Origin of the sequence: Rothia sp. HMSC065C12 (assembly GCF_001812085.1) — a bacterium.
GTDB lineage: Bacteria > Actinomycetota > Actinomycetes > Actinomycetales > Micrococcaceae > Rothia > Rothia mucilaginosa.
This window is the reverse complement of sequence record NZ_KV807673.1, coordinates 1-57,671: the sequence shown is the minus strand read 5'-3', so window position 1 is coordinate 57,671 and position 57,671 is coordinate 1. Positions and strand designations below refer to the sequence as shown.

Genomic DNA, 57,671 nt, shown 5'->3' with positions numbered 1-57,671 from the left:
GGGCTCATGGTCATAGTCTCGCCATGAATGGTGCACACATAGTTACCGCTCGAATCCGGCTCGGCATTCTCAGCGCACTCGCTGAGCATACCAATGCCAATCAAGCCCAGAACCAGCACGACAACAGCAACAATCATGCCCAGCGCACCGGTGACAATACCACCAATCGCCATGCCCTTACCGGATGCGGTACCGTTCTTCACCTTCACCAGGGCAACAATACCCAGAATCACGCCGACCAGACCCAGCACGCCACCGAAAATCAGCCAGCCAGAGAGCAGACCAATAATACCCAGAATCAGCGAAGCAATCGCCAGAGCCGAGCTCGGGGTCGGCTGGTAGCCGGGGTAGCCGCCCTGCATGTTGTATGCGGGTGCCTGCTGCGGTGCGGGAATGAACTCGCCCGGGTTCTGCTGGTAGTTCGGGTTCTCAGACATGTGTCTCCTCAAAGAATGAATGGTGTTCGCGGTACGCCACGAATTTTCAACCATTATACGTGAGGAACCGCGCCCCGCCCCTACCGGCAAGTTCCTGGAGCAGCCGTGCATCCCGCCGTTGCCTCAGCCCTAGCCGAGGTTGCGGTAACGCATCGCGCGGCGCGCCTCCAGGTCATCCTGACGCTCACGCAAAGCCTGACGCTTATCATACTCACGCTTACCGGTCGCCAAAGCAATCTCAACCTTCGCACGACCATTCGAGAAGTACAGCTTCAACGGAACCACCGTGTAACCGGTCTCCTTCAGCTTCTGCGCCAACTTATTAATCTCAGAACGATGCAGCAGCAGCTTGCGGCGACGACGAGCCGCATGGTTCGTCCACGTACCGTAACCGTACTCCGCAATATGAATACCCTCGAGCCACATCTCGTTATCGGTCACCTGGCAGAAACCATCCACAATGGACGCCCCACCATCACGCAGAGACTTCACCTCAGTACCCAGCAGAACAATACCCGCCTCATAGGTATCCACAATGTTGTAGTTGTGGCGAGCCTTCTTATTCTGGGCAATAATCGCGTTATTCGGGTCCTTCTTCGCGTCTTTCTTCTTTTTCTGAGCCATCACTCAATCCTTATACGTCTTAGCTCTCTTCAGCCGCGCGCCCCGAAGCACGCCAGCGAATACCAGCATCAATAAAGGCGTTCAAACCGCCATCCAAAACATTAGAGGTATTACCCTCCTCATAGCCGGTACGCAGATCCTTCACCATCTGGTACGGATGCAGAACATAGGAGCGCATCTGATCACCCCAGCTTGCCTTAATATCACCGGCAAGCTCCTTCTTCTTCGCGTCCTCCTGCTCCTTACGCAACAGCAACAGGCGAGACTGCAGCACACGCAAAGCCGCCGCACGGTTCTGCAACTGCGACTTCTCATTCTGCATCGACACCACAATACCGGTCGGCAAGTGAGTCATACGCACCGCCGAATCCGTCGTATTCACCGACTGACCACCCGGGCCCGAGGAGCGGAACACATCCACCTTAATCTCAGACTCGGGAATCTCAATAGCATCCGTCTGCTCAATCAGAGGAATCACCTCAACCGCCGCGAACGAGGTCTGGCGGCGGCCCTGATTATCGAACGGCGAAATACGCACCAGGCGGTGAGTACCCGCCTCCACCGACAGACGGCCAAAAGCGTACGGCGCGTTCACCTCGAAGGTCACCGACTTCAGGCCCGCCTCCTCAGCGTAGGAGGTGTCCAGAACCTTCGTCGGGTAGCCGTTCTTCTCCGCCCAACGCAGGTACATGCGCAGCAGCATCTCCGCGAAATCAGCAGCATCCACGCCGCCTGCGCCCGAACGAATCGTCACCACAGCCTCACGCTGATCGTACTCACCCGACAGCAGCACCAGCACCTCAAGCTCTTCCAGCTTGGCGCGAATCTCACCGCACTCACGCTCAGCATCAGCGAGCAGCTCGGCGGCAGTCTCCTCATCCTCCGCTTCGGCAAGCTCCACCATCACCTCAACATCATCAATGCGAGAAGACAGCGAACGCAGACGATTCAGCTCCGACTGCTTATACGACAGTGCGCTCGTCACCTTCTGCGCATTCTCCACGTCATCCCACAAATCGGGTGCGGCAGCCTGCGCAGACAGGTCCTCAATGGCGCGCTCAATCCCCTCAATATCGCTGACAGCAGCAATAGAGGTGAAAATCGCGCGAAGCTCTTTAATCTCAGCAGAAAAGTCGAAGGATGCCATAGCTTTTAACACTATCGCGAAACGGCCAGAAAGTCCCGCCGTTACAGTCCGTAACAGCCCACAGCGCAGAAGGATAAGGCAGGCAGAGGGAAGAATCCGCGCAACGAAGACATCAAAGAAGGCATAAAACGAGGGCGCATCCGCTAGCCGTTACACTACCTTGCGGATGCGCCCTCGCAGTCTAGGGGGCTCACAACACGCCAATAAGCGAGTGAGCCGATAAGCCCGTGCGCCCTTGATGGACGCACTAATCGGTGGACGGGCCCTGGCTCGTCTTCAAACGCGACGAACCATGAGCGGTTACCTCAATACCATCAGGCACCAGAATCGACAGCAGCGGCGGACGAATACGAGCCGACAGGTACACGTGCACACTGTGATCAGAATCCACGGACACGTTCTCCAGACGCAACGCCTGAAAATCCTGCCCCGGCTGAACCTCAGCCAGGTACGCGCTCGCATACTCCCACGCCGCCGAACCACTCGCTTCATCAGGAGTGCGCATCGTGCGGGTAATCGAGTTCGCCTGAGCGTCCGCCACATCCTGCAGATGCTGAGTTTGCAGATACGCGCCCGTAATCGCCACTGTCACCGAACCGATGAGCAGAAGCAACGCCAGCATGCCCACAATCAGCGGGGCAATGCTGCCCTCTTCCGGGTCTGAGGCGACCGGGTCAGCGGCGAGGCGGTCTGAGGCGATCGGGTCAGCGGCGAGCGCCCGGCTCTGCGCACGGGCACGAACCTGTAGACGGGCACGACGGCATGCGTTAGCGTAGCGCTCCCGCACCGAGGAAAGCAGGCGAGCCGGCGATAACAGGTGAGCGGGCGAACCATTAGGAATCAGCATGACCAGACCCCCAACTCGTCGCATGAGAACTCACCGGAATCACGCCGCCACCCATAAACGAAGGCAGAAGCGGCAGACGCGCCTGAACCGTCACCGTGGCGTACGCCTTCGTACCCGAGACGCACTCCCCCGACGCACAGCTCAACGACACGCTCACATCGGAAGGCTCAACCCCGTAATCAGCGGCAGCATGCGCCGCCAGACGCTGAGCCAAATCCGGGCCCACCGACGAGTCCTGCGGCTGCTCCTGCACATACAGCACCACCTGGGCGCTCGCCGCATGAGCCGCCATCACCGAAGACTGCAAGCTAAAAATCGTCAGAATACCGTAGAGTACCGGGATGAGCAGAGTAATACCCAAGCCCAGGAACTCCACAATGGCGCTACCCTCTTCAGAGTCGTGTTGCTCAGAAAGAGGCCGACCAGAGCGGCTCTTCAGGCGTTCCTTCACACGCCGCCGAAGCGAAAAGCCACTAATCACCGGAACGATGCTCCGCATAAATCGCATGCCCCTTCACCTCAATAGAATCCGGAAAACCCCACGGGCCCAGCACCGGCAAAGGAGACTTCACCGTCACCTCCAAAGTGCGCACACCCGTAGAATCACTACTCTGACGGTACGAAATATTCTCAGCATATGAAGACGGAAGAACCCCCTCAATCATCTGACGGGTACGCTCCATGCCCTCCTGCGGAGTGCGGTCACGCATCGTACCGTAACGTGCCCCAGCCGCCGCCGCATCCACCAACATGGTTCGTGTATACAGGGCGAAAGAAACCTGCAGAATCGCCATGGTCAGCAACACCAACAGCGCACCGACCATGACGAATTCCGCGCTGGCGTCACCGCGCTCGCTCTCCTCCACAGAATGTTCCGCAGAGGATAGCTCAGCGGCAGTCAGCTCAGAAGCGATGCGGGGCTTACGCATTACTGGTGAACCAGAGCAATCGCGTCGTTGAACATCTTGGTCAGAGCAGGCTGAGCAATCGCCAAGATAGCGGCAACCAGCACGGCGCTCATCATGGTGATCATGACCCAGCCGGGCACGTCGCCGCGCTCGGGGTCATCCTGCTTGTTCTTCAGGCGCAGAGCCAGCAAAGATGCGATAGCCAGGGCGATCAGCACGGTGAGGGTGGTGCGGAAACGACGGAACATAATTTTCTCCTTCTATCAAAGGGGGTAGTGTGTGGTTGGTGCGGCGCGCCAGGCAATCAGCCCAGCCCACCGCGGTGCAGCCGGTACAGTGTGTACCCGCCGCAAAATCTAAAAGTTCAAACGCATGAGCGACAGGCCCGGGAAGACCGCAAAAATTACAGTCAGCGGCAGGATGAAAAACACCACCGGGGCGAGCATCGCAATCTCCTTCTTACCGGCTGTTTCCATCAGCTCACGCTTAGCGTTATCGCGCACATCCTGAGCCTGCGCACGCAACACATCAGCCAGAGGGGTACCGCGCTCAATCGCAACAGCAATACCCTCAACGAAGCGGCTCAACGCCGGAACGCGAGTACGCTCCGCAAACTCCTGCAACGCGCTCAGCAGCGAAATACCGGTGCGGGTCTGCGCCAAAATCTCAGAAAACTCACGAGCCAACTCGCCGCGAGAGGTCAAACAGATACGTTCCAAAGCCGCCAGCGCCGACTCGCCCGCCGTCACCGACAGAGCCATCATCTCCGCCAGCGCCGGGAACTCAGCAACCAGCTGCTTCTCACGCTTAGTCACCGCCTCACCCAGCCACCAGTCACGCGCCAGAAAGCCGCTCAAACCGCTCACCAGCACCAGCACAAGAGCCACCAGGATGGAGAAACGCTCCTGCACCACGCCGATGACGGTCAAGGCACTCATGACGGTCACACCGGCAAGAGCCCACAGCAGCTGCTCAGCACGAAACGCGCTCACACTCTGCGAAGAGCCAGCACGACGCAGACGCTCCTGCACTGAACTATCGCTCAGCGACGAGCCGCTCAACGACGAAGACAGCGAACGCAGAAGCGGCGCACAGAACGCCGAAATCGCCTCCAGCAGGCTCGGCTCACGGCGCTCCTGCTCCTTCAACAGCGACTCACGCAGAGTCTCACCGCGCAGCTGCGACGCCACACGATCAGAAAACGAAATACTGCGAGTATTCAGCACCGACGAAAGAATCAGACCCACGCCGGTCGCCAACAGCAGACCAAAAATCAGAGGCAGGTTCACCCGAAAACCCTCCGTTCACGCGGCAACTCACCAATACGCAGCATCAGACGGTACGCCGCCAAAGAAATAGCGGCACCGGCAATCATCAGCATCGCACCGGCAAACGAGTTATAAACCATGCGCGCGGCAGGCTGAGTCGCCATCAGACACAGCACAAACCAGGGCGCCACACAGGAGAGACGAGCCGCATTCACAGTCCACGACTGGCGAGCCAGAAGCTCCGAACGGGTACGCGCATTCTCACGCAGAAAATCACTCAGCGTGCCCAGCAGCTTACCCAGGTCCGAACCACCCACCTCGCGGGCAATCTTCAACGCCTCAATAATGGTGTCCGCCACCGGGTCAGAGAGGTACTCCTTCAAACGGTTCAGCGAGGGCACAAACTCACCCGACGCACGGTAATCACGCGAGAAATGGGCAAAGGCATCACGCAGCTCTTCCGGGCCGCGGTACGAAAGCTGAATCAGCGCCTCCGGCAGGGACAGACCCGCACGAATCGCCGAACGCAGGTGGTCCACCGCATCCGGCCACAACTGCCAAATACGGGCATCCGCCGCGCGGGCACGATGATTCACAATCACGCGAGGCGCCGCAAAACCACCAATCAGGCCCAGCAGACCCAGCGGCAAAAGCTGAGTAAGCATCAGCAGCAGAACCGACGCGCTCACACCACTGGCGACACTCACCCACATGAACGTGCGAGGAGTCAGCGAATGCATACCCGCCTTACGCAACGCCACAACCAGCGCCGGGTCGTTACTCGGCTTCGGCGGCTTGCCGTTATCAGGAAAGCAGGAAAGGTAAATCAGGCAGACGCCCAACCCCAAAATCAGGCTCAGAAACAGAGGCATCACTGACCCGCCTTCGCCGCAGCCAGCACCTGCTCAGGACGGTGACCGGCACGAATCCAACGGTCCGGGTTCGGCAGCTCCAACGCCACGCACACCATCTGACCGTCACGGCGCACAAACAGCGGGGACATCTCAATCACTCCGTCCTCAACGCGGCCACCCAGCATGCTGATCTCTTCGACCTGACGCTGACCGCGCGAATCGCGGCCGCAATGCACCACAATGTCAAAGCAGGACGCCACGGTCGGCACCACGAACGCCGAGGAAATATTCTCGCCCGCCAGCAGCGGCAGGGTACAAATCTTGGTCACCGCGTCACGCGCCGAGTTCGCGTGAATCGTGCACATACCCGGCAGACCCGCGTTGAGCGCAATGAGCATGTCCAGGGATTCCGCCTCACGCACCTCACCAATGAGGATGCGGTCCGGGCGCATACGCAGAGCTTCCTTGACCAGGCGGCGCAGCTCAATCGCGCCGGTGCCCTCAAGGTTCGGCTGGCGGCACTGCAGGCCCACCACATCGCGTAGCGGAACCGCGAGCTCAAAGATTTCTTCGCACGTAATCACGCGCTCACGCGGCGGAATGGATGCCGACAGGCAATTCAGCATCGTGGTCTTACCCGCCTGGGTTGCACCCGAAACGAGGATGTTCATGCCGCTCTCCACCGCCGCGTGCAGTAGGGACGCCGCGCCGGCACTCAGCGAGTTCATACGCACAAGGTCGGGCAGGCGGCGGGCACGCACCACGAACTTACGGATATTGATGCTCGTGTGCCTGCGAGTAATATCCGGAATCACCGCGTGCAGGCGGGAGCCATCCGGCAGGGATGCATCAACAAACGGGGAAGAAAGGTCCACACGACGACCCGAAGGCTTGAGCATGCGCTCCAGCAAGCTATTGATTGCCTCGGCGCTCAGGTGCAGACCGGTCAATTCACTTTCGCCGTTGCGGGCGATAAAGATTTCATCGGGAGAGTTAATCCAGATTTCTTCAACGCTCTCATCATCGAGGAACGGCTGAATCACACCAAAGCCGCAGATTTCATCGTGCAGGCGCTGAATCACGGATTCGCGGTCACCCAAATCCGGCAGGGAAATGCGGGCGCGCCGCTGCTCATAATCGTTCAGATGCTCGTCAATGAGCCCGCGCACCGCATGCTGGTCCTCGTGCGGGTCCAGGCTGCGGTGGCGCATTGCCTCACGGATATTCTCCTCGAGCAGACTTAGATGCTCCGCCCGGGTATCCAGTACGGTGTTCTCCATTGAAATGATCCGATGCTGTGTGTGGTGTGGTTGTGTGGAATACGGTGAAGCATTGATACATCAATGCCACCATCACCCTACCCTCAGCGCATCAAATTTATCAAAATGTAATAAAACACCCCTTAATATTTACGAGTATAGTATTTTGAGCATTTTTGATGCATGGAATTGCGCATATCGTTACCTAACGTGCACCAATATTCAAAACGCCTAGTCAGCTGTGACTTGCAGAACAGTTGCAGGTACGCACCTCGAACCGCTCACCGTTAATCACTGCCATATTGCACTTGGTGCACACGTAACATTTCGTCTTAAAACCCCGCAGCTTCCTCTACTAAACCGCAAGAACCCTACCCAGCAGCAGCGCCTTCCCGAGCGCAACTTTCGGGCGCTCCTTCCCAGGCACAGTAAAGGGGCGTGCACTCCCCCATCGGGAATACACGCCCCATCACAAGCGATACACCTAGCGGTTAGTCGCCGCCTCGAATCACTTTCACGGCTTCCTTAATCGGACCGTCAAAACGCAGGTTACCGTGCTCCAGCACCACGCCGCGGTCACAAATCTTAGACACCAAATCCAGGTCATGGCTCACCACGGCAAGAGTCTTACCGGCAGAGCACAGCTCCTGAATCTTCGCAATACACTTCTTCTGGAACGGCTCATCGCCCACCGCAAGGATCTCATCCACCAGGAAGATATCCGGGTTCGTATGAACCGCAACCGAGAATGCCAGACGCAGGTACATACCCGAAGAGTAGAACTTCACCTCGGTATCGATAAAGTCGTGAATCTCAGCGAAATCCACAATCGAATCGAAGGAAGCCTCAATCTCTTCCTTGGTCATACCCAAAATCGCGCCGTTGAGGTACACATTATCGCGACCGGTCAGATCCGGGTGGAAACCAGCGCCCACCTCAATCAGACCCGCAATATTGCCGCGAGTGAGAACCTCACCCTCATCGGCGCGCATCACACCAGAAATCATCTTCAGCAGCGTGGACTTACCCGAGCCGTTCAGACCCAGAAGAGCCACACGCTCACCCTGACGAATATCCAGGCTCACACCGTTGAGCGCATTGAACTTCTCCGAAAGATCACCCTTGCGGCCCTTAATCAGCCACACAAAAGCTTCCTTCATCGAACGGGTGTGGCGCAGAACGAAGCGCTTCACCAAATTCTCCACGTGAATCACCACGGGAGCGTCCGGGCTCACCGGCGGGAACTCAAGCTTCTTAATATCCACAGAATCAGAGCTCCTGGGCGAAGTTGCCCTCAAACTTACGGAAGAGCAAATCACCAATCAAAACGGTCAGCAGAGAAATACCAATGGCAATCGGAGTCCAGAAGCTGAAGAGATGCGGAACCACCTGCGAAGCAGGAAGCGCCAAATCCTCAGGACGGAGCGTCGGATGCCAGAAGCCATAGTGGAACAGCTCCACCGCAACGGTCAGCGGGTTAATCATGAACACGTTGAACACCCACGGGTACAGGGTGTCACGCACCATGGTCCAGGAGTACAGCACCGGCGAGAACCAGGTAGCCACCATCAGCAGCATGTCCACGATGTTCTCCGAATCTCGGAAGAACACGTTCGCCACACCGAAAATCAGACCCAGACCATAGGACAACAGCATCACAATCAGCATGCCCGCCAGAATCGACCCGAAAGCCAACGCGGACGGATGCCAACCCACCGCAAAGCATGCCAGGAGCATGACCACAATCTGCGGCACAAAATGCACCAGAGCCACCCACACCGTAGACAGCGAGAACAACTCACGCGGCAGGTAAATCTTGCGAATCAGAGCACTGTTAACCACCATGGCGCGAGCACCATTGCCGAACCCCTCCGAGAAGAAGTTAATAGCAATCATGCCCGAGAACAGGTACACCGCATAGTTGTGCATACCGCGTTCCAGGCCGAGGAAAAGACCCATGGCAATGTAGAACACCAGGAACTGTACACCCGGCTTAATGTACGACCACAAAATGCCCAGCACCGAGCCGCGGTAGCGGACCTGGATTTCCTTATCGACCAGCAGTCGAAGCAGGTAGCGATTCTTCATCGCATCCAGGATGCCGCGGCCGCGACCGGGCGCCTTCAGGGGAACAGACTTCAAATCGCTCATCGGGTCAGCTCAGAATCCGTATGCTCAGCAAAGGTCTTAGCCCACGCATCGTAGGATGCAACCTCTGCAGCCTTCGAACGGTACTGCTCACGCAGCTGCTCCCAGCCGGTCACCAGCTGGACGTGCAGCTTAGCTGCCTGAGCCAGCTTCGACTTCAACTGCTCGGGGTCGCGGCGGTACCAGAACAGGCCGGTACCCTCAGCGTTAGTCGCCAGAGCCGAATCGAACTTCGACAGGGTCCACCAGTTGGTCTCACCGTAGTTCAGCTGAATCTGCGGGTGAGCCTTCGCCTCTTCGCTCACCGGCTTGAACAGCTGACGAGCAACAGTCTTAGCGGTCCACGAAGCAAGCTTCTTGTAACCGGGGGACGCGAAGGAACGGCGGCCACGGAACGGAGGCTTCTTCGTCTGGATAGCCGGGAAGTCATCCACGTTCGGCTTCACCTGAGACTCCGGGTACTCCTTAGCCATCGCACGAATCACCGGCAGACGCTGCGAGAGCGAGGGGTGCAGGTGCTCGGGACCGGAGAGCAGATCCTCCAGCGCCATCAGGCGGCCAGCCTCGGTGTAGTACTGCATGGACAGGGTGTGCTTGACGTCCAAGAACAGGGACTCCAGCAGCACGCGGCCACCCTTATCGAAGGGCGAGTGCAGCAGCGCCGTAATGAGGCGGTTGCGCTCGTGGTAGTACGCCTGCCAGCCAACGGAGTCATCCTTATCGGTCCAGGACACGTGCCACACGCCCGCACCGGGGAAGGACACGGTAGCGAAGCCCGCGGCCTTAGCGCGCAGACCGTACTCAGCGTCATCCCACTTCAGGAACAGAGGCAAGGACAGACCGATTTCCTTGATAACGGTGGTCGGGATGAGGCACATCCACCAGCCGTTGTAGTCCACGTCCACGCGGCGGTGCAGCCACGGGGTGTTACGCAGATTGTGGTGGCCCAGGTTGTGACCCATAGCCATGTCATCGTGCGGCTTAGCGTAGAAGTTACGCCACGGGTCAACAACCTCACCGAACGCGTGCAGGACCGAACGGTCGAACATGTCGAACATGTGCGCACCCACGATGGTGGGTTCCTTGCAGTAGTTCGCGAAGGTCACCATACGCAGGATCGACTCGGGCTCAACGATAACGTCGTCATCGAGCAGCAGCACGTAATCGGAGCCGTTGTTGACAGCCTCAAACATGCCGCGCGAGAAGCCACCGGAACCACCCAGGTTGCCCTGGTTAATGATGCGGAACTTACCGGAAAGAGGCTTGACGACCTCTTCAAAATCCTCGTGATCCTGCACCTTCTGGGTGCCCTGATCCACAATCAGGAACTCGTGCACAGCATCGAAAATCTCGGGGCTCTCACCCAGAGCACGAATGTTGTTAATGCAGTACTCCACCTTGTTCATGGTGGTAATCTGCACGGTTGCCTGACCAGCCTTCACGTCTGCGCGGGGCTCAATGTCGCCCAACCAGTTCGCCTCAACCAGCTCAAGGTCGGTGGTGCCAGCCAGGTCGAACCAGTACCAGCCGCCGTCACCGAACGGTGCCAGGGGCAGGGTGAAGGTGTTGGTTTCCTCGCCGGAGAGCAGCTTCGCATCCACGCGCTGAATCACGCCACGGCCATTGGACTTGTACACAATGACCATGCCCTCGCCGCGAGTCTGAACGCTCAGCACGACCTTCTTCAGGTCAGTCCAGCGGCGCCAGTATGAAGCGGGGAACGCGTTGAAGTACGTGCCGAAAGACAGGCTCTGGCCCGCGTTTACGGTGATGGAGCGGCGGCTGTTCAGGCTGTTCGCGGCATCACGGTTCGCGCTAGCGTTCGACACAGACTGACCGGAGGTGTTCATCGCCTCCGCAATGGAGGTCGAAGCGTCGCCGTCAATACGGGTCGGCAGCTGAACGCCGGTTGCGACGCTCGCATCCACGTACAGGGGCACGACGTCAGTCTCAACCGCGCTCGGGAAAATAACCCGCTGCAGGTTCTTCAAAGTCTTATCAGCCATGGTTATGCGTCAACACCACCGGACTCGATCTTCACACCGTTAGCGAAGTGCGGGCGGATCTTGTTGTCGAACATGGACAGTGCAGCGCCGATAGCCATGTGCATATCCAGGTACTTGTAGGTACCCAGGCGGCCACCGAACAGCACGTTGTTCTCACCCTTAGCCAGGTCGCGGTACGCCAGCAGCTTCTCACGGTCCACGGAGGTGTTGACCGGGTAGTACGGCTCGTCGCCCTTGTTCGCGAAGCGAGAGTACTCGCGCATGATGACGGTTGCGTCCTTGGTGTAGTCACGCTCGGGGTGGAAGTGACGGAACTCGTGGATGCGGGTGAAGGGAACATCAGCATCGGGGTAGTTCATCACGGAGCAGCCCTGGAAGTCCTCAATCGGCAGGACTTCTTCTTCCAGGTCGATGGTACGCCAGGACAGGTCACCCTCAGCGTAGTCGAAGTAGCGGTCAACCGGGCCGGTGTAGACCACGGGAATCTGACCCAGGACGTTCTCGCGAGAGTACTGGTGACCGGGCTCGAAGAAGTCAGTGTTCAGGTGCACCTCAATGTTCGGGTGCGCCGCCATACGCTCCAGCCATGCTGCGTAGCCGTCAACGGGCAGACCCTCGTACTTGTCGTTGAAGTAGCGGTTGTCGTAGTTGTAGCGAACCGGCAGACGGGAAATGATGGATGCGGGCAGCTCTTCCGGCGGGGTCTGCCACTGCTTAGCGGTGTAGTGCTTGATGAACGCCTCGTACAGGGGGCGACCAATCAGGGAGATACCCTTGTCATTCAGGTTCTGCGGGTCGGTACCAGCCAGCTCGCCAGCCTGCTCAGCGATGAGCGCCTTTGCCTCTGCGGGAGAGTAAGCTGCGTTGAAGAACTGGTTGATGGTGCCCAGGTTAATCGGCATGGGGTACACGATGCCGTTGTGGCGGGTGTACACGCGGTGTACGTAGTTGGTGAACTCGGTGAAACGGTTCACGTACTCCCAGACACGCTCGTTGGAGGTGTGGAACAGGTGCGCACCGTAGCGGTGCACCTCAATACCGGTCTGCTTCTCCTTCTCGCTGTATGCGTTACCACCGATGTGGGAACGGCGGTCCAGCAGGGCAACCTTCAGGCCCAGCTCAGTGGCAGCCTGTTCTGCGATGGTCAGACCAAAGAGGCCCGAACCGACTACTACGAGGTCAGCGGTCAATGTTTTCTCCTGTATTATCACGGCGCACCGCCGCTTCTGAGAGGGCGGTATTCACCTACCAGATTGGACACATCCGAGGGTTCTCAGTCGCGCCGCAATCCGCACGGGTGGGTGCAAAAAGCCCCTCCCGTGATGGATATAGTCATAATCTAAGATACCTGTTTATCAAGCACTACGCATACTTATGACGTGCTTTTAGGGGCTTTTGGACTATTGTTCGCACACTCTTTCTCTGTGTGAATATTCTTCGCGAACCCCGAGGTCAAGCCGGTCTGAGACAGTTCTTTCTTCTGCGTATTTTTACGGTCTACTCATGGTGAAGGAATTTTATTTACGGGTAAATATTCACCCTGCCCTAGTTGCGGCGGTAATTAGCCACCACCTAGAGCTGTAGGCACAGAGGGTGGTTCGAGGGGGCGTTTCATGGCTCTCACACGCTACAAAGAAGTACCCCCATCAGCACTTTTGGGGATGCGCACCGGTGTATGCGAGAGGTGATTGAGGTGGTTTATCCACAATTTTTCGAAAAATAGAGCAAAAAATTCAAAAAATACAAACACTTTAGTTTATATACAGACATTTTATTGAGCCTTAATGCTTTTTAATGTTTTCTGAGGGTATGACTCTCTTCTTTCTCGACCACCACAACACCACCGACGCGCTCCCCTACCCCCGCGTACTCCGACTCGACGGCGAGGCGGCACCCACCGGAATACAGCTGCGCCCCGGTAGCGCACACCGGCAGGCTCTAGAGCAGGCGCTCAACCACGCCCTGCAACACCCTGCCGCCGGCGCGCACGCTCAGGCACAGGAGACTACGTTCCAGCTACTCCCCGCGCACGATAAGAACCCCGCCGGCGCCTCGAATGCGCCAAACAGCCACATCCCGAACGAATCTCAAACTCCGGGCGCGCCCGCCGTCAGCATCCTGCACATTCTGCGCGGACCCGACGCGGGCGTAACCTTCCCCATCAGCCGCGGCCGCACCAGCCTCGGCAGGGCGGCACTACCTGCCCGTGGAGGAGCACAGTCGCACCACATTCACCTGCAGGACCCCTTCCTCAAGCCAGTGCACGGCAGCTTCTACGCCGATAGCTCCGGCATCCGCTGGGTCGAGAAACGCCCCGCCGCAAGCGAGGGTAGCGAGAAGGTGCAGAGCAGTATGAAAGCACAGGGCGGCAAGAAGGTGCAGAGCGCCGAGCCGCGCATCCTGCGCTGGGACGAGCCTTTCCGCCTCGGCTCCTCACTTTGCATGCTCACCTCCCCCAGCGCCGACGGCGAACACACCACTAAGAAGGCGAGCGCCACCGCTCCCCCCGGTTCTTCCCCTGGCGAGCCCGCGCAGACGCTTGCTCCTCTGGGCGACGCCGGCAACCCCTTTGAGCCGGTGGTGGTGAACCCTCCCGCGCCGCGTAAGCTCAAGCAGATTCTGTTGAGCGTGTGCCTTCCGATTGTGGTGGGCCTGATTATTGCACTGGTGACCGGCATGTGGTTCCTTCTGCTGATGTCTGCGGCGTCTTCGTTGCTGATGCTTCTGCATTTCTTTGGCGGTCGGGCGGAGAACCGTGCCGCATCGCAGCAAACTCATCAGGCGGCTGAGCAGGAAAAGGAACGTGCCCTCACCCTGCCGACTGCGGGCGACCTGGCGATTTCGGGTCCCTCTGCCCTGCATGATGCCGCCTACCCGACTATTGTGCTCGGATGCGGTCCCCGCCTGCCCTACCTGCGCGGCCGCAACCTCCCGCTAGGCGCTCTGGAGAAGCAGGATGCGCCCCACTACCTGCCGCTGCCCACCCCGGCTCTCGGGCACTATCTGAAGCTGGAGGAGGCGCATCTGCGCGCCTACCTGGTGCAGCTGGTGGCGGGTTATCCGGGTGCGGTGCACGTTCTACTGGCTGGCGCTGAGAGCGCTGATCAGCAGCGAACCATTCGTCTGCTGCAGACTCTGGCTGTGGTGCCGGGTGTGAGCGTGCATTGTCTGCCGGGCGTGCAGCAGGAGAAGTATCTGCAGGCCCTGCAGAGCAGCTTGCAACCGGAGTTTTCTTCTTCGGTTCCGCCGCTGATTCTCATGCCCCTGCAGGCGAACGCTGTCTATGCTCCCCTGCTGACCGCGCTGAACTCTGGGGCGGTCACGGAGTCTTCGCAGTCCCGTGCGTTCGCCTCCCCGCGTGAGCAGAAGATGAACGCCCCGGCGCTCTGCATGCTGGGCAACGCTGAGGGTGATAGCTCCGCCCATGCACCAGGTGCGCTTTTTGGTGCCGCCTGGGTTGAGTGTACGAGTGAGGGTAGCCACCGTCAGAGCATCCGTTACCGCGCGCAGGGTTATGCGGCGCCTCCGGTACAGCCCACCGAGGGTGTCTACCAGGTGCATCCGCTGGCATGTGAGGGTCTGTGCCAGCACTCCGATGGGCTCAGCGTTGAGGCGTTCTGTGCCGCTCTTGAGAACCTGTACCGCGCCGGATGCGAGCAGGAGCAGGGTGCGCTCGGTGAGGCGCAGGTGCACCAGTCGGCGCATCTATTCTCTTCCCTGCAGGCGCAGAGCGCGCGGCAGAAGAACCGCACCGATGACATGGCGGTGGAGTCCGTTCTGCAGCGTTGGTCCGCTCAGCGTTACGCCTCCGATATTCGCTGCTACCTGGGTGTTTCTTCGGGTGGCTCGCTGAATATTGGTCTGTCTGAGCACGGCCCACACTGGCTGCTCGGTGGCACGACTGGTGCCGGTAAATCGCAGCTGTTGCGTTCGCTGGTGCTCAGCGCTGCGCTACGTTACCCACCCGAGCGCCTCGGCCTGATTCTAGTGGATTTCAAGGGCTCGGCTGGTTTGGGTCCTCTGGCTCAGCTACCGCATGCGCTCAGCGTGTTGAGCAATTTTGATGTGTCCGCGGTGGAGCGTGCGCTCGAATTTTTGCGCGCCGATATTCACCGCCGCGAGGTGGATCTGCAGGCGCTCGGCGTGAACTCCTACCGCGACTATCTGGCATCCTGCCAGGCGGCGGGTACGACTCCGCGCTACCCCGAGCTGCTGATTGTGGTGGATGAGTTCCGTATGCTCATCGATTCTATGCCGGACGCTATGGCTGAGCTGATGCGCATCGCCACGATTGGTCGCTCGCTGGGTCTGCACCTGGTGTTGGCGACTCAGCGTCCGCAGGGTGCTATTTCGCAGGATATTCGCGCCAATATTGCCACGAGCATTTGCTTGCGTGTGGCGAGCGCACAGGATTCCTATAACCTGCTGGAGCATGAGTCTGCGGCGTATATTTCGGCGGCGCATCCGGGTGCCGGGTATGTGCGCCTGCCGGATGGTCGTTCCCTGCCGTTCCGCGCCCCACTGGTGGATGCGGTCCCTTCGAGTAGCGATGCTCGTCCGGTGCAGGTGCTGGGTCTTGAGGAGGGCGGCTGGCGTGAGCTGACTGCCGTTTCTGCCGTTCAGACGTTGGGCGGCAATGAGGATGAGTTGCTGATTCGTTCGGCGCAGCAGATTCGTGCGCTTTATGAACGCGAGTACGCTCCGAAGAATCTTCAGAAGAATGCGGCAGTTGAGGATGAGTACTGCCCGATTCCGCCGGAGCTTCCCGAGAACACCCCGCTGCCAGTGGTGCAGGCGCCGGTGAGCGAACCGGTAGCGTACGGCCTCGACCCGGCGGCTACCTCTCAGGTTGTAGATTCTCAGGAACCCGCTGACTCTGGCGCGGCTTCCGAGGGGTACCTGCTGGGCGAGCTGGAGATTGCCCGCTACGGTGTGCGCCGCCCGATCAGCTGGTCGGGTCAGCAGGCGCTGGCGCTACTGGCTCAGAGCGCCGAACGTGCTCCGATGCTCTACGGTCTTTTAGCTCAGGCGTTCGCCGCCCGCACGCCGGTTGTTCTGCTGACCTCTGACGGTGCGCTCTACCGCGACCTGGAACCCTACGCCGGTGCCTTTGAGGCGCTCGTGGGCGCGCAGGAGCTTTCGCATCTGCGTTTCTGCCTGGAGGAGCTGCGCACCCCGAACCTGTGGAGTACCGAGGGCTCCGCCCGCCCGCTCATCATTGTGGACGGACTGGACAGTTGGCTGGAGGCGCTGGTCCGCCAACCCGATACGGAGAACCTGCTCTACGATCTGCTCTCGCAGGGGTGCCGCCGCGGCTATTCGGTGGTGTTCACCTCCACGTTGAACCCGCGCGGCCGTTTCGCTGCGGCAGCACATTCCACGCTGTTGAGCCGCCGCTTCCTGGACGCCGACCTGATGCGTTCAACGAGCAAGGACTACCCTACCCCGGCGCAGAGCCACTACTGCGTGGAGGGTGCCATCAATGAGGAGTTAATCGGGGATCAGCCACTGAGCGCTTCGATTCTTTCGCCCTGCGTTGCGGGTTTCCGGGAGCTGATTCAGGTTCTGCAGAGTAACGCCGCGAGCGCTTCTAACGGGTCGAATACTCGCCCCGGCACTCTTCTGCGGCAGTTCCCCGAGTACTATCGCATGCCCTCGACCGAGTACGTGACCGCCGCCCACGCCGCGTGCAATCCTCAGGGCGCTAAGCTGTTGGTCGCATTTGACCGCCGGCAGATGCCGGTGTGGTTGAGCGCCCCGGCTGGCGCGGTAGTTCCGGTGCAGGGTTCCCGGTCGGCGGGTAAAAGTACCCTGCTGGATAGCATTGCTCAGCTCAACCCGCAGCTGGATACCCTCGTCCTTGAGGGTTCTGGCGGCACTTCGGGTGATGGCGGGGCTACGGGTGGGCCTCCAAGCGTGGAGCGTACCCGTGCGCTCCTGGACTCGGTGACAAACCCCGCCCGCACGCTCGTGCTCATTGACGATCTGCAGTACCTGCAGCCCGCCGTTCAGCAGCTACTTCTGGAGCGTCGAGGCGAGTTCCGCGCCATGCTGGTCACCTACACGCCCTGGCCGAGGCGCGCCTCCTCACCCCTGCTGGCTGCGCTCATGGGATGCTCGCGTGCGCTTTTACTCTCGCCCGCATCCCTGGCGGATGCCGACATGTGCACCGTGACCGCGCTACCACTGGATCGATTCACGCAGGGTGAGCAGCCCGCCGGCCGTCTTGTGGTGGTGGATGGCGCCTCCGTGTGCGCGGCGCAGGTTCCCCTGGCGCTGAGCACGGCTGCACAGGCTGTAACAGCTACGCAGAAGGTGCCGGTAGCGGTCTAGAGCTGAGCACTCTAGAGCCAAGCCGTCTAGGGGTTAGCGGCGCTAGGGGTTTAGCGGCGTCGGCGGCTGTACTTCTCTGCTTCTTCGCCCGATGCCTCGGTGACCGCCTCAATATAGCGGCGGCTACTGGGCATGAGCACAAAGACGAAGGCAACCGCCGCGCCAATAACACCCGCAATCGTGATGACCTGGCCAATGTTCAGGCCGTAAGCACTCACGTTCATAACGAGGGTACTTGCGGTGACCCACAGGGCGCAGAGGGTAATCAGGATCATGGGCAGGCGCGATCCGAAGCGGCCGCGGTAGAAACGCAGACCAAAGTAGGTCATGCCAGCGGCAATGAGTGCCTGGAGCACACCGCCCACAATCGCTTGGGCGGTAGACATTCCGCTGATGATAAAGGGGTAGAGGATGCCGCGAATCAGGATGTATGCCGCGAAGGTTTCGGTCAGGGCGAATGCATAGATGACGTTGAACGGGCGTGACGGCACGGTGGGCTCCTCATGGGTAGTGTCGGCGGCAGACCGGGGTGTATTTGGTCCAATGTGTTGGTCGATATGCTGGTGCGTTAGCGGGTGGGCGCTCCCCTGCCTCGGGTTCGCCTCGGGTTCACCGCCTCGTCTTCGGTGCGGTATTTCAGGGGTAGGTACCGCTTTATATTATGCCTGAGGTGCCGCTCACCCAACCGCCCACGTCTCGCCCATGAGACGGGGTGCAGACTATGTGTGTCAGCATGCGATTCCCCACCCTCTCAATTAGACAAAGGTTTGCCTAAGTGATAGATGCCTCAGTGTAATACTGAAGTTTTTAGAGAAAAGTACTTGTCACATCCGCTCCAACATGCGAAAGTTGATAAGTCAATTTTCACCCTAACGCTGGGTGAGCGTCCCATCAGCGGATGTATTTGACACGCGCACAGGAAAATAGATGTGTCTTGCCACCGCGTGAGACCGTAAATCATGAAGGAGGTCCACCGTGGATTGGCGTAGTCGTGCAGCTTGTTTGGACAAGGATCCGGAGCTGTTCTTCCCCGTAGGAAACACCGGACCTGCCCTGTTGCAAATTGAAGAGGCTAAGACTGTCTGCCGCTCTTGCGAGGTTGTAGACGTCTGCCTGAAGTGGGCCATCGAGACCGGCCAGGACTCCGGCGTATGGGGTGGCACCAGTGAAGACGAGCGTCGTGCGATGAAGCGTCGCGCAGCTCGTGCCCGCCGTGCATCCTAACTTCCGGAGTATTCAATAGGGCATCAAAAGCGTGGTGCAGTGACTTTATGTCGCTGCACCACGCTTTTGCCATATACAGAACCTATCTAGACAGCAAACTGCCGCCACCCCGTACTCGGGGCGGCGGCAGTTCTATATGTCATACGAGAAGGGGGTTAGACGAGCACCGCGGTAATCACCACGCGGGTGCCCTTCGGTTCATTAGCCTCCCAGCGAATCGAGCCGTTCAGCTCGCTCGCCACCAGGGTACGCACAATCTGCATGCCCAGGCCTTCCTTACCGGTCACCGGACGGTAGGCGTTCGGGCCGGACTCTTCGATCTTCTTATCACCCATGCCCTTACCGTCATCGGTAATCACGACGGTGAGGATGTTCTCACCCTCATCGTTGGTGCCGCGAATACCCTCGAGGGTCACGGTGCCGGTCTCACCATCCAGGCCGTGCTCCACAGCGTTCGCGACAACCTCGTTGATAACCAGTGCCAGAGGGGTAGCAAACTGGCTCGGCAAAGACCCAAAGGAGCCAATCAGCTTGGTAGACACGTGCTGACCGGGGGAAGCGAGCTCAGCGGCAAGGTGGAACTGACGCTCAATCAGCTCATCAAAGTCGACGTTCTGAGTCAGGCCCTGCGAAAGCGCCTCGTGCACGGTAGCAATCGTTGCCACGCGGCGCATCGCCTGCTCCAGGCCCTGACGTGCCTCATCAGTGGTCATACGGCGCGACTGCAGGCGTAGCAGAGCGGACACGGTCTGCAGGTTGTTCTTCACGCGGTGGTGAATTTCGCGGATGGTCGCGTCCTTGGTCATAAGTTCCAGTTCGCGGCGGCGCAACTCGGTCACGTCACGGCAAAGGATCACGGCGCCCTCACGCTCGATGTGAGCACGCCTCTGTGCCAGCAGCGGGATGGATCGCATGGTCACACGGGCACGAGCAATAACCAATTCGGTGCGCAGGTCGCTGCGTCCGGCAAGGACCAACTGCAGAGTTTCATCCGCCTGCTCACCGGCAGGAAGCATCGCACGGGTGACATCGGCAAGGTTTCGCTTTTCGAGGTAGCCGGTCATGCCCATGCGGTTGTACATGGAGTTCGCATTCGGGGAGGCAACCACCACGCGGCCGGCGGGGTCAAGCACAATAATGCCGTCGATCACGCGGGGGTTGCCCTGGGTGTTATTTCCCTGGGCGAGGGGGTCGGGCCACAGGCCGGAGTGCACCATGGAGAGCATGGTGTCAGCAGTATATTCGTAGACCTCGTCGCTGATGGAGGGGTAGCCACTGGGTGTGGCAATCTTGTGGCTGGTCAGCAACGCAATGGTGCGGTTGTTGCGCACGATAGGCACGAAGGTTACGTGTACGCGCGGGCGGGCACCAACGCCCTCACCGCTTCCTTCGTCGGTGTAGGTGCTGATGTTCTGGTCAATCCAGACGCGGTATGCTTCGTCGCGGATTCCGTCTTCCATGTCGTGGTCAATGATGTCGTGGTGGAAGAGGGTTCGGACATTGGAGGGGCGCACGTGCGCGAAGGCACGGAAAGTACTGGTTACGCTGGGACCGGATACGGCGTCCGGGGAGCTGCCGTCGGCAACAACGTAGTCGGTGGGGAACCATAGAACCAGGTCACTCTGGGCAATGTCAGAGATGACCTGCCATTCGCCCATGATGAGGTGAACGCGTTCAGTGTCGCCGGGACCGAAGTCGCAGGCGCTCATAATTCCTTCTGCAAAAGACATATGTTTGTGTGCTTCCCTAAGTTCGGGTGTGTTCAACCATTTTACGGTTTGTTCGCCGCAAATCCCATTCAAACGACAATACGTGGAATAGTTTACAGAGCATTTCTTGGAGCGCGCTTTTTAATCGCATATATGACGCAGCGCAATGAGATGCACCCCTCAGTTGTACAGTGAGGCATTCGCACTACTCCCCCGTTTCGACCCCCGTGTGAAGGCGCAAAAACCCGGCGTATCGGCGCTCCCATGTTCTGAGAGGAATACCGATAAGCCGGGCTTTTTAGCAAGCGCTAGTTATAGCTGACGGGCCTACGCGCCGGGGCGTACCGCGTACATACCCTCGAGCATCGCCTCCAGGGACTGCACGACCGCGTGGCGGGGTGCGACCTCCAGCAGCGCTTCACCGTTGCGGCGCAACCGGTCCATGACCTTACGCTCGTACGGGATCACGCCGGTGAGCGGAACCGACAGGTAGCGCGCCCAGTTATCGCTCATCTTAGCCTCGGGATTGAATCCGGCGGCTTCGCGGCGGCTACGATTGAGCCAGTACTGCACATCCGTTTCTGGGGCGAAAAGATCCGGGCGCGACTGCACCTCGCGGGCGAGGTTAATCAGGCGCGGCAGACCGATGACGTCCGCTTCGCCCAGCGCAATCACGCGATCGGCACAGGCGAGCGCGGTGAGGGTCGCGGCGTTACGGCGCGGTGCCGGGCCGTCAAAGGTCAGTTCCTCATCGACCTCAATGGGGGCGGCAACATCGCAGATGACCAGGTCGTAACGGTGTTTGAGCCATTCGAGCACCTCGGAGAAGGCGCGGGCACGCACCTCGGGCCAACGCGAGGAGGAGGTGATGCCGCTCAAGAAGTCGAAGGTGCCGTTTTTGAGGGGCACGCGCTCCATGATGGCACCCGCCTTTTTCTCGTCAAGCTGGGCACGGTCGGCGTCCGAGCAGAGAATTGCCAGGCCGGAGCCGGTATCCTCGAGCGCCATGAGCGCATCCAGGCTGGGCGCGTAGGTGTCTGCGTCGATGAGGCAGACCTGCTGACCCTGCTGCGCCGCGAGGGCGGCGAGGTTGAAGGCAATAGTGCTTCGACCGGGCGCACCGTGAGTGCCCCAAACGGTCACGATTTTGCCGAGGCGGTGGCCGGGCTGGTAGCGGGAGGGCGCGGCGGGGTCCTGGTTAATGTCCGGGTGTTGCGGCAGGGGGCCGTCGTTGCTCTCGTTCTGCACATGCAGGGCGTAGTCGCTGCCGGGTGCGAAAGAGTCGACGATGGCGGCGGCCTGGCTGAGCACGGATTCCTCGTTGCTGGGCACAACGGAGGAGGCTTCCGCCGGGTCATGCGCGCCGGATGCACTGGGTGCGCCGGGCGCGTTTCCAGCGGGCACCGCGGGGTCGATTCCGTAGCTTCCGTAGTCGGCACCGTAGGGTGCGCCAGCGTTTACGGCAGTACCCGCGGCGGGGTCGTAGCCGTAGCCGCCCGACCCATGGCCAGCAGCTCCGTTATCGTAACCGTAGCCGCCGTATCCACTGTCGTAGCCGTAGCCTGCATCGTAGCCGTAACCAGCGTCCTGACCGTAGGCGGCCTCCGGGTGGTGCACAACAGGCTGAACGGGCTGCTGAGCCGGCATCTGCGCGGGAATGCCGTAGCCTGCGGTGGGTCGGGCGAGCGCCGCATCCACAGCCTGTTCGAGCGAGCCCAGAATCTCTTCGAGAGCAGCTTCGGGGCGGATTCGGTGCGCCTGCGTGGGCAGCGGCAGGTTGTCCGGGGCGATAATCGCCAGGAGCACTTCAGAGGCGGCGAGCGCATCCACGGTGGAGGCGCTTATTTCGGCGGGCACGTGGGCACAGAGCAGCACGCGGGCAATGCCGGTGTGCGCCATTCCGACGGCTTCGCTGAAGTCCTGCACGGTGCGCGCCACGGAGACGCGGCCGCGTTGGGATTCGATGCGGTTCAGGAGCGAGCCGTCATCGCCGTAGAGGATGACGGGGATGTTCACTGACCCTCCCCATAGGTGCCGGGGATGAGGCTGATCTTGGAGTCGCTGTTGCTTTCCTTGACGAGGGCGGCGAGGGCTTCTTCCTTGACCCACAGCTGCACGGTTGCCTTGCCGTTGGCGCCAAGCACGCCTTCGTCGACCGTTACAGCAACGATTTCAGCGTTGGTGACGATGGCGCGGGCGCCGTTTTCAGTGCGGTTATCGCTCTTGGTGTCGGGGTTGCGCGGGCCGGAGGTCCACACGTCTACGCGCTCGCCTGCCTTCAGCGCGGAGGCGGCGGTGCGGTCAATGCTGACGGTGGCGAGGCGGCGTCCCGGGGAGGTTTCGGTGCCTACGGATTCTTTGCTGATGAGGTTGCCGGCGGGGATGCGCTGAATCGCGATTTTGCCGTTCATCTGTGCGGCATCGGCGCGGGTGAAGTACTTGTCTTTGGCGGAGTCGATGTTCGCTTCGATTCGGGCTAGTTTGTCTTCGGTGATTTTTTCGCCGAGGCGGATTTCGCTTTTGGCGGTGTAGTACTCGGTTTTGCTGTTATTTGCCTGCACGTAGAGCTGCACGCCGGTGATGGAGGCGAGCACGAGTAGTACACCGAGAATGAATCGCCAGTCTTTGACGGTGGGCCTTTTGAGGCGTTTGGCGTGGGGCTCGGTGAGGGTGGAACGCTTCGTCGCGTTCTGTCGTATGCGCATGATGTGATTGTGCCTTTCGGTGCGGAAGCCGGCGGTGATTCCGGGTGTTGTTCAACTGACCGATGAGCGAGTGGCGTGTGTTCGTTAGTACTTTGACTGGATTCTGGCACTAACCCTAACAGCATATTTCATTTAGTACTCGCTCTCAACAAGAGCCGTGTTTATGAAATATTTTTGGGTTTCGTCCCTTTTGAAGGGGCGATTAGATAACTTTTCAGCTCATATAAGGCTTTTTGCGAGCAAATTTCACGGTGATGGCATATACTGAAAGTACTCAATAGATGTTCTGTATGGACTCTATGTAAAAGGCTACTAACGGTAGCTAGGGGCCCAGGATTTCACTCACGGAAAGGATCCAATTCGATGACTGCACCTCGTTTCCTCACTCTGAGCGACGTCGCCGAGGAGCTGCAGGTTTCGCTTTCGCAGGTACGTGCTCTGGTGCGTAGCGGCGAACTTCCCGCCATCCAGATTGGTGGGCGTAACCAGTGGCGTATTGAACGCTCTCGTTTTGAAGAGTACATTACCGAGCGCCACGAGCAGACTCTGGAGGCAATTGCTTCCGGCAAGCTCACTGCAAAGGCTAAGGCTGAGTAGTATTCGACATGCACCTCGCGGGCGTAACGCTCGAGTGGTTTCAGAAAGGTCCGCTCCTCTCGTTGAGATTTCAATGAAGAGGGGCGGACCTTTTTGTGTTTATTGTTGCTTCTATGCGGGTATTTATAATTGTCGAAGCATTTTTTGCGAGCGTACCCACGAATGGTAGCGCCCGCTATTTCCCCATGCTTTTAGCGTGAAATACGGGCGATGACTGCGCTAATACGAGCCAGCGGAATGGTGCGCACGCCGGCGCCGCGAGGTGCGCGGGAGTAGCCGGAGGCGCCCTGACCGTAACCAGCCTGCCCGTAGGCTCCCTGCGCGCCGTAGGTTCCCTGCGCACCGTAGGCTGCACGCGCGTACTGGTCGCGTTCGTAGATACGCGGGTACTGGCCGCCATTGAGCAGGCGCAGTTCGAGGAAGTCGGCGCCGACTCGCTCGATCACGCCGTCGTAGCTGACGGTGCCACCTTCGAGGGAGAGGCGGACGGGTTCGCGTGCCATGGCGAGGGAGCGGAGGGCGAGCTGAATTTTCATGCGGTAGCGTTCGGGGCGAATATCAGCGCGCCCGGGGGCGATGCCGCCTTCCCACCAGAGCATTCCGCGCAGGGGGATGATGATGTTCTCGCCGCGCGCTTCGATGCTGACCCATTCTTCGCCGACCATTTCGAGCTTGCCTTCGTAGGTTTGCATGTCGGTGGCGCAGATGCGAATGGGCCCGCCGACCTGCGCGAGGAGGCGGTCGTCGAGGGTGATGGTGGAGTACTGGACGCGGGCGACTTGGCGGGCATCCTGTTCCATATCCCAGGCGCGTTCGGAGGCGAGGCGCGCCTCAATGTCTCGTAGGAACTTTTCCATGCTCATGCTATGACCCTACCTGAGGATGGGGGTGGATACGAACCGGGGCATTTTCTGGTCAGATAATGATTCTCAAACCTGATTTTTGTGCCAAATTCCACCAAATTACATGTTTTTCATGCATTTTAATGCTTTTTGCTTCATTTTTAGCGTGACTTCCTGTATAAATGAAGCAACACCAAAACACATCAAACACACCATTTGGAGGTCATCGTGGACCATCTTTCCACGCCGGGTCAGGCGCCCGCAGCCTTCGCTTCGCATCCCCTTGCATCCGTTGCTCCTCTGGCATCCGGCGCTGACGCAGGTCACGAAACCAGCACCAAAGCTAGCTACCAGGATGCTCTGCTCTTTATCGCCCCTCCCCTACTTTCCGCCGCGGTCTTGGGTGCGTTGAGCGTGAATCTGCACCGCATCCCCTCGGCACACCCGCTGGCAGATGCTTCGTTGCTCTGCGCTGGCGCGGTAGCAATCCTCATTACCGCTTGGTGGTTCGTCAGCTTTATCTGCGCGCTCTTCTACGCTCGTTCCCTGCGAGTTTCGAGCCGCAACGCTGACCGCGCTGTGCTGCAGGTTCCGGCGATTTTCCGTCCGCGTTTTATGCGCCGCATCGTTCTGACGCTCGGCGGCACAGCGCTCGGAGTGGGGGCGGTTCTGGCTCCCGCGCAGGCTACGGTGGCTACGCCCAGCAACGCCGGGCTGAACGGCGCGGAGGGCATACCGCAGACAACCATTTCAGCAGTTATGGCAGCAGATTCATCGATTACCGCGGCGGCAGACGCCAGCTCAGATGCGGTTCTCTCCGATACCGCCCCGAATCAGTCCGCTACTCCCCTGACCCTTTCTGCTGAGGTTCCCAATATTCCCCTGGCTCCCGAGCCTTCGGAGGCGGCAGGCTCCCTGCAGGACCGTAGTCCCTTCTTTTCTCCTCCCCGCACCGAGGCGGGCACCTACTCCTACACGGTCCAGGCGGGCGATACGCTCTGGTCGATTGCCGCCGACCAGCTGGGCGAAGGCACCGACGCCTCCACCATTTACGACTACACCCTCGACATTTACGAGGCGAACAAGGACGCTCTGGGTCAGAACGCCGAGCTGCTCTACGAGGGGCAGGTTCTGCAGATTCCCGAACAGCCCGTTCACTAACCTCACCCGCGTCTTCCACCCCATTCCACCTCATCCCAACAGTCTTTCGTTCGCTCGACTCACCTCACATACCCCTGCACCGAAAGCCTCTGCACCGAAAGGAGCCGTCATGAGCTTCTCCAACCTTCTCCCCCGTTCCCCGTGGACCCCGCCGCATCAGCCTGCCTCCCGCGACAACCAGCCTGCCAGCCCGTACTCGAAGCGTCAGGCGACGTACCCATCCCAGCCGGTGACTCAGCCGGTGGCTGCCAAGCAGGTGGCTCCGCTCCCCGAGCAGGGGCAGGGCACGATGACTCTGGTGCAGAGGCGCAACAGCCCCTCGGTTTATTCGCTGCTTCCTCTGCCGCGTTATGAGCAGCATTCGGCTCAGCGCCCGAAGGTAGTGAAGAGGGGCCGCCCGCTGCGTCCGGCGGATGCGCTAGCTCGCCAGCTGGAGGGCCGTTGCGCGGGTGTGGCTATTGCTTACCTGGAGATTATGTCGGCTCGTCGTTCGCGTCAGCAGCTGGCGCAGTGGGTGTCAGCGGATTGTTTCCACCGTCTGTTGCCCTTCTTCCCGAAGAACCCGCGTCAGGTGCGCCAAGAGATGCTGTTGACTCTTCCTCCGGTTCTGCTGCGGGTGCGAGCGCAGAAGGTGCACGAGGAGCTCTACGAGGTGGTGGCGCTGCTGCGTTGTGCGGATAAGGTGCGTGTGGTGACCATGCAGATGCGCCTGATTCACGGCATGTGGCTGATTACCGCGATTGAGCAGCCGCAGAGCCGCTTGGACGAAGACTAAGGCTTCCCCGGCTTCCCCTACAAAACACACAGACAAACAGAGAGGGTGCGAATCCAGTGTTGGATTCGCACCCTCTCTGCTAGATCTATAGCATTTCAGCTTTTACGCTGAGGCTACTTGTCCTTCGAGCGTTCCACGTGAACCTGCTCGTGGCCGTCCTCATCCGGGGCGGAGTACTGCAGGAACTTCGGACGCGAAGGCTCAGCCAGGCGCACGGCAGAAGCCTGAGTGCGCTGCTTGGACAGGTCCAGGTTGAACAGGTAGGTCACGGTCTCTTCACGGATCGCGCCGAGCATCGACTGGTACATGTCGTAGCCTTCACGCTGGTACTCGACCAGCGGGTCACGCTGAGCCATCGCACGCAGACCGATACCTTCCTTGAGGTATTCCATCTCGTACAGGTGCTCGGGCCAGCGCTCGCCGATGACGGACAGCATGACACGGCGTTCGATTTCGCGCATGCTCTCTTCGCCGACGCTCTTTTCACGCTCATCGTAGATGAGGTGTGCGTCCGCCAAAACTTCCTTCACGATCTGGTCGCGAGTAATCTTGGTGCGGTCGCCAGCGTCTTCAGCGAGGTCGTCCACGGTGATGGAGATGGGGTACACCTGCTTGAGGGCGCTCCAGAGCTCGTCGAAGTCCCAGTCCTCGGCGTGGCCTTCAGCGACGCGCGCGTCGATGATGGTGGTCAGCACCTCGTCCACGAAGCCGGAAATCTGTTCCTTCAGGTCGTCACCGTGCAGGATGCGGCCGCGGTCCTTGTAGATCGCTTCACGCTGGCGGTTGAGCACGTCGTCATACTTGAGCACGTTCTTACGCTGTTCAGCGTTACGGCCTTCAACGTTTGACTGGGCGGTAGCGATAGCGCGGCTGACGATCTTGGAGTCCAGTGCGGAGTCCTCGGGGGCTGCCGCCATGAGGCGGGTTGCCATGCCGGTGTTGAACAGGCGCATCAGTTCGTCGGTCAGCGACAGGTAGAAGCGGGACTCACCCGGGTCACCCTGACGGCCGGAACGACCGCGCAGCTGGTTGTCGATACGGCGGGACTCGTGACGCTCAGTGCCGAGCACGTACAGGCCACCAAGCTTGGTGACTTCCTCGTGCTCTTCAGCTGCGGCGTCCTCGCATTCTTTCAGGACCTCGGGCCAGCGTGCCTCGTACGCCTCGGAGTTGGTGTTCGGGTCCAGGCCGAGCTCACGCATCTTCTCGACGGCCTCAAATTCGGGGTTGCCGCCGAGCATAATGTCGGTACCGCGACCAGCCATGTTGGTTGCCACGGTGACGGCGCCCTTACGGCCCGCCTGTGCGACGATAGCTGCCTCACGCTCATTGTTCTTTGCGTTCAGCACCTCGTGGCGCACGCCTTCCTTCGCCAGCTGGCGGGAAAGGTACTCGGAGTTCTCCACGCTTGCGGTACCCACCAGGATCGGCTGGCCCTTTTCGTGGCGTTCCTTAATGTCCTTGACGACCGCCTTGAACTTGGCGATTTCGTCGCGGTACACCTTATCGGGGTTGTCGATGCGCTGCACACCCTTGTTGGTGGGGATGGGCACCACGCCGAGCTCGTAGGTGTTCATGAACTCTGCCGCTTCGGTTTCCGCGGTACCGGTCATACCGGAGAGCTTGTCGTACATGCGGAAGTAGTTCTGCAGAGTCACGGTCGCCATAGTCTGGTTCTCAGGCTTGATTTCGACGCCTTCCTTCGCCTCAATCGCCTGGTGAATGCCGTCGTTGTAGCGGCGGCCCGGCAGAATACGACCGGTGTGCTCATCAACAATCAGGACTTCGCCGTCAATGACCACGTAGTCCTTGTTGTTGGTGAACAGCTCCTTTGCCTTGATGGAGTTGTTCAGGAAGCCAATGAGCGGGGTGTTCTTGGATTCGTAGAGGTTCTTCACACCCAGGTGGTCTTCCACCTTGTCAATGCCGGATTCGAGGATACCGACGGTGCGCTTCTTCTCGTCTACTTCGTAGTCTTCACCGCGCTTGAGCAGGGTCGCGGCAATGCGCGCGAACTCTGCATACCAGCGGTTCGCCTCACCCGCTGCGGGGCCGGAAATGATCAGAGGGGTACGCGCCTCATCAATCAGGATGGAGTCCACCTCATCGATAATGGCGAAGTTGTGGCCGCGCTGAACCTGCTCCTCCACGGTCCACGCCATGTTGTCACGCAGGTAGTCGAAGCCGAACTCGTTGTTCGTACCGTAAGTGATGTCTGCGGCGTACTGCTTACGACGCTCGTCAGGCTCCATGGATGACAGAATCACGCCGCACTCCATGCCGAGGAAGCGGAACACGCGACCCATGAGGTTCGCCTGGTACTCAGCCAGGTAGTCGTTCACGGTCACAATGTGCACGCCCTTGCCGCTCAGCGCGTTCAGGTACGCGGGCAGGGTCGCGACGAGGGTCTTACCCTCACCGGTCTTCATTTCGGCAATGTTGCCCAGGTGCAGCGCTGCACCACCCATGAGCTGCACGTCGTAGTGGCGCTTGCCCAGGGTACGCTTGGATGCTTCACGGACCACCGCAAAGGCCTCCGGCAGCATAATGTCGAGGGATTCGCCGTCCTTGACGCGCTCGCGGAACTTGTCGGTCTCTGCTCGCAGTTCCTCATCGGTCATCGATGCGAAGCTGTCCTCGAGCGAGTTCACCGCCTTAGTGTACGCTTCGAGCTGTCGCAGAACCCTCTTATCGCCGGTTCGGAGGATTTTCTCCAAGAAAGATGCCACTGAGCTTCTACTCCTTGCTTGTTTCGGTACCCTCACCAAGGGCGCGCGAAAGTGCGCGCGGTGAGGCCTTCCTACATATTGTATGGCAGAGCCGCCTAATTCGCCCGTCCGAGCTCTTTTTTACGCTCTGCGCCCACGAGGTGACATTTGGTGACACTCGAATCTTTCACCCTCTGGTTGAGGCAGAGCCGACCCATCCGTCTAAAGGAACAGATGTGTGGAGGGCAAAGAAAAACCCGGGGGCCTGGAGAAACACGGTGTGTGTTCCCAGACCGCCCGGGTCTTGAGCCTACTCGCTGAGTACGACCCCTAAAGAGCCTTACGCCTCAGCATCCAGCAGGTACGTTAGTTTTTACTCGTTGTCCAGAGTAATAATGCCGTAGCTCCAGCCCTTACGACGGTATGCCGCAGCCGGTGCGCCGGTCTCGCTGTCAATGTACAGGTAGAAGTCGTGGCCGACCAGTTCCATACGGTCAACAGCTTCTGCGGGAGTCAGACGCTCACCCTTGAAGCTCTTGTGGCGAATCTCGATGGGAGATGCTGCCTCATCGGCGAGGGTGACCTCGCTGTTGTCGAATGCTGCTTCTTCCACCGGAACATCCGGCAGCAGAATCTCGGTAATTGCTTCGGTAACCACAGGAATCGATCCGGTAGCGTCCGCCACGGAGACGGGGTGCTTACCACCGCGCTTGTGCAGCTTGCGGCGATCACGTGCACGGCGCAGACGCTCCAGGAGCTTGCCGTAGGTTTCATCGAAGACCGCGAACTTGTCGTGACCCTGGGCTTCGGAACGGAGGACAGGACCGGTACCAACAACGGTAATCTCAACGCGGATGGACTCGCCACCCAGATGACCGTCCTTGCTGAACTTGACGTCGATGTCCTTCACGTTATCGCCGAGCTGAGCGAACTTCTGAACCTTGTCGCTCACGTATTCTTCCAGGCGTTCGGTGACCTTGATATTGCGGCCGTAGATGTTGACTTCCACGATCATTCCCTCCAGGTTGGGGGCTTATACCGCGTCCGGTTGGACCCGGTACGGGGGTTCGACTTCAATGCCGTTCCCTTGTATATATTTTAGTACGAAACATGTTTCATATCACTAGATATGACAAATATTTAGCGCAAATAATAGCTATTCGTCCGTCTGCGAACTTTATTCGCCAAAAATCGTGTATCTCTTGCAACTAACTACAAGAAACGCTATGTCTGAGCCTTTTTCGGTACCGCCGCCACAGCACACACGCCCAGCACCCGCGAACCGGATTCCTGTAGCACACGCACCATCTCAGAGGCGGTCGCACCGGTGGTCACCACATCATCACAAATAACGCTGATCCGATCCGCGCACAGGGCAGGCTCCATAACGCGCAAGGCACCGTGCATCCGCTCGGCACGACCCACAGCGCCCAGACTCTTCTGCTCATTCTTTGTCTCAGAGGCACCGAGGAGAAAAGCACCCACACGAGAAGATAGGGAGGCGCCGCTCCCCCGCCGGTTGCGAGGAACGTACCCGATAACGTCCACAGCGCGCACCCGCACCGAGGCAGGCAGACGCCGATTGAGCTGACGCGCCGCCTCCTGCACCAAAAGATTTGCCGGCGCATAGCCGCGGCGGCGCACGCTCTGGGCAGAGGACGGCGCCGGAACCAGCAGAACCTCAACCGGGACTGAAGAAGCAGACTCCGGCTGAAGCCCCTCCCGGTGAGCCCGAAGAAGCTCATACACGCTACGCGCCAAACCCTCTCCCAACAGGGGCAGCAGGTCGGTACGGCCCGCATTCTTCAACGCCAACAGGGCACGCGGCATGATCCCCTCATAACGGGATGCCGCACGCACCTCGGGAGCAGCCGCGCCATCAAGAGGCTGCAGAGCATATACTCGCTCCACCTTAGCCAACGCCGAACGCAACTGCGGCAAGCAAGCCTCACACAGTGGCGAGCCTGCCCCATAAGTGACCGGCACCGCACAGCACGGGCAAGTACGCGGCATCAGCACCTCGCCCAAAGACCCACCGGCACTCTTGAGAGCGCCAGCGAGCCCGGTCAGAGACCCGTTCAAACCACGCTGTTCTGAACTCACCGAAAGCAACCTTTCCGCGCGCTATACCCGGTACCCGAGGCTAACCGGCGTAACTAATCTCGTGCAGGGTCGTATCCAAACGAATCCAGCCGCGCTCCTCCATCAGATAGCACGAACCATCAGAACGGTGGGCAATAATATTCGACGTATTATCTGCGGTGGAAATGCTCATCACACCATCCAGACGGTCCAGCTTCGTCTCTTCACCGCTGAGGGAAATCACCTCAGACTCACCGTTCTTCACGTTCACCACCACGACGCTCTGGTCGCCAGCCCAACGGGCATTACGCGGAGTCACAGAAGAGCTCAGACGCACCATCTCCGTCAAGCGCAGAGGCTTACCTGCCTCATCACGCACAATACCGGAAATAATCACCGCCGACGCGCCCTCAGTAGCCGCTACAATCGCCATGCGCGCACCATCGTGCGAAACGTTCACGCTCGTAAAAATCAAATTACGCTGCCAGGACAAACCAATATCCACGCCGCGCTCACGCTCGTTCGCGTCCTCAGAATCCGGCTTGAACGCACGTACAACGCCCTCACCGTCAGCAGCCCACACCCAGCCGTACGCATCAAAACTAGGGGCAGTCAGAGCGGTACTCTGCCACACACGGCGGGCAGTACCCTGGTACACCGTGTACAGGCTCGCAGCATCATTCGCCAAACAAGCGAACACATCCGCAGAATAACCCATCGCCGGGGAGCTCAACTGGCTCACACCGCGCAGAAGCAGCTGCTCGCCCGCATTACTCATATAGTCATCGCGCGCCACCATCTGACCATTCGAGTTAATAGCAACCGTGCGGGCAGGAACACCCGGGTTCAGCTTCACAACCGAGAAACCGTTCGGTGAGCTCTCCGGAATCAAGGTTCCGTTATAGAACACCTCAGTCTTACCCAGACCGGAGAAGTTCTCCAAGCCGTGCATAATCTGCTCACGCACGCGCGCCAAACGGTTGTCGTCCAGCTGCTCGCCCGAAAGGCGAACCAGAACATCCTGGTTATCGCTCATGTTGGCGGTCTCAAGGCTCATCGACTCATTCAACGCCGAAAACGCGACATCCTTCAAATAGGACGCCGGACCAATCATCAGAGTACGCACCAGCAACTCAAAATAGCGATCCGTATGCGGGAACCAACGGATATCCGGAACAGCATAACGGAACGCACGATCGTAGAAATACAGGCGACACGGGCTAAACACACGCTCAAACTCAGTGCCATCCAGCCACAAGCCATCCGGGCAGGAGCTAATACGCCACTGGTTATCTTCCATGACCACGGTGAAATCCTGAGTCTCAGTCTGAGCCTCAGGGAAGGTACTCGTAATACCCTGACTATTCACGGTCGCAGTCTGCTGAAAACGCACATGGTACGTACCCTCAGCGTTTCCGCTATCATCACTACGCGGCTGCACCGTATTACGGTACACACGAGTCGTACCGTAGGGATTCCAACGGCCCGCAAAAGAAGAGCTCAAATACTGACGCGCCACAGCATAATTTTCGATACTATCCACGCCAGCACGCACGAAGCCCTCAATAATCGCCTCGGGGGTAGCGCCCGCCAGCGGTCCCGGCGCACGCGCCGGAGAAGTATTAACGCTCTTCACGTCCAGACCACTGCTGTGCTGAGTCACTCGGTCGTTCGAAGGAAGACCCGCGCAAGAGCTCATCAGCGTCGCCAAAGACACCGCGCACCAAGACAGCGCGGCGCGTCGAGAAACAATAGCCCTGTGAGACATGGAGGTCTTAACCTTCCTCTACGAACAAAGACAAACAATCACCAGCTACCACTGCAGGCCATCGCAGCGCGGCGAAAGAATCAACACAGCGAAATAGCAACACCGTGAAAATATATCTGCATTGATTGTACTGGGTAAACAGTGCAAATACGCAAGGATAAGTGCAAATACAACCGCACCGACCCCAATCCCCCGTTTCATGACAGGGACCAGGGCCCCGCGCCTCTTCTAGAGGTCGCCCCCAGCAGCCGTACGAGGAGCGATATTGGGCAGCGTATCCTTAGCCGTCGCCGAACGATGCGAGCTTGACTCAGGCTCACCCGTCACCAGAACCGGCGACTCACCCAACGGAGCGCCATGAACCAAGGGCAGGTTCACCGTGAAGCAAGCACCGCGGCCCTTCTCGCCCCACGCCTCAATCGTGCCACCGTGCAGACGCACATCCTCAGCAGCAATCGACAGACCCAGACCCGTACCGCCCAGGGTACGCTTACGCGAAGTATCAGCACGCCAGAAACGGTTGAACACCTGAACGGCTTCATCCTCAGACAAGCCGATACCGTGGTCGCGCACCGCAATACCCAGATTCGTGGCGTTTGCATCCACGTACACGTCAATCGGTCGGGATTCGCCGTGCTCAATCGCGTTGTACAGCAGGTTACGGAGCACACGCTCAATACGTATACGGTCCATATCCACCATGATGCTCTCATGGCTCGTATGCACGTTCAGCTTCGTATGCGTACGTTCCAGATGAGGCAGAGCCTCCTGCAAAATATTCGAGAGAACACGGATGAAGTCTTCCGTGTCAATGGTCAGCATTGCGCTACCAGCATCGAAGCGCGAAATCTCGAGCAGATCAGAAAGCATTGACTGGAAACGGTCCACCTGCTCATGCAGAAGCTCCACGCTACGGACCTGCATCGGGTTCATATTCTCACGCGAATCGTACAGCAGCTCAGTACCCAAACGCACCGTCGACAGCGGAGTGCGCAACTCATGAGAAACGTCAGATACGAAGCGCTGCTGCAAAGTCGACAGGCGCTCCAGCTGAACAATTTTCTCCTGCAGCGAGTCAGCCATCAGGTTGAAGGAATAGCCCAGACGCGCCGCCTGATGCTCACCGTGTACAGACACACGCTGATCCAGGTCGCCAGCAGCCAGCTTCTCCGCCGTAATAGCGGTCTGCGTAATCGGGCGGACCACAAAACGAGTCACAATCCACACCACAGAAAGCACCACAGTAAGCAGTGCACAGAAACCACCAAAAAGAACAAAGTTAATATGCGCAATCGTGGCGGAAGAATCCGTCATATCGTACACAAGGAACAAACCGTAATTAGGGTTCTGAGAAATAGAAATATGTGTACCAACGATAAGCACCGGATAGGTGCGCTCACGATTATTTTCGACAGTAGTCACCGTAGACGTCTGCCAGAAAATACCGTCCTTATCACGAACAGTTTTTTTAAAATCATTCGGAATACTCGAAGAATTCAAAGAATTATTACTGCTCTGCTCAGGAATAAAACCCTGCTTACCTTGACCTTCCAAAGGCACAAGAATCCAATTGCGCTTACCCGAGCTACCCGCGTCCAAGACGGTCAGGGTACGGCTCACATTACGACGAATCTCGCTGTCACTACGGGCTTCAGAGGAGTCCAGCACGCTCTGAACGTTGCGGAAACCACTCTCTGATTCCGCCAACGCCTGGCTCTTCTGATTCTCAAAAAGACTCGATGCAATCTGGCTCGACAAGGACCAACCCACCATCAAGAAGCTCAGGAACATCATGATGCCCGCGGTTCCCAGAGCACGGAACTGCAGAGATTCCTTCCACAGACGCTGAGCGCGCTGCATCAGGTTCCTACGCTGCTTCTGTGCCTTACGCGGCTTGGAAGTGCGGGTACGCGAAGAGGCGGAGGCTACCGCCTCCGCCGTCAAAGCGCCGTGCTCATGGCTCGACTTCGCAACAGACAATCAGGTTATCCCTTCGCCTATGAATAGGTTCCGATTAGCTACCGGAAGATCCCACCAGCTCGGTCGGAATCTTATAGCCAACGCCACGGACCGTCTGGATAAAACGATCCGCACCCAGCTCATCAAACTTAGCGCGCAAACGCTGGACGTGCACGTTTACCAGCGAATCGCTCACATCAGTGTAACCCCAGACCATGTCCAGCAGTTCCTGACGACTCAACGCCTGACCCGGGTGACGAACCAGCGCGGCCAACAGGTCAAACTCCAGAGGAGTCATTGGAACCTCAGTGCTGTGGTACTTGACGGTACGACCGTCCATATCCATGACAATATCGCCAATGGACACCACCAGCTGACGGCTCTCACGCGGACGCAAACGGGTACGAATACGCGCCAACAATTCAGCGTGCTTAAAAGGCTTAGCAATGTAATCATCAGCGCCAGCTTCAAGACCCTTAACAACATCTTCAGTGTCGCTTTTAGCGGTCAACATAATAATCGGCACATTAGAAGAACGGCGAATTTGCTGGCACACTTCAATACCGTTCATGCCAGGAAGCATCAAATCCAAAAGCACCAAATCGGGAGTGGAGCGCATAAAAGTTTCAAAAGCGCGGCTGCCATTTTCGCAGAAAACAGCGTTAAAGCCCTCTTGCGCGAGCACGAGGCCAATCATTTCCGCCAGAGCATCATCGTCATCAACCACCAAAATGGTGTGTGCGTCGCTTGCGCTCACAGTACCTCCCTAAAGAATTGTCGTAAATACTTACATAAAAAAGCTGATTCTCTAATCATACCGCGCACTCAGCCAATGCACGGGCACACTCTGTCACCCGCGCCAGCGAAGCCGTGGCATCCAGCATACTTACCGCGGCTGAAGTCATCCCAGCAGGCACGGAACCGCCCTGAATACGCTCATCAGGCATCAAACCCACCGCACTCAACTGCGTCGGCTCAAGACCAACCTCACGCCACAGGGTGTACAGGCGGCGCACCTGATCAGGGACCCGCGCAGAGGTCACCACCGGCAGCCACAGCTGGGCCTGCGCATCCAGAAGCTGCGCGACGGGCTCCCAGGAACGAGGGTCGCTCAGCGGCGGAACCTGCAGCGTGCCGGGCTCTTTGAGGCGGGCGCGATCAGGATGCAACAGCAAAGCGCAGGGAGCGCCGTCCTCAACACGCATCGCCTTCACAAGGGCCAATGCATCAAGGGCGGGGCGGGACTGGCTCAGCAGCTTCAGCTCCTGCACAGGCTTGAGCGCGGTGCCATCCACGTCCAGGATGAGCTGCAGATTCAGCTCGGCGAAACGCTCCGAGATACGGCGGTACACCTGCTGATAGTAGTGAGGTTGCAATGCCGGCAGGGAGCGGAAGCCACTCACCGTAGGGATGGCCCCCTCCAGCAGACGCTGAAATTCGGATTCATCCAGCTGCACGGCAATCAGCGCCCGCGGAGCTTGCAGAGCCTCGCGCAGAGAACCCATCCAGCGTTCCAGGCCTTCCAGGAACGACTCCAGCAGGTCACGGCTCGCCCCTGCATCACTAATGGCACGCTCGCCGCCGGGCAGATAGATACTGGCGGCAAGAGTCAGCGGACCGACCAGCTGAATCTTATACACCGCAGCGGAACCCTCAGCACTGGAAGTGAACCTCTTCTTCTGCGCACCCACACGGTCAGCGAGAAGATTGATATCCGAAAGCAGACGGTCCTGCGCCAAGGCAGACTCGCGTGCTCCCCTGCCGCCGCTATGCACCATGCGCCAGCCAAACGAGGCACCGTCAAAAGCAAGTCCCTCGCACACCGCCAGGGTGCGTGCCAGAGGAGTACTCCGCCAGCCCAGCGCCGGCAGATGCGGCAAGAACGGCAGGTGCGGGGCACCCAGCTCCCCTTCCACTCGAGACATTGCTTCGCCCAAATCATCGCCGGGAAAATCGCCCAGACCGCTGGCGCGCACCAGCGGACGCTCCGTAGCGAGCGCGGCGAGGTCCTGTTCGGTCAGTTCGTCCCCTTCGGGGGCACGGTACTCACCGGGCAGCAGCAGGCGCTCCGGCATCGGTTCAGTACGGACGTTCTGGCGGCTGGAAGATTGAGCGGGCATAGGAGTGTGTCCAGAGGGGTCAGATGGAGTGCAGGTTCAAACGCAATGATGCGAAAGTTGCGCGGTACTAGCCTTCGGAGTTCTCGGCTTCAGTTGCCTCGCCGTCCTGCTCAGCCTGCTCGTTTGCGATGCGCACGTGGTGGCGAATCACCTCAGAAATAATGAAGTTCAGGAACTTCTCCGCGAATTCCGGGTCCAGGCTGGATTCCTTCGCCATGGCACGCAGGCGAGCAATCTGTGCCTCTTCACGGCCAGGATCGCCAGCGGGCAGGTTGTGCTTAGCCTTCAGGACGCCCACGCGCTTGGTCGCCTGAAAACGCTCCGCGAGGATGTGCACCAGCGCTGCATCGAAGTTGTCGATGGAGCGGCGCATGGCGAAGAGCTCCTCGTAGACCTCCGGTGCGACTTCATCGCCCATGGAGGTGGCGTGGGGGTCAAATTCGCAGGAAGTGTTTTCGGGGGTCATCGGTTTCTCCTCGGATTGGTTGTGGTCTTCTATGCGGCTGCGGCTGCGGCAACGGGGCGGGAACAGCTGAGTGTGGCTATTCTGAGCGGCTAGTCGGCGCTGGTAGAGAAGCTAAGCGCCCAGGGTTTCCTGAATGTCTTCGCGGTCCAGCGAGTAGGCGCGGGCGATGGTGGACTGGCCCAGCACGCGGGTGCCCTGGTAGAGCACCATGGTCTGCCCCGGTGCCACACCGGAGAGCGGATCCAGGAGGCGCACTACGGTTTCCAGGCGCAGCGCGCCTTCTTCTTCAGCTTCGGGGTCGGGTGCCCAGGTCATGTACGCCTTGGCGCGGACCGGGTCGGCGTGCGCACGCACCTGTGCGGTCACCTCGAACTCTTCGCTGCGGGCGCCCAGCTGCGCGGGCTCTTCCAGGAAACGTGCCGCCTGTTCCACGGGGACACCCGCCCAGGTGGCGCGGATACCGCGGATTTCGTGCACGGCAAGTAGCTCGCGGGAGCCGACGATGACTTCATTTTCCTTGGGGCGCACCTCAAGCACGAAGCGAGGCTTGCCGTCGGCGGCGGGGCGGCCCAGCGCCAGGCCCTTACGCTGGCCTACGGTGTACGCCTGCGCGCCGGGGTGCTCGCCGAGCACCTCGCCGTGGGTGTCCTTGATGAGGCCGGGGCGCATTGTGATGTGGTCGCCCAGCCAGGCGCGGGTATCACCTTCGGGGATGAAGCAGATGTCGTAGGAGTCCGGCTTCTTCGCCACGGAGAAGCCGCGCTCTGCCGCCTCCGCACGCACCTGTGCCTTGGAGGGGGTATCCGCCAGGGGGAACCAGGCGTGCTTGAGCTGTTCGTGGGTGAGCACGCCGAGCACGTAGGACTGGTCCTTGGCCCAGTCGGCGGCGCGGTGCAGTTCGCGGTTACCGTCTTCGGTGGTGATGACGCGGGCGTAGTGGCCGGTCACTACGGCGTCGAAGCCGAGTGCGAGGGCGCGTTCGAGTAGCGCGGCGAACTTAATCTTTTCGTTGCAGCGCATGCAGGGGTTGGGGGTTCGTCCGGCTTCGTATTCGGAGATGAAGTCGTCGACAACGTCTTCCTTGAAGCGTTCGGAGAAGTCCCAGACGAAGAAGGGGATGCCCAGCTGGGAGCAGACGCGGCGGGCGTCCATGGAGTCTTCGAGGGTGCAGCAGCCGCGGGAGCCGGTGCGCAGGGTGCCGGGCATGCGGGATAGGGCTAGGTGAACGCCGACTACTTCGTGTCCTGCTTCTACGGCGCGGGCTGCGGCGACTGCGGAGTCAACGCCGCCACTCATAGCTGCAAGAATTTTCACTGCCTATCCTTCTGTTGTGTTGAGCTTCTAGGAACGTTCGGAGCGTGCCCTGTGTGCGGGCGGACTTTCCGTTACTGTAGCTACCCATTGTACGCAGGGGCTCGGCGGGATATTGGGCAGTGCACCCTCAGCCAGCCCTCAGCGAACGCTGAGATTGCAGGCTGAGGGCGGTTGGGTATCTTCTCTTCTGCTTTTCTAATGCCAGCGGGAGGCGTCCGGCAGCTGCGAGGACAGTCCCGCCTTTGCAGCCTGTTCGTAGGCGGCGGGTAGTGCCGCGATGAGGCGCGCAATATCGGCTCCGGTGGTGGAGTGGCCGAGGGTGAATCGCTGGGCGCTGCGGGCGGTGTCTTCGTCCATTCCCATTGCCATGAGCACGTGGGAGGGGCGGGTCACCCCGGCGTTGCAGGCGGAGCCGGTGGAGCTGCTGATACCCTGCATGTCCAGCACGAAGAGTAGGGTGTCACCTTCGGCGTTTTCGAAGGTGAAGTGGGCGTTGCCGGGCAGTCGCTTCTGTCCGGGGTATTCTTCGGTGAGCGGGTTTTCGCCGCTCAGGTGTGCCTGCGGGATAAGCGCGCTAATTGCCGCAACGAGTTCGTTGCGTAGCGCGGCGATGCGGACGGATTCTTCGGCGATGTGCTGTACCGAGTGCACAGCGGCCTCTGCGAAACCTGCGATGGCGGGCGCGTCGATGGTGCCGGAGCGTACGGAGCGTTCCTGACCGCCTCCGTGAAGCACGGGGGTCAGCTGCACGGCGCGGGTTGCTACCAGCGCGCCGATGCCCATGGGCCCACCGATTTTGTGGCCCGAGATTGCGAGGGTCGCTACCCCGCTGGCGTGGAAGTCGATAGGCACCGCGCCGAATGCCTGCACCGCGTCCGAGTGCACGGGAATACCGTATTCGGCGGCGATAGCGGCGATCTCGGGGATGGGTTGTACGGTACCGACCTCATTATTCGCCCACATGACGGTCACGAGCGCTACGTCTTCGGGGTTCTTTTCGATGAGTTCGCGGACGGTCTGCGGGTTGACGCTACCGTGCTTGTCTACGGGGATCCATTCGATCTGCGCGCCTTCTGCCTTTTCGAGCCATTCGCAGGTTTCTTCCACGGCGTGGTGCTCGATGGAGGAGACGAGAATTCGGGTGCGCTGCGGGTCTTCTTCGCGGCGCTTCCAGTAGATGCCCTTGACGGCGAGGTTGTCCGCTTCGGTGCCGCCGGAGGTGAAAATAACCTCGGCGGGGTCCGCTCCAACAGCGCGGGCGATGCGTTCGCGGGCGTATTCGACGGTGGCGCGGGCATCGCGTCCTACGGCGTGCAGGGAGGAGGGGTTGCCGCCGTTGCGCATCTGTTCGACCATGGCGTCGATGGCGGCGGGCAGTACGTCGGTGGTGGCGGCGTGGTCGAGGTAGACGCGGCCGTTCTGACGGGTGGTTTCTGCGCTCATGGTTCCTCCTGCTGGGTTGTTCGGCGGTTTTTCGCCTCGCTTATTTTATCGCGCTCTATCCGCGCTCTTCTAGGCGTGTTCATCTGCGGCTGGGTTGGCGAGCGCTACTGCCCCGGGACGCTCAATGCTGGTCGGGGGCTGCGCGGTACACTTAGGAACGTGTTCAAGATTCTTTTCTATACCCCTGAGATTCCGGGCAATACCGGCAATGCTATCCGTTTGGCGGCGATTACTGGCGCTGAGCTGCACCTCGTGAAGCCGCTGGGCTTTAACTTTGATGATGCGCATCTGCGCCGCGCGGGTCTGGATTATCACGACCTGGCGGTGGTGACGGTGCATGAGACCCTTGAGGATGCGTGGGAGGCTCTTGCCCCGGAGCGTGTTTTTGCGTTCACGACGACTGCTTCGACGTCCTATGCGGATATTGAGTACCGTCCCGGTGACGTGTTCATGTTCGGTCCGGAGTCGGTGGGTCTGCCCGCTGAGGTTCAGCAGGATCCGCATGTGACTGAGCGGGTGAAGATTCCGATGAAGCCGGGTCGCCGTTCGCTGAACCTGGCTAATTCTGCGTCCATTGCGATTTTTGAGGCGTGGCGTCAGAACGGTTTTGAGGGAGGCGCCATCTAGCATGGCTGCAGCACACCATAATCTGCCGGGGTCTCTGCTTCAGCAGATTCTGGAGACGCACCCTCCCCTGGCTGAGCAGATTCGTTTGGATTCGCAGAATAGGGAGTTCACGGAGCAGGGTTGGGAGCCGGTTTATTCGGCATCGCCTCATGCTCGTATTGTGGTGATTGGTCAGGCACCTGGGCGTGCCGCGCAGGAGAGCCGTATCCCGTGGAATGACCCGAGCGGCGTGAAGTTGCGCGAGTGGATGGGTGTGACGGATGAGCAGTTCTATGACCCCAACCTGATTTCGCTGTTGCCGATGGATTTTTACTACCCCGGTAAGGGCGCGCACGGTGATAACCCGCCGCGTAAGGATTTCGCGCCGAAGTGGCATCCGCAGCTTCTGGAGCTCATGCCGAACGTTCAGCTGATTCTGCTGGTGGGAGCTTACTCTCAGAAGCACTACCTGGATGGTGTGCACGCCCCAAAGTCGCAGAAGAACCTGACGGAGACGGTTCGTGCGTGGGAGTCTTATCTTCCTAAGTTTCTGCCGCTGGTGCATCCTTCGCCGCTAAATTTTAGGTGGCAGGCGAAGAACCCGTGGTTCGAGCAGGAGGTTGTCCCGGCTTTGCAGAAGCGCGTGGGTGAGGTTCTCGAGGGCCTCTAATTCTCCCATCATCTGCAACGCCAATACAGTTTGCTGTGCTAACGAAAGAAAGCTCCCACCCCGCGTATGGGGTGGGAGCTTTCTGTGTGTACGCCTTGTTGCGCTGTTGCTGAACGCGATAGTCAACTGAGCGGGTGTTTCGCAGCCGTATCTCTCAACGTTCGATAGCGCGTTTTACTTCTGACTGTCGGCGTCGCCCAGGGTCACGGTGATGTCATGGGTGGAGGAGCCGCGCTTAATCTTCAGCTTCAGATCAGAGCCTGCTGCTGCGGCACGCACGGTACCGTTGAGCTCGTCGCTCTTGGTCACGGCGTGGCCGTCGGCTTCAATCACGACGTCGCCGGATCGCAGGCCTGCCTTCGCGGCGGGGCTGTTAGATTCTACCGAGGCAATTTCAACGCCACCGGGGATGAGCTTGGAGGAGCCCGAACCGGTGTCCGCGGGGCTGTTCTTCACGCTCGCGCCCAGGTAGCCGTGGGTTGCCTTACCCTTGGCAATGATCTCGGAGGAGATGCGCTTGGCGTAGTTGGAGGTAATGGAGAACGCCATACCGTCGGCGGTGCCGCCATCCTGGCTTGCCTGACCCTGCGCGTTAATGCCGACCAGTTCGCCCTTGAGGTTCACCAGCGGGCCACCGGAGTTACCGTGGTTGATGGGCACATCAACCTGAATCATGGGGATGTAATTCTGACCCTTCGCGTCAGCGGGCTGCACGCGGTTGACGTTCGAGACTACGCCGGCGGTCACCGATTCGCTACGACGATACGGCGCGCCGAGGGCAACCACGGCTTCGCCGGAGACCAGCTTGGAGGAGTCGCCCCAGGTGATGGGTTGCAGGTCCAGGCCGGAGGGGTTAATCTTCAGGACCGCCAGGTCAGCGGCAGAGTCCAGGCCTACCACGGATGCGGTGCGTACGGTACCGTCGCTCAGGCGAACCTCAATGGTGGATGCTTCTCTGGAAGATTCGAGGGTGACCACGTGGTGGTTGGTGAGGATGTGGCCGTCCTTATCGAGGACAACGCCGCTACCGCCGCCGGAGGTGGAGCCGCTTGAGGCCATGATGGTCACGGTGGAGGGCAGGACCTTCTTCGCGGTTTCTGCTACGCCTGCCACGGTGGAGGAGTTGCTGATATTGGAGCTGACGGAGCCACGCGAGGAGGTGCTGGTGGAGCTGTTATTCGATGCTGCGATGCCGCCTCCGACACCCGCGCCAACGCCACCGCCAACGAGGGCTGCAAGCAGAGCCGCGGTGAGCACAACGCCGGCACCGTAACGCTTGTTGTTATCGGTGTTCTGGCGTGCAGACTGCGCCGAAGCGACCTGAGCAGCGGCTGCCTGGGGGTAGGTGTAGCCGGGAGAAGCATATGCTTGCGGGTATGCGTTCTGACCCTGCTGCTGGTTCGCGGGCTGGTAGCTTGCCTGTCCGTTCACGTTCTGCAGGGGACGGGTTGCATCCGTGACGCCGTCATTGCCGCCGTAGGACCATCCATTGTTTTGAGTCATGAGTTCTCCTAGAGTCGTGCGTATGCGTCACCCTGGGCACACGCTATCTTTCTACTGTAGATGGTGTTTCATTGCGTTCTATATCTTTTTGCTGTTGGTTATCGGGGAGTTCCCTGGGAATTTTCCGCGCGCCCTTTCATCGGCAGCTGATTCGCTGGTCTGAGATACCCGACGATTTGCTCGGCAGCTAGTTTATTTTGGGGCTTTGTTCGCTACTCACTCTCAGGTTTCTCTTTTAAAGCACTCGGTTTTTCTTCACGGTTTACACAGCATGACGCTTCTTGGTACACAGCTTGAACACAGGGTCAGTCCGTAATGTTGAAGGCGCATAGAGCCGAGAACAAAGGCAAAGGACAAAGGCAAAGGAGAAACCCATGATGATCGGCACCCTGATTTTCTGTGCGATCTTGGCAAGCTCCATCGGTATTGGTGCGGGTATTGTGGCGTGTTGCTCGGGAATGGTGTACCGCCGTCATCGTGCGGAAAAGGCCTCCGAGCTGGCTCAGCAGATGGCTACCCACGCACTGACTGCCGGTAGGTAGCGTAAAGAGTTTGATAGTTTTCCGGGGCGGGAGATGAGAGCCCTGCACCGGGAGGGGCGAGAATCCCCAGTATGTCCCGAAGGGTCGGTGTGAGGACCGGCCCGGGTGTGATAGTGAGTTGAGTGATGATCGATGCGGCGTGAGCCCCCCCCCCTGCATGAGGGCGCACGCCGCATCGTCCTTTAACCTTGGCGCAGATGCTGGAAGCACTGGCGGAGAGCACCCGGTACCCCGGCTACTTCCCTTTTAGTATGCGGTAAGGCAACGGCGTTGCGAGCACCCGGGATTTAGCTGGGTTATGGTGAAGTCATGAGGATTATTTCTGCTGTTTTCGCTCTTGTTGGCGCGCTGCCGATCATGCCTGCGGCGGTGGCGTCTTCTTTGGACGGCGCTACCCGCCTGTACGCGTTGCTTATATTTGTTCTAATCTGCGCGGCGGTAGCGTTTTTCGCGTCATTGAGCCCTTCGCGCCGTCGTGCGCGTGAGATTAGGCGGCAGGTATTGCAACAGCAGCAGAACCAGGCGATGAATCAGCAGGTACCGCCCCCGCAGGCACCCAATCAGCAGGGGCCTTCACAGCAAGTACCCCCTCAGCCGGTTCCTTCGCAACCAGTACAGGGCGCGGTGAGCTACCCGATGCACTACCAGCCGAAGCCAGCGCAGCCGGGTAATAGTGCTCAGCAGGCTCAGCAGAGTCAGCAGATTCAGGCGACCTCGCCTCACCTTGCCTCATCTCAGCCTCCTCAGCAGCCGGTGGCTGCACCTTCGCCGTTGGAGCCGATGCAGGCCGGTGGTGTCTCCGGTCCTTCGGCACAGAACCACTCGGCACAGAACCACTCGGCACAGAACCACTCGGCGCAAAACCATTCAGCAGAAAGCCAGGTGCAGCAGAGCATGACCCAGAATACCCCGGCGCAGCCTGAAGAGCACCCGCAGCAGGAATCGACCCCGCAGGCTCCCAAGAGTAACCCGGCGCCCTCTGACCATTTCTCTTTGAGCACCAACTTCAAGCTCATTCCTCCTCTAGAGAATGCACAGCGCAGCCGCTACCCCATGGTGCTTTCTATCAGTAAATCCGAGGATGAGGTCTTTGCGTTACCGTCGATTAGCGGTGTGCCGCAGCATCTGCTGGTCGGTACGCAGGAGAATCATGTTCCGCTGAATCAGCGTCCGCGCCTGCAGCAGGTCGATATTCTGGAGAACTATCTCATGCGTGCGGTCATGAACCTGCAGACGCTGAAGCGTGCGCAGGTTTCCCCGTTGCACAGTTTCAAGGAGACTGCCCAGGCTGACCGCGCGGTGCTTGCCGCCGAGCTGGAAGAAACCATCCGGGTATCTCGGCTGAAGCTGAGCGGGGCGTTGGAGTTCTATTCGTCCCTGCCCCGTTTGGCGGATACCCCGGGCTCTTTCGCTTTTGCCCGTGATCACGCGCTCTCTTTGAGCGCCGCCGTCATTAGCCTGACCGAGGAGTGCTTTGAGCGTACCTTCCGTTGGCGTCTGCTGGAGGATACCCTCCCGGATTCTTTGAGCGACCGCCTCTACGCGGTGCGTTATCTGCGTGAGAGCGCGCAGAAGCTGGCGGCTTTTGTGGAGCTGAGCGATTTTGATCGCGCAATGCAGCTTGCCGAGACCTGGAAGAAGACTATTCGTAAGGATTCGAATCTCGATGAGGTCAAGGTCTGGAATGAGATGACGGAAGTTGCCTTTGACGTTCTGCCCGAGTTGCGAAAGCAGGCGTTGAAGGGGGTTCAGTCTACGTTGGAGTTTAGTGAGCTTTTCTACCGTCCCGGCGAGGACGGTACGCACCGTATGCTCCGCCCGGAACAGCTGAGCGAGTTTGAGCTCAAGGGCGTGCAGTCCACGCTGGAAGAGAGCCTGGAGAAGGTGCGTCTTGAGCTTCAGGACGCGGAGTTCTGCGCCGCTGTTTTGACCCTGCAGGCTCGCTCTGTCATTGAGCTTCTCCAGGAGCTTCTGCAGGTTGAGCAGGACGGCGTTCTGGCGGAGGTTGTGACCGATTTGCGGGCGCTTGCTCATGACTCGCCCGACCTTGCCGAGCAACCTATCCAGACGTTGATGTTCAGCCGCGAACAGTACGCCCCGGATGGGGAGGATCTGCCGACCATTGGCGAGCGCGTCCGTTCCCTCTCGAGTGTTCCCGAGGTTCTGGCGTTCGTTCACTACGAGGGACCGGTGCTTCTAGCGGGCGTCTCGGATCCGTATAAGGCGTTTTCCGGGGAGGGTGCCGAGGGTCTGCTGTCGGAGGAGAAGAGGCTATCTTCCATGCCGTTGTCGGTGTTGCGCACCCATTCGAGACTTCTGAAGCAGGTGCTTCGTCTGCAGAATCTGCGTTTGAAGCTGGCGTGGGTGAGTAGCTGTAGCGGCTACATGCCTTTGAGCCTGGTTGAACGGTATTACGTCGGCTCCTCTGCCGGGGATGAGGATTTGAAGGAGCTGACCGAAAATATTGAGGCGCTCGCTGAGCTTCTGGATGCCCATTCTAATTCCCAGGTGTATAAGGGCCGTGGCGTGCCGACTACGCCCTTTTTGTGGTCACAGATGCGAAAGCAGGCAGATCGCAGTTCTAGGTTGCTGAATACTGTGCAGTTCTTAGGCTGGATGTTCGCTTCGTCTTCGCGGGTTAAGGTAGTGAACGGCATGGCACAGAGTATCCACGATGTTGATGCCGCAGAGGTAGTGGAGCACCTGATGAGCAATCTGAAGATTGCGCGTCGGCGCTAATCACTGAATAGCCGGTGAGCCGGGGTCTGGCGTGAGGCTAGACCCCGGCTCTCCTATATACCGGCTTTCCTGTATACCGGCTTTCCTGTATAAAGCCTGGGAAGACGGTAAACGGTCGGCAAACAGCGGCGCAATATTCTCGTATCTGTGCGTCTGTGTAGCTATGCCACCGCTACACTAATAATGTGACCAGCACTAAGGTGTGCGATGAACAAGCACGCCGTGAAGTGCAGGTCCGTTCATACTTCACGACAACGGAGGAAAGACCATGACCGAGCACGCCTTTGCGCGTCAGATTCGTCCCGCACGCCCTCGCCTGCGCACTATCTTGGGTGCCACAGTGCTGGCGGCAGGTCTTTCTTGTGCCCCGGTGGTTCTGCCGGCTGGTTCTGCATTTTTGAGCACCTCGGCGCAGGCTGCTGACCCGATGCAGATTACGGGCACCACCGTGTACGATTCCACGAACTCTTTGGGTGATACCGCTACCCTGAAGTCTAAGATTTCTGCTCTGTCGAAGAAGCACAACGTGGATTTGCACGTGGTGGTCATCGATAAGTTTGAGAACCCGTCTACTTCTTCGAGCTGGACGAAGGCGCTTGCCACGAAGAACAATTGGGGTTCTGCCGATGTGGTGCTGGTGATTGCTACCGAGTCTCGCCAGGCGTATTTCTTGGCGGGTAGCACGAAGACCCTGTCGAGTGATCAGCAGACGAAGGTGTACCAGAACTACATTAAACCGAAGCTGCAGAATAGTGACTATTCGGGTGCGGCACTGGCCGCGGTTGAGGGTATCGAGGCTCAGAAGGGCGGTAGCTCTTCGGGTGTTGTAACCGGCGTGCTCGGTGTGGGTGCTGCGGCGACCGTGGGTGCTGGCGGTTACGCGATGTACCGCCGCCGCAAGAAGAAGAACGCTCAGCAGCAGCCTCAGCGTTCCTACGGTGCGCCTCGTAACTACTCCCCCATTCCGGAGGTTCCGCTGGAGGAGCTGCGCACTCGCGCCGGTAGCGCCCTGCTGCAGGCTGATACGACGATGAGCCACGCGAAGCAGGAACTGGATTTTGCGCGCGCACAGTACAGCGATCAGCAGGTTGCTGAGTTCGCCCAGGAGATTGCGCGTGCTGAGGATCTGATGCGTAAGTCCTTCCAGCGTCAGCAGCTCCTGACCGATAGCATCCCCGATACCGAGGCTGAGCAGCGTGCCTGGTTGACTGAGATTATTGATAACTCTCAGGAAGTCACCCGCATTGCTCAGGAGCAGGACGCTAAGCTGGCTCAGTTGCGCAACCTGGAGCAGGAGGCACCGCAGGCTATTGAGGCTCTGGCTCAGCGTCTGCCGCAACTGCGTGCCTCGGTGGAGGAGATTGCCGCCCAGTACCGCGCGTTGAAGGAACGTTACCTGCCCAGCGCCCTGGAGCCCATTTCTAAGACTCCTACCCTGTTAGAGTCGAACATGGTGCTGTGCGCCGCGGAGGTTGAGAAGGCTCAGGCGACCGTTGCGACGGCCCGTTCGGAGGCAGTTGCTCACCTGCGCACCGCTGAGGAAGCCGCCTCGCAGATTCAGACTCTGGGTGCGGCAGTGAATACCCGCTCGCATGAGCTGGAGCAGGCTCAGCTGGGTCTGAGCACCGACCTGCTGAGCATTCAGCGTGACGTGGCTGAGGCGAAGAGCCTGGCTGCATCTCAGCGTCGCGATGATTTGGGTGCGGTCGCTGCCGGTATGGAGGCGGTGCTCAACCAGGTCAATCAGAGCGCTTCGGCTCGCCCGAATGACCCGCTGACTCTGGCGAACCAGCTGCGTCAGCTTTCCGCCGAGCTGGATAAGGCAATGACGAATATGCGTGCTACCCGTGAGCGTTCTCGTGCGGCTTCGCAGAACCTGGATCGTACGATGCGTTCTGCGTACGCTGCGGTGAACGGTGCGCGTAGCTACATCAATAACCGCCGTGCTGCGGTGGGTCCGATGACCCTGACCGCTGTTTCTGAGGCGGAGCGTCACCTGGGTCAGGCTCAGCGTCTGGCTTCTTCGGATCCGCTGAACGCTATGAAGGAAGCCAACATGGCGATTCAGAAGGCGACCGACGCGCAGAACCGAGCTCAGAGCGAGGTCGGCAACTACTACAACAACCAGAACGACCGCGGCGGCGGTAGCTTCGGCGGTGACCTGGCGAAGGGCCTGCTGCTGGGCGCTCTGATGACCGCGATGAACTCCGGCACCAGTAGCTGGGGTAGCAGCGGCGGCCACAGCAGTGGTGGTAGTAGCGGCGGCAGCTGGGGCGGCGGCTTCAGCGGCGGTGGCGGCGATTGGGGTAGCGGCGGTGGTGACGGCGGTAGCTTCTAACCGCCTCCGATGCTACCGATTCTGTCGGTCGGTTTCTGCAGATTTTTCTACAGTCTGACCGGCGGGGCACGTAGCTCACCTCACCGGTTTTTTTCCCCAGTCGGAAAACACCCGAGGCAATTTACCAAAAGTTTAAGTAACAGAAATCAGGCGTGCATCATTTTCACAGCATGCACCCAGAAATCTGCCACATAATTAGTTATACGGGCACGGCTCACGAGGAGCGTAGTGCTCCCCCGCAGCCCGTGAACAGAAAGTAGGAGATTATGGCTAAGCAGACCATCTTCGGCCGTATTGCACAGCTCACTAAGGCAAACATCAACGCCCTGATTGATGCAGCTGAGGACCCGGAGAAGATGCTGGACCAGATGGTTCGTGACTACACCAACAACATCCGCGAGGCGGAGGCTGCAGTAGCACAGACCATCGGCAACCTGCGTCTGCTCGAGAAGGACCACGCTGAGGACGTCAAGACCGCTCAGGAGTGGGGCACCAAGGCTCTGGCAGCTTCTAACAAGGCTGATGAGTTCCGCGCAGCTGGCGACGTTGCCAACGCTGACAAGTTCGATAACCTCGCGAAGATTGCTCTGAACAAGCAGCTGCTGGCTGAGAAGGCTGCGCAGGCTGTTGAGCCTCAGCTGGCTTCTCAGACTCAGGTTGTCAACCAGCTCAAGGACGGCCTGGAGAAGATGCGCTCCAAGCTTGAAGAGGTCAAGTACAAGCGCGATGAGCTGACCGCACGTCAGAAGACTGCAGCAGCTCAGACCCAGGTGAACGACGCTCTGAAGGCGTTCGACGTTCTGGACCCGACCAGCGAGATGAGCCGCTTCGAAGAGAAGGTTCGCCGCGAAGAGGCACGCGTCATCGGTCAGCAGGAGCTGGCAGCTTCCTCCCTGGACGCACAGTTCAACACCCTGGACCAGATGGAGCGCGACACCGAGCTGGACGCTCGCCTGGCTGCTCTGAAGGCAAAGAACGCTCCGGCAGCTCCGGCTCCCCTGGCTGTGGAATCCCCCACCCAGACCCTCTAAGCCTAGGATCTTCTAAGCTTGGTCTAGCGTATAGCTTCTTGAGCTAAACCTATAGAAAGAACCGCCCCGTTCCTGAATTTCAGGAGCGGGGCGGTTCTTTATGCGTTAGGGGCCGTGCGCCTTAGTTAGCGTAGATGTACAGGTAGCCTGCCATAGCGTCACGGGTGATGGCTGCCGAGGAGGTGGAGCCGGTACCGATGCCGTTGGAGGCAGCCCATGCCAGAGCCTGGGACGCGTAGCCGCCCTGAGCCTGTGCCGGGGAGCCAGCTGCACGGTACATGAATTCAGCCATGGTGGACTCGGTGACAGCCTCCAGGGGGCGGAAGTCGCTACCGCTGATGCCCTGCTGGCTCAGCCAGAAAATCTCCTTGTACGCGGGGTGGTTGACCGGAACATCGCTGAACGGCGAAACAGCCGGTGCGTTCACTGCGGGGCGACCAGCCACGCGGTACAGGTAGGTTGCCAGCTGCGCACGGTTGACCGATGCGTTCGGGCGGAAGGTACCGTCCGCGAAGCCGAGCATGATGCGGTGATCAGAGTTCCAGCTGATCTCGTTGTAGTTCGGGTTCGAGTCGGACAGGTCGCTGTAGCCCAGTGCGGGGGTCTTACCGGCGAAGTCCAGGGAGGATGCCAGGATGTGCGGCAGGTCGTAGTCGTGGTGGCTGAAGCCGTCAATCAGCTTCACGCGGGCGTCGGAGAAGCCAGCGCCCAGGTATGCGTTGTAGCCGGACTCGACTGCGCCTCGTGCGCTCCAGGTGACGGGGTTGGTGTTACCGGAGGTGTCCTTCGCGCCAACCCACCAGTACATCGGGGATGCCTTGGTGGTTGCGTCAGCGTCCACGGAGCCGTCCGAGTCGCCGCCAGCGACCATAATGGAGCCGCCGCCGTTACGCCAGGAGGTGTTGTGGTCGGTCAGCTCGTAGGTGATGAACTCAGCGCCACCGGAGTAGCCCATGGTCCACACCTGGGAAGCGTCCAGGTTGTTCTGGCCGATGAAGGAGGAAGCGAAGGAGCGGAAGAACTCACCGTTGGTGTTCATGTCTTCCCACCAGGTGATGCCGTTGCCGGATGCGTTGGTGTCCGGGGAGATAATAGGCACGAAGACCATGTTGCGGGCATTAGCGATCTTGCCCATCGCCGCGAGCATGCCCTCGTCGGGGGTGTAGACCTTGGACTCGTCACGCTGCCAGTAGTCACCGTCGAAGTAGAAGACCACGCCAACGGGCTTGGAGTAGTCCAGGTTGTTCGCGTACACGTGGTACTGGGAGGTGGTGCCCGCCGGGGAGGTGTAGCTCTGGTAGGTTGCGGAGCTCATGGTGCGGGCACGCTGAGTGTTCTGCTGCTTCTGTTCGGTCTTCTGCTCAGCCTTGGGAGCGGCGGTTGCCTTGCCCTTAGTGAGCGAGTTGCTCAGAATCTGCGAGAAGTTGTAGTCGAAGTGGCCCGAGCCATTCAGTACGGTCGCGGAAGCATTGGTGTATCCAGCAGCCAGGTAGGCGTCGTAGCCGCCCTCAACGGCGCCTCGTGCGCTCCAGGTCTGCGGGTAGGTCTCGCCGGAGCCGTCGTTCGAGTTTGCGTACCAGAACATGGGCTGGGACTTCAGCGCAGCCGAGGGGGTACCCTCGTCCAGGCCACCACCAGCGACCATGATGGATCCGCCGCCGTTACGCCAGGTCTGGGGCTTGGTGTTCAGCTCGTAGGTGATGAACTCAGCGCCACCGGAGTAGCCCATGGTCCACACGTTGGAGGAGTCCACACCGTTAGCCGCGATGAAGGAGGAAGCGAAGGAGCGGAAGAACTCGCCGTTACGCTCCATGTCTTCCCACCAGGTCACGCCAGCGTCGTAACGGTTGGCGTCCGGGGAGATGACGGGCACGAACAGCATGTTCTGTGCCGCTGCGGATGCAGCCATCTGAGCCAGCTCACCGGAGGGGTCGTAGACCTTGGACTGGTCGTTGCGCCAGTAGTCGCCGTCGAAGTAGAAGACCACGCCAACGGGCTTGGAGAAGTCCACGCCCTCAGCGTAGACGTGGTACTGCGAGGTGGTACCAGCCGGGGAGGTGTAGGACAGGAAAGTCTGGTTGGTGCGGGTTGCTGCCACACCGGATGCCGCCTGAGTAGCCTGTGCGGTCTGCGCGGGCTGCGCGGCAGGGGTTGCAGCGCTCTGGGTAGCTGCGGGAGCCTGGGTAGCTGCGGGAGCCTGGGTAGCTGCGGGGGTCTGTGCAACCTGTGCCAGGGTGGGCTGAGCGGAAGGCTGAGCCGCCTGTGCGGACTGGAAGGTAGCCGAGGGGGTTGTCTGCTGAGTTGCCTGGGCAGTGTAGGTCTTCTGGATGGGCTGAACCGCGGTCGTTGCGGGAGCCTGCTGAGTCTGCTTTGCCTGTTCTGCCTGCTGGCGGATCTGCACAGCAACCTGCGAGAGGGTGGGCTGCACGGTGGAGGTGAACAGGGACTTCGGAGCCTGGGTAGCTGCGCCGGGGATGTCCTGAACGACGGGTGCGAATGCGGAAGCGGGTGCTACCAGGGTGCTACCGAGCACGGAGGGTACGGCGATGGCTGCGAGAGAGCCAGCCTTAACGGTGCGGGGGCGAAGTGCCATGGGTTGTCCTCGTTGTTGGTGTTTCGTGGGGCGCGGACGCCCGAGAGTGGTTGAGTGATAGGTGGTCTATAGGTGAGAAGCCTATAGGCGGTCGGCCTGCGAATGTGATGCCGCATGGAGCAAGTCCAGTAACCGTCCCGTGTGTGTTGCGGGGGTTTCCTCGTGTGATGGAGGGGTGCAGTATTCATTTCGGAGAGCTACGCGGCGGACCGCGGTGACCACGTACTCAAAGCTACCAGGTCAAAAAGCCTTTTCCAGCGGTTTTTTGGGGCTATTTTTGGGTATCGAACAAGATTCAATCTTAACAAGAGCTTTTTCTAAGCTTCTAGTTTAACTTGAATCACCCTCAAGTAGAGGTTGAATGGGCTATTTTTCCTTGATTTTCCGGGGTTTTTGAGCGTTTTTTGAAAGAGTTTCAAAAAACTCTACAATTAACTTGAATGTTTCGTATGTGATTACAATCACTTTCAGAGTGAATTGTTGCACTCGAAGCCCAATTTTTGCCAAAAACCGCGGAATTCCGGGGCAAAACGGGTGATTTCCAAGCCCGGAATATAGGCACCTTTCGCATATTCCACTTTGAGAATGCACTTTGAGGCAAAAACAGCCCCCTCGCCACTCCCCCACCCAGGCATCCTATCGGACCCCTCATCACGCTCTTGAGACCCGCCCCAGAGCCCCCTTCAGGACCCCTTTCAGATCCCCTTTCAAGGAGCTCAAAAGCAGCGTCTCAAGAAGGCGTAACCACCCTCCAGCAACCGCTCGGAAGTGACTCCACCACCCCCATGGGCACACCCGCTTGAAGCCCCGATAGACGGACTGAGGAATACCTCGAAAGACGCATCGGGAGACGTTCCGAAACCAGTCCAGGGTACTTTCACGACGGTTCTATGAAATTCCGTGAGGAGGTTTCAAGAGGGGTTTCGAGAGGCCGAAAGATCCACCTCAAGCACCCCGGAAGGGGCAGCAGGCTGCCCCCCCCCCCCCATCAGTCTCCCCGAAGCACCGCCCCGACAAGGTTCAGAAGACCCCCTCCGCAGATTACAGAAGGCAGGAGATACGGAGAGGCAGGAGATATAAAGAAAGCCGCCCAGCAGGCGGCAGAAAGGTAGCACAAGAAGAAGAAAAGTAGGCGGCAAATGAAGACAGGTCGCCGACAGGAAAGGTGCAGGAAGGTGGCGAAAGAAGGCAGACCGGCGGTCGGAAGGTGACGGGAGGACAGCAGAAGGAGACAGGTCGGCGGGAGTACGGGTTTTAGGGAATAAAAAAACTCCCGATAGCTAAGCTATCGGGAGTTATCCGTTGCGGGGACAGGATTTGAACCTGCGACCTGAACATTCTGAAAGTTGCCCCTACTAATCTTGCATCGTTGTATCATAGCAGTGCGGGTAACTTTCTGTTACCTGAATATGTTCAGATTCTGAGAGCTTGGAGAAGTCGTGGTCACCGTTGACCTTGACACCCGTGTTGAAGAGGTTGAGGAAGCTGTTTGTCCTCACATCACCTCGAAGTTCCTGTGCGCCCCTGGGTGCCCGACGGGTGGCATTGCATGCTTCACTGCCCAGTGTGCTAACGGCTGCGGCATCTCTGTTGGCTGCAAGTGGTTAGTAGCTTTGTCGCAGCAGTCGGCCCTGGAGGGAAGGCATCCTAGGCCTTACCTCCAGGGCCGTTTTCTTTGAAAGGTAGGCCATGCCAGCTATATCGGTAACTGATTTGTCGGTTGGGTACAAGAATTCCCCAGTAGTGAGCGGCATTAACTTGCAGCTAAATACTGGCAGGATAATCTGCCTCCTTGGACCAAATGGGGCAGGTAAAACCACCTTAATGAAAACGCTCCTTGGTCGGATAAAACCAATAAGTGGCCACATTAGATACGATCAGACAGACATTAGCGAAATGTCAGCTGCAATCGACCATCCAAGCTACTTTCCGTATCTGAGCGGTAAACAAAATGTACAGGTCGTCGCGGCATTCTGGGGTCTGGATGTTGATCCTGAGTCGGCCTTGGATAGTGTGGGCATCGTCCGCGCTGCCCACGGGCGGAAAGCCAAGGACTACTCGACCGGCATGAAGGAACGGCTGGAGCTTTGTCTTGCTTTATTATCTAGACCAAGATTTTTGTTCCTTGATGAGCCACAGAATGGTTTGGATCCAGATGGCATGATCTCCTTGTCTGCGACGCTTCGTCGTTATCGGGACGAAGGGAACTGCGTTGTAATATCAACGCACCTCCTCCATGAGATTCAAGGCGTCCCGGATGAGTGTGTCGTAGTTCGTAACGGCAAAGCTTTGCATATCCCCGACCTCAACGGCGTGAATCTCGCGGACCTATATCACCGGGGGTAGGACCATGCGAATTACTTCAGCTATCCGTGCTTTGCTTACTTACTATTGGAACATCTGGTATTTTCTCGCGGCTATCTTGGGCTCAATGGCGTCACTATTCCTCGGTGCATGGATTTCAAGTGAGGCAAGCGGAACTCCAATAACAGGGGGATACAGCTTCTTCTTTACTGGAACGCAGCCACTAATTTCCCTCGCATTACTCTTTATACTTGATGCTAGGGTTTCCAAGGTCCACTACGGGGGTTTGCCTCAGCAGGTATACATTGCCTGGTTGCCTAGCGTCCTACGCACCATCTGTCGAACACTTTCAATAGTTCTTGTAAACCTACTTAGTGTGCTGCTATTCGATCTAACAATGGTTTTGTCTGGTTCGAAAATGCACTCTGGGCTAGCAACCCTGCTTTGCTTTCTTACCTTCCAAAGTATACTAATTGCTCTGATCTACTCGACATTAGAAAGTCTCTCAAAACCTCCGACTGCCGCGGTAATTTCAGGTGTTCTTCTGTACTTCTGGATAGTGCTACCCGGTAACCTAGCTGACAATGCTACCCCATACATATCAAACGCCCTCCACTCCGTAGGGCTGAATCTCAATGGTACCGCAATCTCGTTCGTAGATATCCAGGAGCAATCAAATTTCGGTTTCTCTGCGCTTATCCCGGTACCAATCCTAATTATTACCTATGTTCTTGTGGCTAGGTTTCGAAGTAAAGGAGCAGTAAGAAAATGAAGTCTTTGTGTTCTATCGAGCGAATTGCAATCATTCGTTGGGTCACGATCGCTTATCTCGGTGCACTAGTTCTTCCGCTGCTGTTTCTCCGTTATGGAAATACCATTGCCGTAGCGCAATCCGCGTTACTCATCATGCTCCCAATTGCCACGGCAGGTCTAGCTTTGTCGCATGCTAAGGTCCCTGCCTCGTACGTCTCGTTTAGTATTCACGATAAAGTTCTGCTCCGGTTCATTGCTAAATCGCTGCTTCTCGCACAAGTAGTTAACCTTTGTTTGAGTCTGCTTTATGTCTCTATCATTGGCGAGCTTGTTAATGAGCGACTGTCGAGTCATACTGCTTTAGTACTTGTTTTCTCTTCGGTTGTGCTAACTCTGGCCTGTTTTGCGCTTCGGCTTTGGACTACTTCATTAGTTTCATGGATTGTTATCATCTTTTTTGTGGTGGCAGGTCTTCCGATTAGCACAGGTGATTTTGCGAACTCACCGATCTTGTTTGCTGTCGTTCCCACGACTTGGATTTTAAAAGGCGCCACCTTTGGCTCCTATATATTTTCTACCGGGTTTCTGTTGGCTGCGATAAGTTCGGGGTTTTTACTAACGTCGGTGAAACGTGCATAGCTATACTTCACTTGGAAAAGCGTATGTGAGGATAGCTGCACTTCCAACGGATAGGTTTCCAAGTGACGGCAAAGCGAAGTCAGCGTTTGCTAAACTGTTCTATCGAATCCCAGTTTGAGATCGGTCCTTGCAAGTTCCACACCTTCGTTTTATTCCGCTATCACGAAGGCTATTTCCGGCTCTTCCGAGTTGAGTGTGGGTGACCAGGTATTGGTCGGGGGTTGTGGGTAGAGGTCGAGGTCCTTGATGATGAGCGGACTTCTACCACCGCGATCTTCAAAGGACCTCCTGTTGACTTCTTACCGTGACGGATCATGGGGCAGCCACACACAGAGCACGATGCAGTATTCACAGGAACGAGGCAAACACGACCAACTGAAAGAGTGACTTTCCCGCACCAGAAAGCCGAAAAGTCACCCAACCAGCAACACGTAGTGTCCTATAACCCAGAAAGAAAGCTCTCCCTGGAAGCCACTGAGGCTTCCAGGGAGAGCAGTCAGAGAGTGCGAAAGACGAATACACCGCTATCAAGCGTGAGGCGGCCGATGGGGGAGTCGTAGGTGGCGAGCGCCGGATCAGAATTGCTCGGGGTGATCGCGGTAGGCATACGCCCACACTGTCACGGCGACAGTCACAGCGCGAGTCCACGCGTCACGGACAGCGTCCAGTTCTGCGCCCTCGAAGCCCTCCGCCAGGAGACGGTGCCCGACCTCCACAGTCGGCGCGATGAAGGCGAGCACGTAGCGCAGAGGCACGAATGGCGTCGAGTCCGCCCCATCCGCCGCGTTCTTCGCCGCGGTCATGTGTCGAGCTCCGATCAGGTACTGGTAGTCCAACCACGCCTGATCCCGCTCGCGCGTGCACATGTCGATGATCCACTGGGCGAATCGGGGCTTTGACGCCTGCGCGTACTCGGGGTTCGGCTGTCCATCCGGATGCGCGGAATGTGCTGCCAGGTAGGTCTTTTGAGCCAAAATCCCGCGCCACGTGTCGACCATTTCCATGGCATGCGGCGCCAGGATGGGTTCTGCTCGCGCGAGCAGCTCTGCGTCACCGGGCTGGACGTGCGCGGCGGCCTCAATCTGGCGTAGATCCTCGAGTGTGAGCGGAGACGTGGGGACGGCATCGGTGCCGTAGGTGTACCCCGACGAGTGGTCGTAAGCGGTCATGCGAACCTCCTTGAACTTATGCGTCAACTGTAGAACGTGCTCTTGCTCAGGTCAAGTCCTGTGGAGTGGTGTAATCGTTT

At 58.9% G+C, this 57,671-nt stretch carries 46 protein-coding genes (1 of these 46 running past the window's edge); 14 read left to right on the top strand and 32 right to left on the bottom strand.

The features are described 5' to 3' along the window. The 14 genes from HMPREF2836_RS02645 to glf all read right to left on the bottom strand — a co-directional run. Positions 1 to 437, bottom strand: the 5' portion of a protein-coding gene (locus HMPREF2836_RS02645) for a DUF4190 domain-containing protein (RefSeq protein ID WP_070629384.1). Its footprint begins 28 nt before the window's first position; the window shows 437 of its 465 coding nt (coding positions 1-437); it begins with the start codon at positions 435 to 437; the stop codon falls past the left edge of the window. 129 nt (positions 438 to 566) lie between these two features. After that, the gene (gene smpB / locus HMPREF2836_RS02640; RefSeq protein WP_005505423.1) at positions 567 to 1,061 is read right to left on the bottom strand and encodes an SsrA-binding protein SmpB; all 495 of its coding nucleotides are present in this window, start codon (positions 1,059 to 1,061) and stop codon (positions 567 to 569) included. A gap of 19 nt (positions 1,062 to 1,080) precedes the next feature. Continuing rightward, positions 1,081 to 2,208, bottom strand: a complete 1,128-nt coding sequence (gene prfB, locus HMPREF2836_RS02635; RefSeq protein ID WP_049327697.1) for a peptide chain release factor 2 — start codon at positions 2,206 to 2,208, stop codon at positions 1,081 to 1,083. Positions 2,209 to 2,455: 247 nt separating this feature from the next. Next, positions 2,456 to 3,079, bottom strand: coding sequence for a pilus assembly protein TadG-related protein (locus tag HMPREF2836_RS02630; protein ID WP_083309147.1), 624 nt, complete (start codon positions 3,077 to 3,079; stop codon positions 2,456 to 2,458). Beyond that, entirely contained in the window at positions 3,042 to 3,563 is a 522-nt protein-coding gene (locus HMPREF2836_RS02625) for a pilus assembly protein TadE (protein WP_070615001.1), read from the bottom strand. Before HMPREF2836_RS02625 ends, HMPREF2836_RS02630 begins: the two co-directional genes overlap by 38 nt. Further along, entirely contained in the window at positions 3,529 to 3,984 is a 456-nt protein-coding gene (locus HMPREF2836_RS02620; RefSeq protein ID WP_070615003.1) for a TadE family protein, read from the bottom strand. Before HMPREF2836_RS02620 ends, HMPREF2836_RS02625 begins: the two co-directional genes overlap by 35 nt. Beyond that, positions 3,984 to 4,211: a hypothetical protein gene (locus tag HMPREF2836_RS02615; protein ID WP_070615005.1), complete on the bottom strand. Its 228-nt coding sequence runs from the start codon at positions 4,209 to 4,211 to the stop codon at positions 3,984 to 3,986. Before HMPREF2836_RS02615 ends, HMPREF2836_RS02620 begins: the two co-directional genes overlap by 1 nt. Positions 4,212 to 4,319: 108 nt before the next feature. Beyond that, positions 4,320 to 5,252: a type II secretion system F family protein gene (locus HMPREF2836_RS02610; RefSeq protein WP_070629383.1), complete on the bottom strand. Its 933-nt coding sequence runs from the start codon at positions 5,250 to 5,252 to the stop codon at positions 4,320 to 4,322. Continuing rightward, entirely contained in the window at positions 5,249 to 6,103 is an 855-nt protein-coding gene (locus HMPREF2836_RS02605) for a type II secretion system F family protein (RefSeq protein WP_005505400.1), read from the bottom strand. Before HMPREF2836_RS02605 ends, HMPREF2836_RS02610 begins: the two co-directional genes overlap by 4 nt. Next, positions 6,103 to 7,365 carry a TadA family conjugal transfer-associated ATPase gene (locus HMPREF2836_RS02600; protein ID WP_070629382.1) on the bottom strand — a complete coding sequence of 421 codons (1,263 nt, stop codon included), beginning with the start codon at positions 7,363 to 7,365 and terminating at the stop codon, positions 6,103 to 6,105. Before HMPREF2836_RS02600 ends, HMPREF2836_RS02605 begins: the two co-directional genes overlap by 1 nt. A 470-nt stretch (positions 7,366 to 7,835) precedes the next feature. Next, positions 7,836 to 8,609 carry an ABC transporter ATP-binding protein gene (locus HMPREF2836_RS02595; protein ID WP_049337844.1) on the bottom strand — a complete coding sequence of 258 codons (774 nt, stop codon included), beginning with the start codon at positions 8,607 to 8,609 and terminating at the stop codon, positions 7,836 to 7,838. 4 nt (positions 8,610 to 8,613) lie between these two features. Next, positions 8,614 to 9,495 carry an ABC transporter permease gene (locus tag HMPREF2836_RS02590; RefSeq protein ID WP_049333323.1) on the bottom strand — a complete coding sequence of 294 codons (882 nt, stop codon included), beginning with the start codon at positions 9,493 to 9,495 and terminating at the stop codon, positions 8,614 to 8,616. Continuing rightward, positions 9,492 to 11,498 carry a glycosyltransferase gene (locus tag HMPREF2836_RS02585; protein WP_070629381.1) on the bottom strand — a complete coding sequence of 669 codons (2,007 nt, stop codon included), beginning with the start codon at positions 11,496 to 11,498 and terminating at the stop codon, positions 9,492 to 9,494. Before HMPREF2836_RS02585 ends, HMPREF2836_RS02590 begins: the two co-directional genes overlap by 4 nt. Positions 11,499 to 11,500: 2 nt before the next feature. Beyond that, positions 11,501 to 12,688, bottom strand: coding sequence for a UDP-galactopyranose mutase (gene glf, locus HMPREF2836_RS02580; protein ID WP_005505395.1), 1,188 nt, complete (start codon positions 12,686 to 12,688; stop codon positions 11,501 to 11,503). A gap of 619 nt (positions 12,689 to 13,307) precedes the next feature. On the opposite strand from glf, the gene HMPREF2836_RS02575 reads away from it, so the two are divergent. Beyond that, the gene (locus tag HMPREF2836_RS02575; protein ID WP_246822804.1) at positions 13,308 to 17,831 is read left to right on the top strand and encodes an FtsK/SpoIIIE domain-containing protein; all 4,524 of its coding nucleotides are present in this window, start codon (positions 13,308 to 13,310) and stop codon (positions 17,829 to 17,831) included. Between the two features lie 50 nt (positions 17,832 to 17,881). On the opposite strand, the gene HMPREF2836_RS02570 is transcribed toward HMPREF2836_RS02575, so the two are convergent. Beyond that, the gene (locus HMPREF2836_RS02570; protein WP_070629379.1) at positions 17,882 to 18,322 is read right to left on the bottom strand and encodes an alpha-N-acetylglucosamine transferase; all 441 of its coding nucleotides are present in this window, start codon (positions 18,320 to 18,322) and stop codon (positions 17,882 to 17,884) included. 484 nt (positions 18,323 to 18,806) lie between these two features. Here HMPREF2836_RS02570 and HMPREF2836_RS02565 point away from each other — a divergent pair, with 484 nt between their 5' ends. Continuing rightward, positions 18,807 to 19,055: a WhiB family transcriptional regulator gene (locus HMPREF2836_RS02565; RefSeq protein ID WP_005505386.1), complete on the top strand. Its 249-nt coding sequence runs from the start codon at positions 18,807 to 18,809 to the stop codon at positions 19,053 to 19,055. Between the two features lie 155 nt (positions 19,056 to 19,210). Here HMPREF2836_RS02565 and HMPREF2836_RS02560 read toward each other — a convergent pair whose 3' ends face one another. From HMPREF2836_RS02560 to HMPREF2836_RS02550, 3 genes are all read right to left on the bottom strand, one after another. Beyond that, entirely contained in the window at positions 19,211 to 20,785 is a 1,575-nt protein-coding gene (locus tag HMPREF2836_RS02560) for a sensor histidine kinase (protein WP_070615023.1), read from the bottom strand. A 306-nt stretch (positions 20,786 to 21,091) separates the two neighbouring features. Next, positions 21,092 to 22,780 carry a P-loop NTPase gene (locus HMPREF2836_RS02555; protein WP_070629378.1) on the bottom strand — a complete coding sequence of 563 codons (1,689 nt, stop codon included), beginning with the start codon at positions 22,778 to 22,780 and terminating at the stop codon, positions 21,092 to 21,094. Further along, positions 22,777 to 23,469: an SAF domain-containing protein gene (locus HMPREF2836_RS02550; RefSeq protein ID WP_070629377.1), complete on the bottom strand. Its 693-nt coding sequence runs from the start codon at positions 23,467 to 23,469 to the stop codon at positions 22,777 to 22,779. The genes HMPREF2836_RS02555 and HMPREF2836_RS02550 overlap by 4 nt, the downstream gene beginning before the upstream one ends. 363 nt (positions 23,470 to 23,832) lie before the next feature. On the opposite strand from HMPREF2836_RS02550, the gene HMPREF2836_RS02545 reads away from it, so the two are divergent. Continuing rightward, the gene (locus HMPREF2836_RS02545) at positions 23,833 to 24,066 is read left to right on the top strand and encodes a helix-turn-helix domain-containing protein (protein WP_044150292.1); all 234 of its coding nucleotides are present in this window, start codon (positions 23,833 to 23,835) and stop codon (positions 24,064 to 24,066) included. A 191-nt stretch (positions 24,067 to 24,257) separates the two neighbouring features. On the opposite strand, the gene HMPREF2836_RS02540 is transcribed toward HMPREF2836_RS02545, so the two are convergent. After that, a complete protein-coding gene (locus tag HMPREF2836_RS02540; RefSeq protein ID WP_070615028.1) occupies positions 24,258 to 24,929 on the bottom strand; it encodes a histidine kinase in 672 nt (223 codons plus the stop codon). A gap of 207 nt (positions 24,930 to 25,136) precedes the next feature. On the opposite strand from HMPREF2836_RS02540, the gene HMPREF2836_RS02535 reads away from it, so the two are divergent. Then, on the top strand, positions 25,137 to 26,069 hold the full coding sequence (locus tag HMPREF2836_RS02535; protein ID WP_070615030.1) for a LysM peptidoglycan-binding domain-containing protein: 933 nt from the start codon (positions 25,137 to 25,139) through the stop codon (positions 26,067 to 26,069). A gap of 109 nt (positions 26,070 to 26,178) precedes the next feature. Continuing rightward, positions 26,179 to 26,844: an Rv3235 family protein gene (locus HMPREF2836_RS02530; protein ID WP_070615031.1), complete on the top strand. Its 666-nt coding sequence runs from the start codon at positions 26,179 to 26,181 to the stop codon at positions 26,842 to 26,844. Between the two features lie 113 nt (positions 26,845 to 26,957). Here HMPREF2836_RS02530 and secA read toward each other — a convergent pair whose 3' ends face one another. From secA to HMPREF2836_RS02480, 10 genes are all read right to left on the bottom strand, one after another. Further along, on the bottom strand, positions 26,958 to 29,573 hold the full coding sequence (gene secA / locus HMPREF2836_RS02525; protein ID WP_070629376.1) for a preprotein translocase subunit SecA: 2,616 nt from the start codon (positions 29,571 to 29,573) through the stop codon (positions 26,958 to 26,960). Positions 29,574 to 29,925: 352 nt separating this feature from the next. Next, positions 29,926 to 30,567: a ribosome hibernation-promoting factor, HPF/YfiA family gene (gene hpf / locus HMPREF2836_RS02520; RefSeq protein WP_230457231.1), complete on the bottom strand. Its 642-nt coding sequence runs from the start codon at positions 30,565 to 30,567 to the stop codon at positions 29,926 to 29,928. Between the two features lie 209 nt (positions 30,568 to 30,776). Beyond that, a complete protein-coding gene (locus HMPREF2836_RS02515) occupies positions 30,777 to 31,655 on the bottom strand; it encodes a ComF family protein (RefSeq protein WP_246822803.1) in 879 nt (292 codons plus the stop codon). A 40-nt stretch (positions 31,656 to 31,695) separates the two neighbouring features. Next, positions 31,696 to 33,402: an LpqB family beta-propeller domain-containing protein gene (locus HMPREF2836_RS02510; RefSeq protein WP_005508567.1), complete on the bottom strand. Its 1,707-nt coding sequence runs from the start codon at positions 33,400 to 33,402 to the stop codon at positions 31,696 to 31,698. A 228-nt stretch (positions 33,403 to 33,630) separates the two neighbouring features. After that, on the bottom strand, positions 33,631 to 35,382 hold the full coding sequence (gene mtrB, locus HMPREF2836_RS02505) for an MtrAB system histidine kinase MtrB (protein ID WP_070615039.1): 1,752 nt from the start codon (positions 35,380 to 35,382) through the stop codon (positions 33,631 to 33,633). 34 nt (positions 35,383 to 35,416) lie between these two features. Further along, complete coding sequence (gene mtrA, locus HMPREF2836_RS02500; protein ID WP_005505360.1) at positions 35,417 to 36,118, bottom strand: MtrAB system response regulator MtrA; 702 nt, start codon at positions 36,116 to 36,118, stop codon at positions 35,417 to 35,419. Positions 36,119 to 36,173: 55 nt separating this feature from the next. Next, complete coding sequence (locus tag HMPREF2836_RS02495; RefSeq protein WP_070629374.1) at positions 36,174 to 37,481, bottom strand: uroporphyrinogen decarboxylase/cobalamine-independent methonine synthase family protein; 1,308 nt, start codon at positions 37,479 to 37,481, stop codon at positions 36,174 to 36,176. Between the two features lie 67 nt (positions 37,482 to 37,548). Continuing rightward, on the bottom strand, positions 37,549 to 37,947 hold the full coding sequence (locus HMPREF2836_RS02490; protein WP_049356519.1) for a chorismate mutase: 399 nt from the start codon (positions 37,945 to 37,947) through the stop codon (positions 37,549 to 37,551). Between the two features lie 111 nt (positions 37,948 to 38,058). After that, the gene (mnmA, locus tag HMPREF2836_RS02485) at positions 38,059 to 39,261 is read right to left on the bottom strand and encodes a tRNA 2-thiouridine(34) synthase MnmA (RefSeq protein ID WP_070615043.1); all 1,203 of its coding nucleotides are present in this window, start codon (positions 39,259 to 39,261) and stop codon (positions 38,059 to 38,061) included. A gap of 195 nt (positions 39,262 to 39,456) precedes the next feature. Beyond that, positions 39,457 to 40,704 carry a cysteine desulfurase family protein gene (locus HMPREF2836_RS02480; RefSeq protein WP_070629373.1) on the bottom strand — a complete coding sequence of 416 codons (1,248 nt, stop codon included), beginning with the start codon at positions 40,702 to 40,704 and terminating at the stop codon, positions 39,457 to 39,459. A 159-nt stretch (positions 40,705 to 40,863) separates the two neighbouring features. On the opposite strand from HMPREF2836_RS02480, the gene HMPREF2836_RS02475 reads away from it, so the two are divergent. Together HMPREF2836_RS02475 and HMPREF2836_RS02470 are read left to right on the top strand one after the other, a co-directional pair. Then, entirely contained in the window at positions 40,864 to 41,331 is a 468-nt protein-coding gene (locus tag HMPREF2836_RS02475; RefSeq protein WP_005508556.1) for a tRNA (cytidine(34)-2'-O)-methyltransferase, read from the top strand. A gap of 1 nt (position 41,332) precedes the next feature. Then, positions 41,333 to 41,980: a uracil-DNA glycosylase family protein gene (locus HMPREF2836_RS02470; protein ID WP_070629372.1), complete on the top strand. Its 648-nt coding sequence runs from the start codon at positions 41,333 to 41,335 to the stop codon at positions 41,978 to 41,980. A 174-nt stretch (positions 41,981 to 42,154) separates the two neighbouring features. On the opposite strand, the gene HMPREF2836_RS02465 is transcribed toward HMPREF2836_RS02470, so the two are convergent. Continuing rightward, positions 42,155 to 43,483, bottom strand: a complete 1,329-nt coding sequence (locus HMPREF2836_RS02465) for a S1C family serine protease (RefSeq protein ID WP_070543765.1) — start codon at positions 43,481 to 43,483, stop codon at positions 42,155 to 42,157. A 374-nt stretch (positions 43,484 to 43,857) separates the two neighbouring features. Between HMPREF2836_RS02465 and HMPREF2836_RS09295 the strand changes: the two genes are divergently transcribed. The 4 genes from HMPREF2836_RS09295 to HMPREF2836_RS02450 all read left to right on the top strand — a co-directional run bounded on the left by HMPREF2836_RS09295 (position 43,858) and on the right by HMPREF2836_RS02450 (position 50,133). Beyond that, the gene (locus tag HMPREF2836_RS09295) at positions 43,858 to 44,025 is read left to right on the top strand and encodes a hypothetical protein (RefSeq protein WP_168160863.1); all 168 of its coding nucleotides are present in this window, start codon (positions 43,858 to 43,860) and stop codon (positions 44,023 to 44,025) included. 309 nt (positions 44,026 to 44,334) lie between these two features. Continuing rightward, complete coding sequence (locus tag HMPREF2836_RS02460; protein WP_070629371.1) at positions 44,335 to 46,764, top strand: atrophin-1 family protein; 2,430 nt, start codon at positions 44,335 to 44,337, stop codon at positions 46,762 to 46,764. Positions 46,765 to 47,032: 268 nt separating this feature from the next. Then, positions 47,033 to 49,102 carry a TPM domain-containing protein gene (locus HMPREF2836_RS02455; RefSeq protein ID WP_070629370.1) on the top strand — a complete coding sequence of 690 codons (2,070 nt, stop codon included), beginning with the start codon at positions 47,033 to 47,035 and terminating at the stop codon, positions 49,100 to 49,102. A gap of 266 nt (positions 49,103 to 49,368) precedes the next feature. Continuing rightward, positions 49,369 to 50,133, top strand: a complete 765-nt coding sequence (locus HMPREF2836_RS02450) for a PspA/IM30 family protein (RefSeq protein WP_070629369.1) — start codon at positions 49,369 to 49,371, stop codon at positions 50,131 to 50,133. Between the two features lie 121 nt (positions 50,134 to 50,254). On the opposite strand, the gene HMPREF2836_RS02445 is transcribed toward HMPREF2836_RS02450, so the two are convergent. Next, positions 50,255 to 52,726, bottom strand: a complete 2,472-nt coding sequence (locus HMPREF2836_RS02445) for an S-layer homology domain-containing protein (RefSeq protein ID WP_070629368.1) — start codon at positions 52,724 to 52,726, stop codon at positions 50,255 to 50,257. Between the two features lie 1,439 nt (positions 52,727 to 54,165). On the opposite strand from HMPREF2836_RS02445, the gene HMPREF2836_RS09505 reads away from it, so the two are divergent. The 3 genes from HMPREF2836_RS09505 to HMPREF2836_RS02435 all read left to right on the top strand — a co-directional run bounded on the left by HMPREF2836_RS09505 (position 54,166) and on the right by HMPREF2836_RS02435 (position 56,422). Next, positions 54,166 to 54,405 (top strand): gallidermin/nisin family lantibiotic, encoded by a 240-nt coding sequence (locus tag HMPREF2836_RS09505; RefSeq protein ID WP_005505332.1) that lies wholly within the window; start codon positions 54,166 to 54,168, stop codon positions 54,403 to 54,405. A gap of 10 nt (positions 54,406 to 54,415) precedes the next feature. Continuing rightward, on the top strand, positions 54,416 to 55,072 hold the full coding sequence (locus HMPREF2836_RS02440; RefSeq protein ID WP_005505330.1) for an ABC transporter ATP-binding protein: 657 nt from the start codon (positions 54,416 to 54,418) through the stop codon (positions 55,070 to 55,072). Positions 55,073 to 55,798: 726 nt separating this feature from the next. Further along, on the top strand, positions 55,799 to 56,422 hold the full coding sequence (locus HMPREF2836_RS02435) for a hypothetical protein (RefSeq protein WP_005505326.1): 624 nt from the start codon (positions 55,799 to 55,801) through the stop codon (positions 56,420 to 56,422). 575 nt (positions 56,423 to 56,997) lie between these two features. Here the strand turns inward: HMPREF2836_RS02435 and HMPREF2836_RS02430 are convergent. Next, positions 56,998 to 57,591, bottom strand: a complete 594-nt coding sequence (locus HMPREF2836_RS02430; RefSeq protein WP_005505324.1) for a protoglobin domain-containing protein — start codon at positions 57,589 to 57,591, stop codon at positions 56,998 to 57,000. Between the last annotated feature and the right edge of the window lie 80 nt (positions 57,592 to 57,671).

Coding starts and splice junctions, on each gene's coding strand:
- smpB (WP_005505423.1), bottom strand. CDS start 1,061: ATGGCTCAGAAAAAGAAGAAAGACGCGAAGAAGGACCCGAATAACGCG.
- prfB (WP_049327697.1), bottom strand. CDS start 2,208: ATGGCATCCTTCGACTTTTCTGCTGAGATTAAAGAGCTTCGCGCGATT.
- HMPREF2836_RS02630 (WP_083309147.1), bottom strand. CDS start 3,079: ATGCGACGAGTTGGGGGTCTGGTCATGCTGATTCCTAATGGTTCGCCC.
- HMPREF2836_RS02625 (WP_070615001.1), bottom strand. CDS start 3,563: ATGCGATTTATGCGGAGCATCGTTCCGGTGATTAGTGGCTTTTCGCTT.
- HMPREF2836_RS02620 (WP_070615003.1), bottom strand. CDS start 3,984: ATGCGTAAGCCCCGCATCGCTTCTGAGCTGACTGCCGCTGAGCTATCC.
- HMPREF2836_RS02615 (WP_070615005.1), bottom strand. CDS start 4,211: ATGTTCCGTCGTTTCCGCACCACCCTCACCGTGCTGATCGCCCTGGCT.
- HMPREF2836_RS02605 (WP_005505400.1), bottom strand. CDS start 6,103: ATGCCTCTGTTTCTGAGCCTGATTTTGGGGTTGGGCGTCTGCCTGATT.
- HMPREF2836_RS02600 (WP_070629382.1), bottom strand. CDS start 7,365: ATGGAGAACACCGTACTGGATACCCGGGCGGAGCATCTAAGTCTGCTC.
- HMPREF2836_RS02590 (WP_049333323.1), bottom strand. CDS start 9,495: ATGAGCGATTTGAAGTCTGTTCCCCTGAAGGCGCCCGGTCGCGGCCGC.
- HMPREF2836_RS02585 (WP_070629381.1), bottom strand. CDS start 11,498: ATGGCTGATAAGACTTTGAAGAACCTGCAGCGGGTTATTTTCCCGAGC.
- HMPREF2836_RS02575 (WP_246822804.1), top strand. CDS start 13,308: ATGACTCTCTTCTTTCTCGACCACCACAACACCACCGACGCGCTCCCC.
- HMPREF2836_RS02560 (WP_070615023.1), bottom strand. CDS start 20,785: ATGTCTTTTGCAGAAGGAATTATGAGCGCCTGCGACTTCGGTCCCGGC.
- HMPREF2836_RS02550 (WP_070629377.1), bottom strand. CDS start 23,469: ATGCGCATACGACAGAACGCGACGAAGCGTTCCACCCTCACCGAGCCC.
- HMPREF2836_RS02545 (WP_044150292.1), top strand. CDS start 23,833: ATGACTGCACCTCGTTTCCTCACTCTGAGCGACGTCGCCGAGGAGCTG.
- HMPREF2836_RS02540 (WP_070615028.1), bottom strand. CDS start 24,929: ATGAGCATGGAAAAGTTCCTACGAGACATTGAGGCGCGCCTCGCCTCC.
- HMPREF2836_RS02530 (WP_070615031.1), top strand. CDS start 26,179: ATGAGCTTCTCCAACCTTCTCCCCCGTTCCCCGTGGACCCCGCCGCAT.
- hpf (WP_230457231.1), bottom strand. CDS start 30,567: ATGATCGTGGAAGTCAACATCTACGGCCGCAATATCAAGGTCACCGAA.
- HMPREF2836_RS02510 (WP_005508567.1), bottom strand. CDS start 33,402: ATGTCTCACAGGGCTATTGTTTCTCGACGCGCCGCGCTGTCTTGGTGC.
- HMPREF2836_RS02495 (WP_070629374.1), bottom strand. CDS start 37,481: ATGCCCGCTCAATCTTCCAGCCGCCAGAACGTCCGTACTGAACCGATG.
- HMPREF2836_RS02490 (WP_049356519.1), bottom strand. CDS start 37,947: ATGACCCCCGAAAACACTTCCTGCGAATTTGACCCCCACGCCACCTCC.
- HMPREF2836_RS02480 (WP_070629373.1), bottom strand. CDS start 40,704: ATGAGCGCAGAAACCACCCGTCAGAACGGCCGCGTCTACCTCGACCAC.
- HMPREF2836_RS02470 (WP_070629372.1), top strand. CDS start 41,333: ATGGCTGCAGCACACCATAATCTGCCGGGGTCTCTGCTTCAGCAGATT.
- HMPREF2836_RS02465 (WP_070543765.1), bottom strand. CDS start 43,483: ATGACTCAAAACAATGGATGGTCCTACGGCGGCAATGACGGCGTCACG.
- HMPREF2836_RS09295 (WP_168160863.1), top strand. CDS start 43,858: ATGATGATCGGCACCCTGATTTTCTGTGCGATCTTGGCAAGCTCCATC.
- HMPREF2836_RS02460 (WP_070629371.1), top strand. CDS start 44,335: ATGAGGATTATTTCTGCTGTTTTCGCTCTTGTTGGCGCGCTGCCGATC.
- HMPREF2836_RS02455 (WP_070629370.1), top strand. CDS start 47,033: ATGACCGAGCACGCCTTTGCGCGTCAGATTCGTCCCGCACGCCCTCGC.
- HMPREF2836_RS02450 (WP_070629369.1), top strand. CDS start 49,369: ATGGCTAAGCAGACCATCTTCGGCCGTATTGCACAGCTCACTAAGGCA.
- HMPREF2836_RS02445 (WP_070629368.1), bottom strand. CDS start 52,726: ATGGCACTTCGCCCCCGCACCGTTAAGGCTGGCTCTCTCGCAGCCATC.
- HMPREF2836_RS02440 (WP_005505330.1), top strand. CDS start 54,416: ATGCCAGCTATATCGGTAACTGATTTGTCGGTTGGGTACAAGAATTCC.
- HMPREF2836_RS02435 (WP_005505326.1), top strand. CDS start 55,799: ATGAAGTCTTTGTGTTCTATCGAGCGAATTGCAATCATTCGTTGGGTC.
- HMPREF2836_RS02430 (WP_005505324.1), bottom strand. CDS start 57,591: ATGACCGCTTACGACCACTCGTCGGGGTACACCTACGGCACCGATGCC.